This window comes from Roseomonas sp. KE2513, assembly GCF_016107305.1.
Lineage (GTDB): Bacteria > Pseudomonadota > Alphaproteobacteria > Acetobacterales > Acetobacteraceae > Roseomonas.
Genome location: NZ_RCVR01000018.1, coordinates 1 through 56,571, shown reverse-complemented (window position 1 = coordinate 56,571; position 56,571 = coordinate 1). Strand labels below are relative to the sequence as shown.

The window sequence follows — 56,571 nt, the reverse complement described above, 5'->3', positions numbered from 1 at the left end:
TCGAGCACCGGATCGATCAGGGCACAGCGCCCGGTGGCCGGATCGGCGGCGACATACGCGACGCTATTGGTGTCCTCGTGGAAGAAGCCGGTCACCTCAGCGCGACGATGTTCGTCCATTCTCGGTCTCCCATCACGGCGTGGTTCTCTCATCCCGGCCGAGAGCGGCCCAGCCGCATACATCCGCCTCTGGCCAGCTGGCGGTCCGCCTCGTTGCGCCAGCGGGACCGCGCTCGGCTCTGCGGGCGCGGGGGTCCCGGAAGGTTTTGCCGAAAGCAATCAGCCTTCTGGCGGCATGCACCCGCATCCGCCTGGAGCCGCTCACGGGGCGCGATGCGCGACACACTGCATCGCGCGCGACGAAGCACTTCAGGAGGTCTCCTTCATCTCGACGTAACGCAGATAGGGGCGCTTCGCCTCCCAGCCTTGAGGGAAGAGGGACCTCGCCTGCTCGTCGGTGATAGAGGGCGGGATGATCGCCCGTTCGCCGGGGCGCCAGTTCACCGGTGTCGCCACCTTCGCTGTGTCGGTCAACTGCAGGCTGTCGATGACCCGGAGGATCTCGTCGAAGTTGCGGCCGGTGCTGGGCGGGTACATCAGCGCAAGCCGTACTTTCTTCTGCGGGTCGATGACGTAGACGGTGCGCACCGTGACCGCCGGGTCGGCCTCCGGGTGGATCATGCCGTACATCTTGCTGACGCGCTGATCCGGGTCGGCGACCATCGGGAAATTCACAGCATAGCCCTGGGTCTCGGCGATGTCCGCCTCCCAGTCCTGGTGTCTGGAGACCGGGTCTACCGAAAGGCCGATCACCTTCACCCCGCGTCGATCGAACTCGGGCTTCAGCCGGGCCGTCTCCCCCAGCTCTGTTGTGCAGACAGGGGTGAAATCCTTCGGGTGGCTGAACAGCACACCCCAGCTTTTGCCGAGCCACTCATGGAAGCGGATACGTCCCTGGGTCGTATCCGCCTCGAAGTCAGGGGCCATCTGGCCAAGCTGAATCATGCGATTCCTCCTTTTGTCCATCAATCTCGTTCGTCCCCGCTACCGCGGACTCCGAAGATGCGAAGATGCGAAGATGCGAAGATGCGAAGATGGGTGTCGGCCGTGCGCCGTGCAACGGGAAGTCGTACACGCACGCACAGGTTCGGGCGGCGGCTCAGGCACCGGTGGCCGCCTGGTGCAGCGCGCGCGACGTGCATCTCGCCGCGCAGAGAGGCTGTCCAGAGTCCGCTGCCGCTGACCCAGGTCGGGAGGAGATCCGTTCGCTCGCTGCGGATCCGCCGCGCCTCGGAACGGCTGCCGCGCGCTCGACAGCGCTTCTCCTCGCCCATTGCGTGGCGGCGGTGCCGCTGTTGGGTCAACTCCAGGCTCGGTCTGCGTAGGCCCACCGCTCCGCCACGCGCGCAGTGGAGGTGCCGTTTCCAGAGAGCGAAGCATGAAAGGCAGCCGAAGCTGCGTCAGGCCGGCATAGCGCGGCACAGCAGACGGCTCCGCTGCTGTGCCGCGCAGGTCGGTTGCACAATTCAAAAGAACACCTCAGCCATCCAATGCTTTCCGATTAGGAGCCATGCCCGTCGTCCTTCCGGTCACGTTCCGCATCGCCGCCGCGGTGCCGCCTCATCATGAACGGCATCAGCATGCAAGGCAGAAGCACAAGCAGGATCAGCAGGGTCCAACCCCACGAGAACGTCCCCCCAGGTGAGCCGCTACCGGGGAACAGGCCCGTACCCAGCAGGAAGAGGATGACCGCAACCACCAGGAGGACGGGTACCCATCTGCGGAACCCACGGCCGAATGCTGCCTCTGGCCTTTTGTTATGCGCCGCGTCTCGCTCGGGCGGCGTGTTCGTGCGCTTCATCAAACATCTCTCATTGCGCTGAAGAGCGGCGGGAAACCGGCCGCTCACGGTTTCACGTCCTCGGCATCACCTGCCTGCAGGAGCCCTATGGAATCCGTGCCGAGGAGCACGAGGAGCAGGCACTTGAAGCCACGCCGGCCGATCTGCGATCCCGGTTCATCGCCGTCGCGAGGGGCTGCCCGAGTGCAGCCGCTTCCCCTGGCCCTTCCCTGGTGCGGTCGCCCTATCGTGGCTTTGCCGCATCCGCATCGCCCTGATCCGGAGGGTAAGGCCACCACCTCCTCCAAAAGCGCAACGGGACGCGCCGCGTGCTCCCAGGATGCGTCCTCCGCGCTGGAGGTCATCGAGGATCGGCGCTGCCGTCGCAATCGGGCGCACGGCTGCGGTCCAGCTGAACGCTGACGGCACCGTAGGTCGTAACGCAGTAGGGAACGACGAACGTCAGCAGCGCCTTCGGCATGTTCAGCTCGGCCTCGCCGAACAGGGCCTCGCCCTGGTTGATGAGGTTCAGGATCGAGCCGACGATCACCGCCGCCTTGGCGGATCGCCGCGGTATGCCCTCGGAGAGCGCCAGTCCCACGAGGTACTTCGATTTGACGATCGATCGGTGCATCACCGTATCTCACATGTGGGCAAGACGGCGCCGTCCGCCGCTGCCGCCGGCGCCAGCGCCGGTTCGGCTCCAGCCAACCGCCGCCTTGCGGCAAGCGTCGGCGCAGCGGCGGCAGGCTTCCGCGCAGCCCCGCATTCCGGGCACCTCGCCCACCATGTGCTCGCAATGCCCGGCGCATTCTTCGCACGCCGCTATGCAGGCCTGGCGTAGCCCGGCTTGCAATGACGGCATGCGCCCCATGAGGTCGGCCGTGATCAGGCAGACCTGCGAGCAATCGAGAATCGTTCGGGCTAGCGGCGTGGTCGCCCACGCGCCACCGTGCCCGAGGCAGGCCACCGCCGCGCGGAGGCAGGCGCGATGGCATTCGAGGCAGATTCGGATATGGCGCAGCATCCCGGTGGATGCGCGGCGGCCGTCGTAGAGGTTGGACATGGACCACTCCTCCGTCGGGGAAAGCGCACGGCGACCGCCGGGCCGCGCCCACGCCGCCGCGGCACCCACGGGCGCGAGCACCGCGGCGGCGGTGACCGCAACGGCCGCTCAGCCCTTCGGGGCCACGCGGGTGACGACATAGCCACCACCCGCCCCGGGCCGCGGCGCGAGCGTGAACTCCACCTGCCGGCCGGGCGCCAGCCCCGACAGGTCCACGCCTGTGGCCACCGGGAACTCCATCGTCATCGCCGGCCAGCCGATCGCCGGGATGGGCCCGTGCGCGAGGCCCAGCGTCCGGCCGGCCGTGTCCACCTTCTGGACCGTGCCGGTCGCCGTTGCCCCCTGGGCGGCCGAAGCGCCGGGCCTGGCCGCCTGCTGTGGCGCAGTGCCGGGTGTCGGGCCTTGCTGCGCGTGCCCCGGCGCGTCGGTCAGGAACAGAAGTGCAGCCGCTGCGGCGGCCACGGTCAGCGGCCTCGTGATCATCGTGGTCATATCCTCGCTCCTTGGATGGACGGCATGGATGCGCGTGCAGGGGGCACGCTCCCGACGGCAGGCGGGCGTCGCCCACCGCACGTGTCCGGCCGGCACCGCCGGCCCGGTAGAACTCCCTCGCGCGGCGGACCGATGGCGTGGGGACGGGGTCAGCACCTCGGCTGCACGCACGCGCCCGCCATGATCGCTTCGCGGGGGCAAGCCGGCCCGCGCCGAGGCCCGGCCCTCGGCGACGCGCCGCATCGGAGCTTAGCCAGCGCATGGCGGCCCATCCTCTCATCGCATCGAGGCCGTCGTCCCGGCCCAGCGACGGCGGGCACCGGCGAACAACTGGCTCCGGTCCGGTCACGGCACCGATCCCTCCCAGGGCGCCGCGAGCGGAAGGCGGATGCGGCACACGACGCCCGTGGGCGCGAAGTCGAGCCGCACCTGGCCGCCGGACTCCCGCACCAGGCCTTGCTCCAGCAGCCGAGATCCAAAGCCGCGGTGCTGCGGCGGGCGCACCGGCGGTCCGCCCCGCTCGCGCCAGACGATCGCGACCACGGGCGTCTCGTCCCTGGCCCGCCGCTCCAGCATCCAGGTCACCTCGACGTGCCCGTCCGGGACCGAGAGCGCGCCATACTTCGCGGCATTGGTCGCCAGTTCATGCAGGGCCAGGTTGAGGGTGACCGTGACGTTCGGCGCCAGTTGCACCGGGGCCCCCTCCGCCGAAACGCGGCCCGCCGCCCCGTCGCTGTCCATTGCATAGGCTTTGAGGGTCCGCTCGATCACCTCGCGCAACGAGGCGCCCTCCCAGCCGCCCCGGGCCAGCATGTCGTGCGAGCGCGCCAGCGCCCTGAGCCGCGCCTCGAAGGTCTCCCGGAGGGTGGCGGGCGCATTCGCCTGGCGCAGCGTCTGCGCCGCAACCGCCTGCACCGTGGCCAGCGCGTTCTTAACCCGGTGGTCCAGCTCGCGGAGTAGCAAGGCGCGGTGCTCCTCTCCGTGGTGACGGGCCGTCTGGTCGCGCAGGATTTTCAGGAAGCCGCGCAGCCCGCCGTCGCCGCCCAGCAGCGGCATCATCGACCCGCTGGTCCAGACCCGAGAACCGTCTTTGCGCAGGTGCCAGCGCTCGTCCGCGGCGCGGCCCTCCTCCGCCGCCCGGCACATCTCGATCTCGGGTACCCGGGCGATGCAGTCCTCGGGGGTGAAGATAATCTCGCCGGACCGGCCCAGGACCGCGTCAGCCTCGTGGCCGAAGATGCGCCGCGCGCCCGCGTTCCAGGTTGTGACGCGGCCTTCCAGATCGAGTGTGTAGATCGCGTAATCGGTCGCGCTCTCGAGGATGAGCCGCAGGTGCTCCTCGTCCGCCTGCGGTGCGTTCACCCAAGGCCCAGCGGTGACGCGGCGCGCCTCCGCTACCCATTCGGATGTCCGCGCCGCGAGCCCGGCGCCGGTCGGGACGGGCGTGTCCCTGGCCGCTTCGGCGTGCTCCGCCGGGACCCGCGCCCGCGCTTGGGCACCGCCCGCCGCCTCCCGCCGCGCGATCTCGGCCTGAGCGCCGGCGAGGGCGGTCCTTGCCTCGCGGAGCTCGGCGGCGAGCGCGTCCCGCTCGCCGGCCAGGGCAGCGGCCACGGCGCGTCCGACAGGTGTCCGCTTCTGTGCGTCATCCGGACGCAAGCCCTCAGCCTCCTCCCATCGCCGGCCGTCCTTCTGATGCCGCATCGTCTTCATCGTCCCTGGCGCCCCTATTCACCGGCCGCCGCGACCGGCTCGCAACGCGACGGCTCGGAGAGCACATCGTGGGCTGGGCGGCCGGAGGCGCGCTCGGCCACGACGGCGGCCCTGCGCGGCAGGCTCCAGCCCTTCACCAAGCTGTAAATGGCGGGGATTACCAGGAGCGTGAGCACGGTGGAGGAAACCATGCCGCCCACCATTGGTACTGCGATCCGCTGCATTACCTCCGAACCCGTCCCCTTGCTCCAAAGAATTGGCAGCAGCCCCGCCATGATGGCGACCACGGTCATCATCTTCGGGCGCACACGTTCCACGGCGCCCTCCATAATCGCCTCGCGCAGATCGGACCGGGTCAGCGCCCGTCCCTCCGCCGCGCACCGGGCGCGGACCTCCGTCAATGCAGCCTCGAGGTAGATGAGCATGACGACCCCGGTCTCGGCCGCGACACCGGCCAGCGCGATGAAGCCGACCGCGACTGCGACCGAGAGGTTGAACCCCATCCACCACACCAGCCAGACGCCGCCCACCAGCGCGAAGGGCACCGAGAGCATCACGATCAGCGTCTCCGCCAGCGCGCGGAAGTTCAGGTAGAGCAGCAGAAAGATGATTAGGATCGTGACCGGGACAACGACGCGCAGCCGCGCCTCGGCCCGCTCCAGGTACTCGAACTGCCCGCTCCAAGTCGCATAATAGCCGGGCGGAAAGGCCACCTCCGTGGCGACTGCCCGCCGTGCCTCCTCGACATAGCCACGCAGGTCGCGGTCGCGGATGTCAACGAAGACATACCCCACAGGCTGGCCGTTCTCGGTGCGGACCGAGGTCGCGCCGCGGCTGAGGCCGACCTTTGCCACCTCCCCGAGCGGCACCGTACCACTGCCGGGTAGCTGCACCTGGACCTCGGCCGCGATCGCCTGTGGGTCATCACGCAGATCGCGAGGATAGCGGACGTTCACAGCATAGCGCTCGCGCCCCTCGACGGTGGTGGTTACTGTCTCGCCACCGAGCGCGCTGGCCACCACCGCCTGCACCTCGCCGATCGAGAGCCCGTAGCGGGCGAGCGCGTCCCGGTCGGGCTCGATGTTGAGATAGTAGCCACCGATGATCCGCTCGGCATAGGCGCTGGAAGTGCCGGGAACGGCGCGTACCACCGCCTCGACTTGGCGCGCGAGGCGCTCGATTTCGGCGAGATCCGGACCGAACACCTTCACCCCCACCGGCGTACGAATCCCCGTAGAGAGCATGTCGATGCGCGCCTTGATCGGCATGGTCCAGGCGTTGCTCACGCCGGGGAACTGCAAGGCACGGTCCATCTCGGCGATCAGGCCGTCCACGGTCACGCCCGGCCGCCACTCCGCGTGGGGCTTGAGTTGGATCACTGTCTCGAACATCTCGGTCGGTGCCGGATCGGTGGCCGTGTTGGCCCGCCCCGCCTTGCCGTAAACCGAGGCGACCTCGGGGAAGGAGCGGATGATCCGGTCCTGCATTTGCAGCAGCTCGGCCGCGCTGGTCACCGACAGGCCGGGTAGCGTGGTCGGCATGTAGAGCAGCGTGCCCTCGTTCAGCGTCGGCATGAACTCGCCGCCCAGGCGTGCCGCCGGCCAAGCGGTGGCGGCCAGCGCCGTAACGGCGAGCAGGATGGTCAGGACACGCGCCCGCAGCACCACCCGAATGAACGGGCGGTATAGCCATATCAGCAAGCGGTTCACCGGGTTGCGGTGCTCGGGGATGATCCGTCCGCGCACGAACAGCACCATGAGCGCCGGCACCAACGTGATGGACAGCAGCGCCGCCGCCCCCATGGCGAAGCTCTTGGTGTAGGCGAGCGGGTGGAACAGCCGACCCTCCTGCGCCTCCAGGGCGAAGATCGGCAGGAAGGAGACGGTGATGACCAGCAGACTGAAGAACAGCGCTGGGCCGACCTCGGCCGCTGCCTCGGTCAGTACCACCAGACGGGGCTTTTCGGGCGGAGCACGCTCCAGGTGCTTGTGAGCGGCCTCGATCATGACGATCGCCGCGTCCACCATGGCGCCGACTGCGATGGCGATGCCGCCCAGGCTCATGACGGTCGAGCCGATGCCCATCAGCTTCATAGCGATGAAGGCCATCAGCACGCCCACGGGTAGCATCACGATCGCGACCAGCGCGCTTCTGACGTGGAGTAGGAACACCACCGTGACCAGGGCGACAATGATGCTCTCCTCGACGAGCGTGTGCTTGAGGGTCTCGATCGCCTCATTGATCAGGCCGGAGCGGTCGTAGACCGGCACGATCTCGGTGCCCGCGGGCAGGCTGGGCAGGATCTCAGCCAAACGCTCCTTGGCATTGCGGATCACCTCGAGTGCGTTCGCCCCGAAGCGCTGCAGGACGATGCCGCTGGCCACCTCGCCCTCGCCGTTCAGCTCGGCGATGCCGCGCCGCTCGTCCGGCCCGGTCTCGACCCGCGCAACGTCGCGCAGCAGCACCGGCGTGCCACCCTCGGCCCGCAGGACGATCCGCTCGAGGTCCTCGGTGCCCCGGAGATAGCCGCGGCCGCGCACCATGTACTCGAACCCGGACATCTCCACCGTGCGCCCGCCAACGTCCTGGTTGCTGGTGCGGATCGCCTCGCGCACGCGCTCCATGGATATGCCAAGGGCGCGCAAGCGCAGCGGATCGACCACCACGGTGTACTGCTTGACGAAGCCTCCAACGCTCGCGACCTCGGCTACGCCCTCGGCGCGTGCCAGGGCGTAGCGGAGGCGCCAGTCCTGCAAGGAGCGGAGTTCCGCCAGCGTCAGATCCTTGGCCAGCAGAGCGTACTGGTAGACCCAGCCGACTCCTGTCGCATCCGGGCCAAGCACGGGCTTTGCCCCGGGCGGCAGCCGGCCCGAGGCAGCGTTGAGGTATTCGAGCACCCGGCTTCGCGCCCAGTAGAGGTCGGTGCCGTCCTCGAAGATGATGTAGATGTAGGACGCGCCGAAGAAGGAGAAGCCGCGAACGACCTTGGAGCGCGGCACGGTCAGCATCGCCGAGACCAGCGGGTAGGTGACCTGGTCCTCTACTACCTGCGGCGCCTGGCCCGTGTAGTCAGTGTAGACGATGACCTGGACGTCGGAGAGATCGGGCAACGCATCGAGCGGCGTGTTGCGCACCGCCCAGACCCCGGCCGCTACCACGAAGGCGGTGGCAACCAGCACCAGAAAAACGTTGCGCGCCGACCAGGCGATAAGGCGGGCGATCACTTGCTTTCCTCCCCGGTGGCCGGGGCGCCGGCCGTCAGGCCGCGCAGCGCGGCCCTAAGATTGCTTTCGGCATCGATCAGGAAGTTAGCGGCGACCACCACGCGGTCGCCCTCGGCCACGCCCTCACGGATCTCGACAAAGTCGCCGCCGCGGCGGCCGAGCTTGACCTCCTTGGGCTCGAAGCGTCCCTCTCCCCGGTCAAGAATCACGACCTGCCGGGTGCCGCTGTCGATCACCGCTGAGTTGGGGACTGCAACCATCGGGCCGGCGCCCTTGGCGGCGATCTCCACCTCGGCATACATGCCGGGCAGCAGCATACCGTCCGGATTTGGCAACTCGATCCGGACTCGCGCCGTGCGCGTTTGCAGGTTCAACTGCGGGTAGATGAGTTCGACGCGGCCAGAGAAAGTGCGGCCTGGCAGGCCACGTGGCCGCACCTCAACCGTCTGGCCGGGAGCAACATTCCCCAGCTCGCGCTCGGGCAGGTCGGCAAGGACCCAGACGACCGAGGTGTCAGCCAAGCGAAAGAGCGTCTCGCCCGCCGGGGCGCGCATGCCCTCCACCGCGCTCCGCTCGAGCACCACTCCGTCGCGCGGCGCGGGCCAGACGAAAGCCTGGGGGATGCGCCGCGTCCGGTCGATCTCCGCGATGAGCTGCGGTGGCACGCCGAGGTTCTCCAGTCGCCGGCGCGCGCCGTCCGCATTGGCCAAGCTAGCCCCCGCAGGGATTCCGAGCGCCGAGATGTACTGAGCACCGGCGGCAACCACGTCCGGCGAATAAAGCTGGAGCAGCGGCTGACCGCGCCGGACCCGGTTGCCGGTGGTGACGTCCGCGACCCGCTCGATGAAGGCCTCAGCCCGCAGCGCAACCACTGCGACCCGCCGCTCGTCCAGCTCGACGGTGCCGGGTGCGCGGATGGGGCGGACGACCTCGCGGCGGGCGACCGGCTCGGAGCGCACCCCGGTGGCCTGGATCCGGCCCGGCGCGACCCGCACCGTGGACCCGTCCTGGTCCTCGCCTTCGTAGACAGGGATGTAGTCCATCCCCATCGAGTCCTTCTTGGGCACAGGCGAGGTGTCCGGCAGCCCCATTGGATTGCGGTAGTAGAGGATCCTCCGTGGGCCGTCCGCGGTCGGCTGGGCCGCCGCTGTCGCGGTCGCCGGCGTGGCCGGGTCTTCCGGCTCCACGTCCTGGCCGGCGAAGACCGCGCGGAAGTCCCGCCCGTTCTCGGCCTGGCGCGGCCCCGCCGCGTATTCTGGCCGGTCAGGGTGGCGGTAGTAGAGGATGCGGTCCGAGACAGGCCGCGCCGGCCCACCGGCCTGCCCCTGCTCCGAGGCAGCGGCCGGTCCCAGCCCTCGGCCCAAGCCCAGCCGCCCTGCCTGATAGCCGCCGGCCATCAGGCCGACCGCAGCGAGCAGAACCAGCGCTGCTAAAACCATACGTGGCATGGCGACAGCCCCTATTGGACCGAGCGGAGGACGAGGCGATCCTGTACCGTGCCCTCCTCGCCCTGCACCTTGGCCGCAAGCGTCAGCGCCCAGCCGCCGGCCATCACGAGGTCCGTGCGGAAGCGGTAGACTCCGGGCTCGTCACCACCTGGCATCGGCGTGACCGGTGTGGTCATTGTCGGCATGCCCTCGGGCGACATGTCGAGGCGTGTGGCGTAGATCACCGCATCCGGCACAGCGCGGCCGGACGGCTTATGGACGAGCCGGACCGCCACGGCCGCGCCCGCACCCTGCCTCACCTCGGCCGTTACCAGACGAAACTCATAGTCCTGCGCACCCGCGGCAAGAGCGCCGGCAACGGGCGTCAACGCCACCGCCATGGCCAGCACGGCCGAGCGGGCGGACATCTTCCAGGTAGTCATGTGTGGTCCTTGCGTTCTGAGCCCAGCAAGCCGCCGACAGACGGCGTGCAGGTCGGCACAGCCAAGCGCTTTTTGAACGCGCGGGGCTATGCGGCGAAGCCGGCCGGGATCACGCCTGTGCGGCGCATCCGAAATCGGCCTCAGCCTTCACCGGCCGAGTAGACTCAGGCGCGAGGGGGGTCGAGCGGGGGAACGATGCCGAGGCCAGCCCGAGCGGGGTGAAGGGGAGGTACCGGCACGAGAGACTCGACAGATACCACCGCAAGAGGTTCGACCGCTCGGTCAAGCAGCGGAACAGGGCACTTGGCAAAGCACACCGACGCACTAGGCATCTTGTCAGAATCATCCGGCATGCTGCTATCGCCGCAAGGGACAGCTCCAGCTGCCGCCATGTCCATGCCACACGGCACGTTTGCCGCGACGGAAGTCGTGACAAAACCGGCCAGCAGAAGCGCCAGCACAGAGAAGATCATAACCAACCGTCGGAACGATAAAAGTCCCATTCAAAGATGATGGCACCGAATTGCATTCGGATCAAGTGGCGAACGGCCGCCTACCCTCCTTGGTGATGTACGATAGCGCTCATGGCGACGGCGGCCGTTCGGCTGCGGCGGATAACCACCAGCGGTGCGGTGCGCACGGTATGGATCAAGTCGGCGCGACACCGAGGAGTATCTCGCCGGCATCTCCCGCCCCAGCGACGGTGTAGCCCTACCTGAGATGCTTTTTAGCGCTCTAGCCCAGTGCTGAACCCGGACTACCGCCCTCAGCGCGGCGTTCAGTGCAGCATCGACACGATCCCGCGACGACGGGAACGAGTATGGAGACGGACATTACTGTCTAAGTGGCATTTGACCATGGCTCTGCGCGTACTGCTCCTGGTTGTTGGATAGCGGGTGCCGAGGTGATGGACGCTCCTGCGGTTGAAACTCCCGCGGACATGGGCCATTTGAGTGGGCATGTGGGCAGCGATCCTCAAACGGGTCATGGTCGTTCTGACAGTCTTCGCACTCATTGGTGCGATGTCGGCGATGGCTGCCCCTTCGGCGCTGGCAGGGATGCCGGAGTGCACAGCCCTGATGGGCGAGACTGCCATGGGTGGTGCTCCGTGTGATCCAGCCACACCGCAGCCAGGTCAGCCTGCCTGTTTGACCTCGGCGATCGGGTGCGCCGCGGTGGCGCTGCCTGATCAGGTGGTGCTGGCCACGTTCGTGCCACAGCGCGTCAGGCTCTGGGCTTTGGCATCGCTCTCGGTCCTTCGTGGCCGGACGATCGAGCCCAACCTCTTTCCCCCCATCCACTTCGTCTGACGCGTAGGCGTGCCCGCCTTCAAGGCGGTGCGCTTTGTCCCTTCGTCGCGGGTTAGCCGTGGGTACGGTACCCTTTTGGGCCGCCCACGACCGCCGCCGCTGCGCGAGAGACGCTCACGGGGACCGGGGCATACTTAGCCCTTTACCCCGCCTGGGCGGTGGCTTGGCCATCGCCGGGACTGATGGACCGGAAGGAAAGACATGAACGCTCTCACTCTGCCCAAACCTGCCGGCAGAGCCGCGCCGCAACGCCGGCTCGCCGGTTACTTACCCTCCTGGCTACGCGGTCGCCGAGCGGTAATGCTCGGAGTTTTCGCCCTGGTCGGTGCGGGCCTCGCGCTTGGCTGGCCCTGGCTCGTGGCCTTCGGGCTCGCCCCCCTCGTGCTCTCGCTGCTGCCCTGTGCGGCGATGTGCGCGCTTGGCCTGTGCATGATGGGCGGCAAGGGCGGCAAGTCCTGCCACTCACAGGCCAACGCCCCCGGGCCGGAAGCGCGCCCGTCGCGCCAGAACGCCTGACGGCGCCGCCGTCCGGCACCACTCCCACAACCAAGCGATCAACAAAGGAACATAGTATGACCCGCAAGCACACCGCGCTCTTTGCCGCCGCCGCTCTCGTCAGCGGCTTCCTGGCCACTCAGGGCGCCCTCGCCCAGCAGGCCCAGCCCGCCCCGGCTCAGCCCGGGCAGGGCCAGGGCACGATGGGCATGCAGCCCGGCCAGGGGTCCGGAATGGGCGGCATGATGGGGATGATGAACATGATGGGCCAGATGGACCCGGCGCAGATGAACCGAATGATGGAGAACTGCAATCGGATGATGGAGGGAATGAACCGGGGCCAGGGTGGATCCGGTCCCGCCACGCCCGCGCCAAACCAGCAGCGCGGCTGACCAGGGCACTGCGCACCCCGCCTGCCGCCGCCCCACGACGCGGCGGCAGGCGAGAGTACGAGCGCCGCACGGCCCCCACGGTGGCCCTCCAGTCTTCCTGGCAAACAAGGACACGAGCACAGCACATGAAAACACTATTAGCTCTCGCAATCGCCGTCAGTCTGACGTCTGGAGCCGCCTTCGCGCAGCAGCCAGATAACGTCTTCACGAGACCCGGCGGCGTGAGCACAGCACCGACGGTGCGCGCGCCAAACGGGGTCACTATCAATCAGGGTGCCGGAGTTCCTGGCATGTCCGCCGTTCCGGCCGCTCCCCACCCGACCACGCCGCACCCGCACGGTCCGGATAATCCGCAAGCGGGAGTTCCCGGCGCGCAGGATCCCTCGCAGCTTGGCGGCTCGGGCGGCTGAACGTCGTGGGAAGCAGACGGGCTTGCCTCGGCAACTCCGGAGTAGGTCCCCGGTGAATTAGCGAGGGGTGACGACAGCGTCACCCCTCGCCGCCGGCCTTCCGCACAGGGGACACCCTCGTGCGCGGCGGGCCGGCCTCCGCATGGTCTCCGGAGGCGAGGCCGGCAGCAAGTGAGCACGGGAGTGGCCATGTACGACGTCATCATCGTGGGCGGGGGGCCGGCTGGCCTGAGCGCTGCGCTGATCCTGGGGCGCTGCCGCCGGCGCGTACTCCTGTGCGACGCCGGGCGGCCGCGCAACGCAGCCTCCCGGCATCTCAACGGCTTCCTCACCCGGGATGGGACGTCTCCCGCCGAGATGCGCCGGCTGGCACGTGAGCAGCTCGGCGCCTATGACACTGTTGAGATCCGGGACGTCGAGGCGATCTGTGCGAAACTCTGCCACAGCGGCGGGTTCGACATTACCCTGAGCGGCATTGGCGGCGCCGTTCAGGTCGAGACCTCACGCAAGCTACTTCTGGCAACCGGTGTCGCGGACGCCCTGCCGGAGGTCGAAGGTTTCGCGGAGATCTACGGCAGAAGCGCGTTCCACTGCCCCTACTGCGATGGCTGGGAGCATCGTGACCAGCCACTCGCCGCTTACGGCCGCGGCGCGGCCGGTAAGGGGCTCGCCCTCGAGCTGACCGCCTGGAGCCGCGACCTCGTGCTGTGCAGTGACGGGTCGGTTGAGCTCCCACAGGACGACCTCGATCGGTTGGCCCGTAACGGGATCGACCTGCGCGAGGAGCGCATTGCCCGCCTCGAGGGGCACGACGGCGTGCTGGAGCGCGTCCGCTTCGAGACCGGCGAGGCGCTTCCGCGCCGCGCCCTGTTCTTCGCCTCGGGCGAGCGCCAAGCCAGCGACCTCGCCCAGAGGCTTGGCTGCACGCTGACGTCGCGGGGCGACGTCGAGACTGGCAGGTATGAAACCACCAGCGTCCCGGGCCTCCATGTCGCGGGCGACGCGTCCCGTCGCGTGCAGCTCGCCGTCGTCGCGGCCGCCGAGGGGGCCATGGCGGCCTTCTCGATCAACACGGTGCTGCTCAAGGAGGATCTTCGATGACGGCCACTGATCGAGGAGGGGCGGAGCCCACCTGGCGCGGGATCGTCCGCGGGATCGCGGGCAGACGCCCTGCGGAGGATCCACGCGCAGCGGGTCCTTCACCCCAGGACGGGCCCATCCTCATCACTGGTAGTAGCGGCTTCATTGGCAGGGCGCTGATTGGCCGGCTCGCCGCCTCGGGTATCCCCCTCGTGGGCCTCGACCGGGCCGGACCGCCCGACCCGCCCGCACCGGCCCATGCCATCGACTTCGACTTGGGCTCGGACGAGGGCGTGAAGGCGGCGCTCGAGGAGGTGCGCCGTCGCTTCGGCAACCGCATCGCGTCGGTCGTGCACCTCGCTGCCTACTACGACGTCTCGGGCGAACCCAACCCGCTCTATGACAAGATCACCGTCGAGGGCACGCGCCGGCTCATCGACGCCCTCCAGACCTTCGAGGTCGAGCAGTTCATCTATGCAAGCACGATGCTGGTCCACAAACCGACGGACCGGCCGGACGAGAGGATCGACGAGGCCTCTCCGCTCGAGCCATCCTGGGCTTACCCAGAGTCGAAGGTACGCACCGAGGCGCTGCTGCGGGAGCGACACGGCCAGGTGCCCGTCGTGTTCCTGCGCATCGCCGGCGTCTACGACGATCTCGGCCACTCGCCGTTCATCGCCGAGCAGGTGGCGCGCATCTATGAGCACCGGCTCGCCGCCCACCTCTACCCCGGGATGCTCTGCGCCGGCCAGTCCTTCCTCCACATCGACGACCTGACCGACGCCGTGGCCCGCCTCATCGAGCGCCGCCGCGAGCTCCCCCCCGAGCTGCCGCTTCTTGTCGGCGAGCCGGAAGCGCTCGGCTACGCCGAGGTGCAAAACATCATTGGCGAGACGCTGCACGGCGAGGACTGGACCACCGTCCGGGTGCCCAAAACCCTGGCCCTGGCGGGCGTGTGGCTCCAGAATGAGGTGCTGGGCGACCAGGAGTTCATCAAGCCCTGGATGGTCGAGCAGTCAAACGACCACTACGTCCTCGACACCTCGCGGGCGCGCAGCCTGCTTGACTGGGAGCCGAAGCGTTCCCTACGCGAGGCGCTGCCCAGGATCGTTTCGGCGCTGAAGCGCGACCCGGTCGGCTGGTACAAGGCGAACAAGCTCAACCCCGCGCTCGTTGCCTGGTACGGCCAGCGGCCATCTCCGGACACGCCAGAGACGACCAGGGCCGAGGGCTCGCCCGCTGCGGCCCGAGAAGGTGCCATGGATCATGCCGCCATGGGCCACGCCGGCAAGGCGGATGCTGGGCACGGCGCGATGGCAGGCATGGGCGGGCATGACCACATGGCCATGATGGAGGAGGATGCGCGCCGCACCCGCTGGGCGCACTTCGCCAACATCGGCCTGGGCCTCTGGCTCGCCGCAAGTCCGCTCATCTACGATGCGGTGACGGAGGAGACCGTCGGCGCCGCGGTGCGCGCGGTCACGCAGGAGCGCGGGCTGCCCTCGGTCGAGTGGCGGGCCGGCGCGCTCATGGCCAGCGACGTCGTGAGCGGACTGCTGATCGCCCTGTTCGGCGCCCTGTCGCTGCCGAAGCGCACGGCCTGGTTCGCACAGTGGGCCAATGCTGGCATCGGGATCTGGCTCCTGTTCGTGCCTCTTCTCCTCTGGAGCCCGAGCGCTGCTCAGTACAACACCGACCTGCTCATCGGTGCGCTTGTGATCACATTCTCGGTCCTCGTGCCAATGATGCCGGGCATGAGCATGGCCGGCATGATGGACCCCAAGGTCGTCCCGCCGGGCTGGACCTACTGCCCCTCGACCGGGGCGCAGCGGCTGCCGATCGCGGCGATGGGCCTCGTCGGCCTCCTCATCGCGCGCATGCTCACGGCTTATCAGCTCGGGCATGTGGACTTCGTCTGGGAGCCCTTCTTCGCGGGCAACCCGGCCGACCCCAGAAATGGCACGGCCGAGATCATCACCTCCTCCGTCTCGAAGGCCTGGCCGATCCCGGACGCCGGGCTTGGAGCAGTCAGCTACATGCTCGAAATCCTGATGGCAGTGATGGGCACCCGCGCTCGCTGGCGCACGATGCCCTGGATGGTGACCTTCTTCGGCATCCTGGTGATCCCGCTCGGGGTGGTGAGCGTCTACTTCATCATTATCCAGCCGATCATGATCGGGACCTGGAGCACGCCGGCTCTGATCGCGGCGCTCGCGATGGTGGTCATGATTCCCTTCGCCCTGGACGAGGTGATCGCGATGGGCCAGTTCCTTTATTGGGCGCACTGCCGGGGCAAGCCGCTGGTCCGCACCTTCTTCAGGGGCGACGCGGTCGATGGCGGGCAGGAAGACGCCTCCGACGCTCTCACGAGCTGGTCCGCCTTCTGGGCGGACACGACGCGCGGCATCACACTGCCCTGGACGCTCGGCGTCTCGATCGCGATCGGCGCGTTCCTCATGCTCACCCGCTTGGTCTTCGGGACGTCGGGACCAATGGCGAACAGCGACCACGTGGTGGGCGCGCTCGCCCTCACAGTGGCGATCATCGCCACGGCGGAAGTCGCGCGGCCGCTGCGCTTGGTCAACGCCCTGTTCGGCGCCTGGCTCGTCGCAGCCCCCTGGATCTTGAGCGGCGCCACCTCGACGGCAGCCTGGGCGAGTGTCGCCGTAGGGCTCGCGCTCGTCGGCTTGAGCCTGCCCCGCGGGAGGCGCACCAGCGAGCACTACGCGGGCTGGGATCGCTACGTGGTCTAGGGCCGGAGGGAGACAGCGGACATGACCGAGGCGCACCGGCCCCTGCGCGGGCAGAAGGCCATCGTCACCGGGGCGAGTTCCGGCATCGGCACAGGCGTCGCGCGCGCCCTCGCTCGGGCCGGCGCCGCCGTCGGGGTGAACTACCGCTCCGGCCGCGACGCGGCGGAGGCGCTCGTCGAGGAGATCCGCCGGGAGGGCGGCGAGGCAATCGCGATCGGGGCCGACGTGTCGGACGAGGGGCAGGTGCAGGCCATGTTCCGCGCCTTCCTCGACGCTTGCGGCCGGCTCGACATCCTCGTCGCGAACTCCGGCATCCAGCAGGACGCGCCCGTCGCGGAGATGACCGCCGCTCAGTGGCGTCGGGTCCTCGACGTCAACCTCACGGGCCAATTCCTCTGCGCGCGCGAGGCGGTGCGGATCTTCCTGGCGCAGGGCGCAGCGTCCGGTTTACCTTTCCGCGCGGCGGGCAAGATCGTCTGCATGAGCTCGGTGCATGACGTGATCCCCTGGGCTGGCCACGTCAACTACGCCGCGTCGAAGGGTGGCGTCTCGCTGCTGATGCGCAGCCTGGCGCAGGAGCTGGCGGAGAAGCGAATCCGGGTGAACGCCGTCTCGCCCGGCGCGATCCGGACGCGGACCGCTCCGATCCGCTTACCGAATCGCCGCCAGCCAAGAGATGGTTCATCCTGGCACCTGCGAGGCGGCGTGGTGCTGCCGTGCGAAACTTGGCGCCGCTGCTCCGCTCGGATCACAAGTTCTCCACCCAAGTGGTGATGGGAACACCCCCAAGAAGGAGGCTTATGACCTATGGCTGTTCATCCTGACTATCGGTCCACCACTGACGCGCCGGGCTGGGGTCGAGTGGCGACCGCCGACGCGGCCGCCGTCGATGCCGGGCTCCGGGCATACATGCTCCGGGTCTACAACTGGATGGCCTCCGGCCTGGTGCTTACCGGCATCGTGGCGTATCTCATCGCCAACACGCCTGAGCTTCAGGCGCTGTTCTATCAACGGGTGATGACGCCGCGCGGCGCCGCGGTACAGCCGACGTTCCTGGCCTATATCGCCATGTTCGCGCCGCTGGGTTTCGTGCTCGTGCTGAGCTTCGGCATCAGCAAGCTTTCCAAGACCACGGCACAGATGCTGTTCTGGGCCTTCGCGGCAGTGATGGGTGCGAGCATTTCGCACATTTTCCTCACCTTCACGGGCACCTCGGTCGCGCGAACCATCTTCATCACCGCGGCGATGTTCGGCGGCATCAGTCTCTACGGCTACACCACCAAGGCCGACCTGACGCGCATAGGCAGCTTCATGATGATGGGCCTGATCGGCATCATCATCGCCAGCCTCGTCAACGTGTTCATTGGCTCGACCGTGCTGCAATTCGCAATCAGCGTGATCGGTGTGGTGGTCTTCGTCGGCCTGACCGCCTGGGACACCCAACGCATCAAGGCGGACTACGTCCAGTTCGCCTATGCCGAGGGAATGGAGGAAGCCGGCAAGCGCAGCGTGATGGACGCGCTGGGCCTCTACCTGAACTTCATCAACTTGTTCCTGCTGCTGCTGCAACTCACTGGCGTCCGGCAGCAGGAATAACGCAGCACCATTGATCCGGCGGGAGCGCATTGTCGGCGCGCTCCCGACCACCTGAGGCAGGAGGCACACAATGGCCGACAGGTATTGGGCGTGGCTTCAACTCTAGCCCGACGCCATTTTCTTGGCGGGCGTGGCGTCGTGGGACCTCTATCACTTCCTCGCGCCAGCGAGCTGGCGCGAATGAGCTGGCGCGGGGCTGGCACAGGCCTTCATCATCGCGCTGTACGCGGAGATGTACGGGTTTCCGCCCACCCTTTACGTTCTGGTGGCCTGCTTGGGATCGAGATCCCACTGGTCCATTATATTGGGCACCTCTGGGCCACACTCCTCAGCTACGGCCGTGTGGGTGCCCTTATTGAGATGCTGGCCGATTACGCCCTCGTGGTGACAGGCATCGTGCTGATCGCCAAGGGCTGGGCCAGGGTCCACTCCTCCGGCGGCCGCCTTGTCCAGGACGGCGTGTACTCGATGGTGCGCCATCCGCAGTACACGGGCATCTTGCTCGTGGTCTTCGGCCAACTGGTGCGCTGGCCGACGATCCCGACTTGGTGCTCACTCCGCTCATCGTCTGGATCTATGTCCGCCTGGCCCGGCGGGGGGCTCACCTCATCGAGACGTTCGGCGAGGCGTACCGCACCCACCAGAGCCGCGTGCCGATGTTCCTCCCCTGCCGGCGGGACGTGGCGGAAAGCCCAGGGTGCGCTAAGCGGACGGACGGCCCAGGGTTCGACCGAACCCCGCCCGGCGGCGCACCGCAGGCCCGGCCATCATCGGTGCCTCCGCCCAATCGAACGGCCGGGGGAAAGGTGCCATGTCGACAATCTCGGTTCGCGAGGCGCTCGCGAAGACAACCGAGATCCTCGCCGAGGACCCGGCGAAGGCGAAGAGTGCCGGGTCGGCTGTGACCGCGGTCCTGGAGGGCGGGGTCGCCTGCCGGATCCCTGGCCCTGTAGGCGAGCTCCGCACCGACATGCTGCCCACGATGGGCGGGCGCACCTCCACGCCCAGTCCGGGCTGGCTCCTGCAGACCGCGCTCGCATTCTGCACTGCGACCGTGGTCGCCATGCACGCCACCCAGCTGGGCATCTCGCTCACCTCTTGGAGGTGAGCATGTCCGGCGAGTGAGCGTGTCCGGCGAGAGCGAGGCGCGAGGCAGGCCGAGCCTCTATGATGCGGTGTCGGCTGCGACGACCAACATCAGGACACGGGTGAGGATCGGCGTGGAGGGGATTTCGAGCGACAGGCTGATCGAGCTTGTCCGTTGGGTGGAGGCGCACGCACCGGGCACCTGTACGATCCGAAACGGCAAGGTCGGCCCGGCAGAGATCGAGGTGCGCTGAAGTGCCATCCCGTCGTCCGCGATGGCGGCCAACCCACGCGTACCGTGCGTTGTAGCAATGCCGGCACGCGGCGGGCCTGCGTACCAAGTGCCGGGAACCTTGTCGCGGCCTGCACTCTGCGGCGTCCAAACGCCCTCGGGTCTATCCCGGGCGGCCAGCCCGTTCCTGCCGGCGGCGGTCGCCGCGTCCCGCGGTTGGTCGTCCACCTCCCCCTCGACGGCGCGGCGGCACGGCCGCCCGTTCGTCGGGAGGCGGGCAGTCGGGGCAGTTGGGCCGGCGGCCGCAGTCACACGCCTTGGCCAAGTCATGTAGCGCGGCGGCCACGGCCCGGAGGGACGCCGCCTTTGCCTCCAGCGCCGTCACCCGCTCGAGCGCCAATCTCTTCACCTCGGCGCTGGCGCGATTTGGGTCGCGCCACAGGCCGAGGATCTCGCCAATCTCGTCCAGCGGGAAGCCGAGGTCGCGGGCGTGGCGCACAAAGCGCAACGTGCGCACCTCGGCCTCATCGTACATGCGGTAACCAGCCTCGGTTCGGTCCGCCGCCGGGACGAGACCGATGCTTTCGTAGTGGCGGATCATCTTGGCTGACACGCCGGATGCCGCAGAGGCCTCGCCGATGTTCACGGCCTGCTTCCCTTTGTCGCTGCGGTCACGCCGGAACACCGCCCGGTGCGCGGTGGGGTTCGCCCGCGCCGATGGGCGGCATCGGCTCGGAGGCGGCCGCGCTCGCCGCCATAGGCGGGCGGAAGCTCCGAAGGCGCAGCGCGTTGCTCAGGACGAAGACGCTGGACAGGCCCATGGCCGCTGCGGCCAGCACCGGGGAGAGCAGCAGGCCGAAGGCCGGATAGAGCACGCCGGCCGCCACTGGGATCAGGGCCACGTTGTAGGCGAAGGCCCAGAACAGGTTCTGGCGGATGTTGCGCATCGTCGCCTGCGACAGGGCGATCGCGTTCGGCACGCCGCGCAGGTCGCCCGACATCAGCACCACGTCGGCGCTCTCGATGGCGATGTCCGTACCGGTGCCGACGGCCAGGCCGACGTCCGCCGCGGCGAGCGCCGGGGCGTCGTTGATGCCATCACCGACGAAGGCGACCTTGCGCCGGCCGCCCTCCTTCAGGCGCTCGACCACCGCCACCTTGCCGTCCGGCAGCACTTCGGCCGCCACCTCGTCGAGACCGAGGCGCCGTGCGATCGCCTCCGCGGTGCGGCGGTTGTCGCCGGTGACCATGGCGATCCTCAGGCCCAGCTGGTGAAGCGCCTCGACCGCCGCGGGGGTCGTCTCCTTGATAGGGTCGGCGACCGCGATCGCCGCGGCGAGGCGGCCGTCCACCGCGGCGTAGAGCGGCGTCTTGCCCTCGTCCCCGAGGCGCCCTGCGGCTTCGGCGAAAGCGGCCACGTCGTGGCCGAGCTGGGCCATGTAGCGATCCGCCCCGACCTCCACCCGCCGCCCTGCCACGGTCGCGGCCACGCCGTAGCCCGGCACCGCCTCGAAATCCTCAGCCTCGCCCAGGGACAGCCCGCGGTGCCGCGCCGCCACGGCGATCGCCTCGGCCACCGGGTGCTCGGAGCGCGCCTCGACGGTGGCGACCAACGCCAGCACCTCGTCCGCCTCAAAACCCGGAGCGGGAATCAGATCAGTCAGCTCGGGCCGGCCCTTCGTCAGCGTCCCGGTCTTGTCCACCGCTACCACCGCGGCATCACGGAGGCTCTGCAAGGCCTCGCCCCTGCGGAACAGCACGCCGATCTCGGCGGCGCGGCCGGTGCCGACCATGATTGAGGTCGGCGTTGCCAGGCCCATGGCACAGGGGCAGGCGATGATCAGCACCGCGACAGCGTTCACCAGGGCGAAGGTCAGCGCTGGGTCAGGTCCAAAGGCCAGCCAGATCCCGAAGGCCGCGGCCGCGGCCAACATGACAGCAGGCACGAACCACATGGTCACGCGGTCCACCAGGGCCTGAATCGGCAGCTTCGCGCCCTGCGCCGTCTCCACCATTCGCACGATCTGCGCCAGCACCGTGTCGGCGCCGACGGCGGTCGCGCGGAAGCGGAAGGCGCCTGCCTTGTTCACCGTGCCGCCGACGACCCGCGCGCCGGCCTCCTTGCGCACCGGCACCGGCTCGCCGGTGACCATGCTCTCGTCCACGAAGGAGGCGCCATCGAGCACCTCGCCGTCCACCGGCACGCGCTCGCCGGGGCGCACCAGCACGACGTCGTCGGCCCGGACCTCACCAACCAGGATCTCCAGCGCCTCACCCCCGCGCTCGACGCGCGCGGTCTTGGCCTGCAGCCCCATCAGGCGCCTGATGGCCTCAGACGTGCGGCCCTTGCTGCGCGCCTCCAGATATCGGCCGAGCAGGATCAGCGTGGCGATCACCGCCGCAGCTTCGTAGTAGACGTGGCGGGCGTTGGTCGGCAGCAGCGCGGGGGCGAAGGTCGCCACTGCCGAGTAGGCCCAGGCGGCCCCGGTGCCAAGCGCGACCAGCGAGTTCATGTCCGGCGTGCCGCGCAGCAGGTTGGGCCAGCCCTTGCGGTGGAAGCGCAACCCGGGGCCGAACACCACGAGCGTGGCGAGGATAAACTGCAGATACCAGGAGGCCCGCATGCCGATGGTGGCCTCCACCAAGCCGTGCACTGCCGGCACCAGCTCCCCGCCCATCTCGACTGCCAGGACCGGCAATGTCAGCAGGGCGGCGAACAGCGTGGCGCGCCTGAGGGAGCGCTGCTCTCGCTCCCGGCCTTCGCGCTCACGCTCCTCGCGGGCCGCGGCCGCCTCGAGTGCAGCACGGTGGGCCACGTAGCCGGCGCGGTCGACCGCCGTCTCGAGCGCGGCGGGATCCAGGCCGCCGACGTGGCGGACCACAGTGCGCCCGGTGGCGAGGTTGACGGAAGCCTCCCGCACCCCGGGCACCGCGCGCAACGCGCGCTCGATGCGTCCGACGCAGGAGGCGCAGGTCATGCCCTCGATAGAGAAGTCGGTCGTCTCCTCCGGCACCGCGTAGCCCAGCCGCTCGACGGCGGCCGCCAGCTCCGGCAGGTCCGGCGCGCCCTTGATGCGCAGCTCGGCCCGTCCGGTAGCCAGGTTGACGACGGCCTGCGTCACGCCGGGCACCGCAGCGAGCGCCTTCTCGACGCGGCGCACGCAGGAGGCGCAGGTCATGCCCTCGACCGGCAGCGATAGCGCCGCCGCGGTCGCGCCGGCGGTAGGCGACAGGCCGTTGCGGGTCGGGAGGTTTGTTTCGGGAGCCATGGGCCTTCTCCGCGGTCTGGATCGTCAGACCTGAGGTGGTGCTTCCCACCGTGGCAAGGTCAAGACGGCCGGCCCGGATTCGAGTGCCGGAGGTGGAAGCGTCGGGCGGCACCACAAGGTCTCGCAGTGCCGGTCCCTGACCTGGCTGCCGCTCGTCCAGCGCTGCGCTCACGCTGCCCCCTTCACCGCCGCCCTGTTCGCCTCAGCGCCGTGGCGTGGAGGCGACGCCGGGTGCCACGCCAGTGCCCTCCGGCAGGTCAAGATGCCGCCGGATGGCGCCAACCATCTCCGGGCCGTCCCATTCGGCGGGGCCGATCTTCCGTGCGACCTCTCGGCCCTCGCGGTCTATCAGCAGCGTCGTCGGGATGCCGGCCGTACCCAGAGCCCTCGATGCGTCGCCCGTCTGGTCCACGTAGACACCGAGGGAGCGGGGGCCGACTTCCCGGTAGAACGCCTCGACAGCCGGCAGCCCGCCGCGGTCGATGGAGAGGGCCACCACCTCGAAGCCGCTCCCCCCGAGCGCAGCCTGCAGCCGGTCGAGCGCTGGCATCTCCGTCCGGCAGGGGACACACCAGGTCGCCCAGATGTTCAGCAGGACTGCGCGGCCGCGGAAGTCTTCGAGCGCCAGGGTTCGCCCGTCACCACGCACGAAGCGCAGCTCCGGCACTGGTCGCGGCGGGGCGAGCGGCACGAGCGCGAGCCGGTCCGCCGGCGTGGCGGACGCCGCTGCCGCGGGCTGCCTCGATGATTGCGGCCCGGTTGGGACCTGGGCCAGGGCCAGGATCAGTGCCACTCCGGCGATGCCCGCCACGGCCGCCCCGAACGCGAACCGGCGCGCGCTGGTGCTTCCGCGGCGGCCGCTCACGATCCGGCCTCCTCGCGGCGCAGGCGTGCGACCAGGGGAAGGATCGCCTCCTCCAGCACCTGCGACGTCACCGCGCCGATGTGCTCGAAGGCGATCCGGCCGTCGGCGCCGATGATGTAGGTCTCGAGCACGCCGTAGATGCCCCAGTAGATCGCGACCCGCCCGTTCCGGTCCGCGCCCGTTCGGGTGTATGGGCCGCCCATCTCGTTCAGCCAGCACGCCGCGTTCTGCGGCGGGTCCTTGTTCAGCCCGTGCACCGGCACGACGCCCCGCCGCGCGAGCCGCAGGAGGTGCGGGTGCTCCTCGCGGCATGCGACGCACCAGGAGACGAAGACGTTGACCAGCGACACCTCGCCGTGCAGGTCGGCGCCCGACAGGCCGAGCCGCCGCCCCAGCACCGGCGGCAGATCAAAGTTCGGCACGGGCTTGCCGATGAGCGGCGATGGAACCAACGTCACATTACGTCCAAGACTGAAACCGAAGGCGACGACGAGGCTGCCAAACACCGCCAGGGGCGTGACCAGGATGGTGCGCCGGCGCCACGCCGCCGGCCGCCGTGCGCCATAACGGCCCGGTGGGTTGCCTACGCCAGGCTGCACTTCGCGGGGAGTCGCGCCGGGCTGCTGGGACGCGTTCATTCCGGGACACTCCTCCCTTTCGTTCAGCCGATCAGCGCCAAGGCCGGGAAGGTCCGCAGCATCCAGGTCCCGAGCCGCGTCAGGTCGCCCGTGACCATGGCGATACCCATCACCACCATGCCCCCGCCGGCAATCCGCTGCAGCCAAGAGCCAAGGCGGGCGGTTCGCCTCGCGCGCCCGAGCAGCGCGGGCAGGTAGAGCGCGGCGAGCAGGAAGGGCACGCCGAGCCCGGCGGCGTAGGCTGCGAGCAGGGCCACGCCGTCCGCCGCGCCGCGGGCCGCCGCCGCGGCTGTGAGCACCGCTGCCAGCACCGGGCCGATGCAGGGCGTCCAGCCAAAGCCGAAGGCGACGCCCACCAGCGCCGCCTGGCCCGGCGTGCCGCCCTCGAGCGCTGGCCGCCAGCGGAGGTCGCGCAGCAGCGGCACGGGCAGACGCAGCAGGCCCATCTGCACCAGGCCCATCGCCGCTACCAGCGCCCCACCGGCGACCGCCACCTCGGCGCTCCAGCGCCGCAGCAGGCCGGAGAGGCCGGTGGCACCGGCGCCGAGCGCGACGAAGACCGCCCCGAAGCCGAGCACGAAGAACAGGCCGAGGCGGAAAGTCCGGCCGCGCCGCGCCTGTGCTCCGGCGAGGTCGGTGCCAGCAACCCAGGCCAGGTAACCCGGCACCAACGGCAGCACGCAGGGCGAGAGGAAGGAGACCAGGCCCGCGCCGAAGGCCAGCGTCAGACCAAGCGGGGAGAGGTCGATGCTCACCATGCGTCGCGCCGTCCTCGGGGGGTCGCAGGCGCGCGACCCCGCCATCGGCCTCCTTTGCGACCGTCGCCTTGAAGGGCGTGCGCCGTGGCTCCACCTGGGTCGCAGACAGCGAGATCAGGCGCGAGGCACCGATGAGCACCAGCACGAGCAACGATACCCGTGCCCGCCGGACTGTCCTTTCGGTCGAGGGCATGACCTGCGGCAGTTGCGTGCGCACCGTCGAGCGCGCGCTCGGCGGCGTGCCCGGTGTCGAGCGGGCCGTCGTGGACCTGGCGGCCAGGCGCGCGGTCGTCGAGGGCGCGGCTCGCCCCGAGGACCTCCTCGCCACGGTGGAGGCCGCCGGCTACGGCGCCCGGCTGCTGCCGACCGAGGAGGCCGAGCGGGCCACCGGGTCGGCGGAGCGGCGGCGCGGCGGCTGCTGCTGCTGAGCCCGCAGCGGCGCCTGGGCCGAGGGTCAGGGGCGCTGCGGCCGTACGTGTGCCTCCGGCGGCGGTCACAGCAGGTTCCATAGCCGTTCCCAGAAGCCCTGGGCCGGAGCCGGCCGGGGTGGCTGCGAGGCCTGGGCCGTGCCGCCCTCGTCATGGGCCAGCGCGTTCAGGTACAGCAGGAGGTTCGTCGGGTCGAATTCCAGGCCATGGAACTTCGCCCGGAGCCGCCCCTCGCGGTCGATCACGTGAGTCACCACGGCGTGCATCTGCTGGCCGTCCGGTATCGGCACGAAGACGAGGCCGTAGGCCTTGGCCAGGCGGACGGTTTCGTCCGGCCGCTCCGGCCCGCTCGTCAGGAAGGTCCAGTTCGCGGGATCAAGGCCGTGCGCCTCGCCGAAGCCGCGCATCACCTCGGGCGTGTCGTGCTCCGGGTTGGTGGTGATGCTGACGAAGCTTACCTGCTCGCGCATCGGCGTCTGGTTCACCATCTCCTGGATCCCTGCGAGCAGGTCCGCGTGCAACGGGCAGACGTCTGGGCAGCTCGCGTAGATGAAGTGCAGCACGACCGCCTTGCCACGGAGGCTGGCCAACTCAACCGGCCGGCTCTCGGCGTCCTGCAGGGCGAAATCCGGCGCGGGCTGCGCCTCGAAGGGCTGGAAAAACTTTTCCCGGTCGAGCATGCGGCGCTCGACCTCGGTCATCGTGAGGTGGCCTGCCAGCAGTGGCAGGGCCAGGCCGGCGGCGGCCGGAAGGGCCGCGCCGAGGATGAGGAGGACCGCCCGCCGCCTCATGCCGCCGTTCCTCCTTGCCGAGCCTGGACGGGCACAGCGGTCTCAGCCCTTTCCGAGCTGCCGCCGACATTCCCCATGCGGCTCATGCAGAGGCCGAGGCCGCACATCACGAGGCAGGGCAGCACACTCAGCAGCAGCGGCGCGATGCCCGCCGCCACCAGCCAGCCCCAGCCGCCGGCCGCCGCGGCGCCGCCCAGGACCACGACCGCCAAGCCAGCGAGCAGGAGCCTGCGGTTGGCGAACCACCGCCCAGAGGAGGCGCCGGCGCAGCAGCCCGCAGCTGAGGAAGGCGTGCTGGACGTCGTGGGCTGCATAGTTGATCTCCTTTGACTGGTAGCTGGCCAGGTTGGATGTCGCGTGTTGTCAGGAGTGGCCGGCCGCCGCGCCCAGGCGCTCCTCGCGCCGGCGGCGGATCTCCGGCGGCCAGGTGCTCTTGATGAAGGCGATGACGGCCGCGATCTCGGCGCCCACCAGCACGTCCCCGAAGGCGGGCATGTCGCTCTCGTAGCCGGGTAGGATCCCGCTCAGGCCCTTCCGCGTCAGCTCGATCAGCTGTGCGTCCGGGTGGTGCCAGGTGTGCCCGGTAGCGTCGTGGGGCGGTGCCGGCAGGCGTCCGTCGGGTCGGCGCGTCTGCCAGTCCGGCTGTCCCTCGAGGGTCGAGCCATGGCAGGACGCGCAGTGCTCGGCGTAGACGCGCCGGCCAAGCGCAAGCTGCGCGGGGTCGTCCGCGTCGGCGACCGTGGCCGGCGCCGACGCTCCGAGCCAGCCAAACTTGGGCGCCGCCACGCCGAGGCCGATCGCCGCTGCCAGGGCAAGCGCGGCGGCGCCGAGCGCGAGCGCGCGGCCTCTGGTCATCCACGCCGCCCGAACACGTACTTGGCCAGGGCGGCGACCGCGAGGACGAGCAGGGCGAGGAGCAGGAGCCCGACCAGCCCCATGCCCCACATCATCGCGCTCCCCATCGTCCCACCGCCCATCATGCCGCACATCGTCGGCATCTCCTGCTGTGAAATGGTCGCGTCCCCGCCACGCCGACGCTACTCGACCGCATAGACGGCGGGTTCCGCCCCGCTCTCACGCGGGATCGTGTAGATCGTGAAGGGCGCGGCTTTCGGGCCGCCCATGCCCGGGGAGCCCATCGGCATGCCGGGCAGCGAGATGCCGCGGATGTCCGGGCGCTCGGCGAGCAGGCGGTTCACTGGGCCGACAGGCACATGGCCCACGACGGTGTACCCATCCACCATCGTGATGTGGCAACCCTCGAGCTCCTGGGGCACCTGCTGCTGTCGGCTGATCAGCGCGAGGTCGTGGCTCGGCACGACCCGCACCTGATAGCCGTTCTGGCGCAGGTAGGCCGCGTAGCCCTCGCAGCAGTCGCACTGCGGGTTCTTGTAGAGCGTGGCCTCGCGCGATGCGGCCGCGGGCTGAGCGGCGGTCGCGCGGAAGGGCTGGGCCAGCGGGGCGGCGGCGGCGGCGGCCAGGACGGCGCGGATGGTGGCGCGGCGGGTGGTGGGCATCATTCGCTGATTCTCCTCTATTCAGGCTTCGATCAGGCCACGCGGACCAGGCCCATCATCCCCGCGGCCTGGTGCTCGAGGACGTGGCAGTGGAACATCCAGTCACCGGGGTTGTCGGCGACGAAGGCGATTTCGGCGCTCTCGCGCCGCGGGATCAGGACAGTGTCCTGCCATTCGCGGTGGCGGGTTGGAACGCCATTACGGGTGGTCACCCGGAAGGAGTGCCCGTGCAGGTGCATCGGGTGCGGCCAGGCCGTCTCGTTGCGGATCGCCAGCAGGTAGGAGGCGCCGCGGCGCAATACTGCCAGCGGCTCGTGCACATGGAGGCCGGGCGCCGCCGCGGTCCCGTTGACCGTCCAGGTCAGACCCCGGGAGGTCATTTCACGCGCGTCCAGCCAGCGCCCGTCCACGAGCGCGCCCTCGAGGTGATTCATCATCCCCCCGCCAAGCACCACCGCGTGCCGCTCGGCCCGCGCGAGGTCCGGCTCGGAGACCGGGTTGGCGGGCAGGCCTGGAACCGGCGGCGCGGGCGGGCGGTCGCGCAGTGGCTCCGCCCCGTAGGCGATGTCGAGCAGCTTGTATTCGAGACTGGCGTAGTAGGTATCGAGCACGCGGGCGCGCGTCCCCGGCCGGCCGGTCATATCGAGCACCAGATCCACGCGCATCCCCGGCCCAACCACGACGCGCCCGTCCTCGGGCGCGTGCGGCGCGACCGGCTGGCCATCGAGGGCAATGACCACGGGCTCATGCCCTTCGAAGACCAGGCCGAAGATCCGCGCATTGGCGGCGTTGACCAGCCGCAGTCGCAGCCGCTCGCCGGACCGCACCGTGAAGCCCGCGTCCGGGACGCGGCCGTTCACCGTAACGGTGTTGCCGACGCGGCCCGCCATTCCGGCTTCCATGGCGTTGCCGAAGTCGCCCGCGATTTGCGCGTCCTCCAGCAGCCGCCAGTCGTCGAGCACCCATGTGACGTCGCGGTCGATGGTGGGCGGCGGCTCGCGCTCCTCGACGACAAGCGGGCCGTAGAGGCCCCGCTCCACCTGTTCGAAGCTCCTGACATGGGGGTGGTACCAATAGGTGCCGGCGTCCTGGACCTCGAACTCGTAGGCGAAGATCTCCCCCGGTGCGATCGGGGGCTGGGTAAGGTGCGGCACGCCGTCCATGGCGTTCGGCACCCGCAGCCCGTGCCAGTGGATCGTGGTCTCCTGGGGCAGGCGGTTCTCCAGCACAACGCGCAACCGCTCGCCCTGGCGAACCCGGATCTCCGAGCCGGGAATCCGGCCGTCGTAGCCCCAAACAGCGGTCTCGGGGTGAGACGGACCGACGAGGGCCGCGCGCCCGGGGCGCGCGACGAGCCGGATGGTACTGACGCCGGAGGCAGAGTTATGGGCGGCCTGGGCGGCGGCGTGCGCAGGACGGAGGCCGGTCGCGGCCGCGGCGGCCGCGCCGGCCAGCATGAGGTACCTGCGGCCGAGCGCCGGCAGGCGGGAAGTGGGCATGGTCATCTGTCGTCCTTCCGCAATAGCGGATTGCCGTCCGCGTGCGGGCGGACAGGCGGCGGCAAGGTCCAGCGCCGACGAGCGGCGCCGGCCCTTAGCTCAGGACGATGGTTCTGGGGGGATGAAGGTCGGGTGGGCCGGTAAACTCGACTGGTGCGAGCGGGTCCGCCACAGGCTCGGCCGCGAGTGGGGCGGAGGGGGCCACCTGTGGCAGAAAGGCGGGAAGCGTCATCGGGGGCGTTGCGCAGTGCACCGCGCAGGAGGCCATGGCAGAGCCCGGGTCATCGCCGTCGTCACCGCATCCGTCGCAGCCGGGCATTGGCATACCGGCGGATGGGGCCACGGCCATGGCGAGATCCATGGCCGCCGCGCGGTCGGCGTGCAGCACCGTTCCGGCCGCGAAGGCCAGAATCAAAGCGAGCAACACCGTTCGCAGGAAGCCACGCATGGGTATTAGATAGTGCGGCACCGGTGCCCTGTCGATCCCTGAACGCATGGTGGACCGAAGCTGCTGCGCCTCCAGCTCGGACCGCTGTGCTGGCCGGGCGCTCATTCTCCCGCTCACGTCAGCATGGCGCTGACCGGCACGGGCTCGTGTTGTCATCGTACGTATGCGCAGTCACCAGCCAACTCTCGACTACGTCCACAGACGAATTGCCGAGGGCAAGGCCAAAATGGAGATCATCCGCTACCTGGAGCGCTTCGTCGCGCGCGAGATCTTTGGCTACCTTTGCAGCAATAAAAAGCACCTTCGAACAGTTGCCTGTTCTCCAGCAGCCAGGCGTTGGTGCGCTCCACTGGCCAGCGCCGTTTGCCCAAGCCTGACGTGGGTGCCCGGCCGCGTTTGTGGATGTGGGTCGGACGCCAAGCTCGGCAGAGCCCACGCTGCCGCTCGGCGTCGTAGCCTTTGTCGGCGAGGACCGTGCGGATGCGTGCCAGGGCGGCGAAGGCGGCCAGGAACAGGCACTCGAACAGAATGGTGTCAGCGACGCTGGCGCCTGTGACGGCGCAGGCCAACGTCAGCCCGTCCCTGGTGGTCGCGACATGGTGCTTGATGCCCTTCTTGGCCCGATCCGTCGGGTTCGGGCCGGTAAGGTCGCCGCCTCGCTTGGCGCGCACGGAACAGCTGTCGAGGATCAGGTCAGGATGCCCGCGCAGCATGCGGACGAGTAGAGCATGCACCCGCCCCAGCAGCGCGGTCCGCGACCATGCTGTAAGGCAGCGACCCAGGGTCGAGCCGCTGGCCTGCTCCGCTGTCGCCCGGAAGCTGCGCCAGGGCGTGCCCTCGCGCAGGAACACCCGCAGGGTAGCCAGCATCCGCACGGTGGACGCGGGCGGGTGGCCGCGTCCGCGGGAGCGGCCACCCTGGCAGCACTCCATCGCTGTCGCGATCAGCCCCAGGATCCTTCTGTCCACCTCCCCCTCCGCGCCAAAGCCGCACAGGTGGGAAGATGGTCAGCAGACCGCCAGAGCGAGGTTCCTCAACTCACGCTAGTAGTGGAAACTACCTCTAAATCGTGGCCTGCATATCCAAGCCCATGCTGGCATCCATCCGCATCTGCTGACGCATCTCGGTGCAGTAAATCATTATCTCATACCTGGCGTGTTGGAGTGGTCCATGCCCTGCATGCTGCTCCCCTGCATGCCCTGGGGGCTCGATGCGGGCATTGCCGTAGACCGTCCTGCGGGCTGGATCGACAGCTCGGTGGCCGGAGGGGCCGAAGCCTGTGGCATCGCCTGCTGCGCGCATGCTGTGGCGCCAAGAGCCAGCGTCAGGCCGAGAACCAACTTGGTATTCCGAAATCCACGCGAAGCGATTTGCATGCTTCCTCCTCCTGGCCGTGCCGCGCCGGACCGCGCTGGCCAACATCCTCGAAATCCCGCGTCCGGCGGGAGCAGACTACTGAGCCACGACAGGCGCTTGGCCCTGCCTGAACAGGTAACGCGCCTCAGTGCGGCTCGGTCGGAGGGTACACGCTGCCTGCGGTGCCGTCCTCGATCCAGGGCAGCGGCAAATCTTTCCAGGGCAGCGGCAAATCTTTCATTTTATGTCCAGAGCCAGTCCGTCATTGCTGGAGCAGACGGCAGAGTTGATATCAGGCCCAGCTGGTTTGACGCCCTGCTCCAGTGGTCCTGGGCGCCACCTGAGTTAAGAGGAGTAGACGAGCATGGCTGAGTTCTCCCTATCGCGGCGCAGCATGCTGGCGGCAGGTATCGCCGCCGTTGCCGCTCCCTCGGTGTCAGGCGCTGCTCTAGCGCAGCCGAGCATCGGGCGTTCGCTGCCACGCGAGTTCAACCTCGCCATCGAGCACGTGAGCCTGAACATCACGGGACGATCGCGCTCAGCCATTGCCATCAACCGTCAGGTTCCCGGCCCCGTCCTGAAGTTCCGCGAGGGTGAGGAGGTCGTCATCAACGTAGCCAACCGGCTGCGCGAGGAGACCTCCGTTCACTGGCATGGTCTCATCCTCCCCAGCGAACAGGATGGCGTGCCCGGCATCAGTGATGGCTTTCAGGGGATCGCGGCGGGCCAGACGCATCAGTACCGGTTCCCCCTCGTGCAGTCCGGCACCTACTGGTACCACAGCCACTCGGGCACCCAGGAGCAGGCGGGCTTCTACGGTCCGCTGATCATTGAGCCGACCCGTCCCGACCCGTTTGGCTACGACCGCGACTACATCATCCAGCTCTCCGACTGGACTGACGAGAACCCGCACCGCGTCATCCAGAACCTCAAGCGGGATCCCGGGTACTATAATTACAACAAGCGCACCGCAGCGAGCCTTGCCGCCGAACTGGCGCGGGCGCCTAATGCGGCAGCCCGGGAAGCCGTCATCCGCGATCGGATGATGTGGGGGCAAATGCGTATGGACCCCACCGACATTGAGGACGTCACCGGCTACACGTTCCTGGTGAACGGCCGCACGCCCCAGCAGAACTTCACGGCGGTCTACCGTCCCGGTGAAACCGTCCGCCTGCGCTTTATCAACTCAGGCGCCATGAGCCACTTCGACGTCCGCATCCCTGGACTGGAGATGACCGTGGTCCAGGCGCACGGCAACAACGTGCAGCCGGTGCCCATCGACGAGTTCCGCATCGCACCCGCCGAGACCTTTGACGTCCTCGTGCGCCCGACCAATGGGCGCCAATTCCAGATTCTTGCGGAGTCCATGGGTCGGCAGGGGTTCGCAAGCGCGAGCATCGCCACCCAGGAGGGGCTGCCGATGGTGGCCCTGCCGCCGCACCGCGAGCGGCCGCTCCTGACGATGGCCGACATGGGTGGCGACTACGGGCCCAAGGGGCTGGATCGCGGCACCCTGCGTCCGGAAACCGACCAGCCCGGCCAGATCGCTCCCATGGGCTCCATGGGAGACATGGGCGGTATGGACCACTCTGGCATGCCTGGGATGTCCGGCGTGGGCGCTGGGGGCAGCATGCAGGGCATGGATCATTCCAACATGCCCGGGATGACCGCCCCACCCGCAACTGGGCGTGGAAGGGGGGCAGCGGCACCCGCTGGCGCTCCCGCCATGGACCACTCGAACATGCCAGGGATGGGGCGGAGGTCCTCCCTGGCCACCAACCCCGGCTTTCAGATGGCCTCCGCGCGCTTGCCGCTGGCGTCCGTGCAGGGTGCGGGCGGCTTTACCCTGGCCCAGGCCAGCCAGGGGCAGGGTGGCATGCAGGGTATGGATCACTCCACCATGCCCGGAATGGACCACTCGAATATGCCTGGCATGGGACAGCAGCGCCCGGCGCCGCAGACTCCGCTGAGCAGGCCTCAGGGACGGCAGAACCAGCAGCCAGCGCCCAGGCGCGACCAGCGCAGTGCGGCTCCGGCCGCCCCCGACCACGCGGCCATGGGGCACGGCGCACCAGGCACGGGGCAGGTAGGCCAAGTCGATATGTCGGCCGCGAACGCTCATGCTGGTCATGGTGGGATGGCGCCACCCGACGCGTTCGCCGTGAACACTGGGGCGCCTCCCGGCACCCGCGTGCTCACCTATCGGCACCTCAAGGCGCTCGCGAACCCCTATCCCGTGCGGGAACCCAATCGGATCATCGAGGTCCGCCTGACCGGCAACATGGAGAGGTACTTCTGGGCGATCAACGGCAATCGGTTCAGCGAGGCGCAGCCAATTTCCCTGGTCCTCGGAGAGCGGGTGCGGCTTCGCTTTGTCAATGAGACCATGATGTCCCACCCCATGCACTTGCATGGCGTCTGGATGCAGCCGCAGGTCGGCAATGGTGCTCAGAACCCCCTGCTGCATACCGTTGCTATCCGGCCGGGCAGCACCATGGACGTCGATGTGGAGGCTGATGCCGAGGGCGGGTGGGCATTCCACTGCCACATGCTCTTCCACATGGAGACGGGGATGATGCGCAAGGTTGAGATCCGGCGCTCGCCGCGCGTCGCGTCTGCTGGTTGATGGTTATGGAGCAGATATCAGTGCGCCGCTCGTTCACGACCCTCCTTTCTCTTCCGGTCCTGCTCGGCCTGTTTGGTGTGGGAGAGGCATCAGCGCAGCAGGCAGCCTCGCAGAACGCCGTCCGCGATCCAGGCGCCCATGCCATGGCGTCCCATGAGATCTATTACGGCGCCGTACTCTTTGATAAGCTGGAGTGGGGTGTCGGCCTGAACGGCGCACCCAACATCGCGCGTTGGGATGGGCAGGCTTGGTACGGCACGGACTACGACAAGGTGTGGGTGAAGACCCAGGGCGAGCTTGAGCGTGGACGCCGGGCTGAGAACGCCGAGGTCCAGCTCCTCTACTCCCGGCTACTCGGCTACTACTGGGATTTCCAGGCCGGGGTGCGGTATGACCCCCGTCCCAGGCCGGACCGCACCTACGGCGTGATCGGGATCCAGGGCCTGGCGCCGGGCCTCTTTGAGGTCGATCTGCAGGCCTTTGTGAGCGAGAGGGGCGACCTCTCGGCCCGCCTTGAGGCGTCCTACGACCTCTACGTCACGCAGCGGCTGGTGTTCCAGCCCAACGTCGAGATCAACGTTGCAGCCCAGCGGGTCCGGGAACTCGGCGTCAACAGCGGTGTCAGCGATATCGAGGCGGGCTTCCGGCTCCGGTATGAGTTTACGCGTGAGGTCGCTCCCTATGTTGGTGTCAACTATACGCGCCGTTTTGGTGAGGCAGCGCGGTATGTCCGGGACGAGGGCGGCAAGGCAGAGTCGTTTGAGTTCCTTACGGGCGTCCGGCTCTACTTCTGAGCTGGGCCACGCCGATGAGGGAGCTTTGTGGTCGCCCGGAAACCAGGGGAGCAGCACGGTGAGCGACCGTGCAGGAGGCACCCCCCCTCGGGGTGTGTCGGCAACTGATCTCCCACCGATGTCTGGGGAAGGGCGGCATATCCTTGTCGTCGAGGATGACGGCGAGCTGCGCAAGCTCTTGGTCTCCTTGCTCCGCCGGAGTGGGTTTCGGGTCAGCGGGGCGCGGGACGGCATCGAGATGCGCCGTCTTCTCGCCTCGGCTCCTGTGGACCTCGTTGTGCTCGATGTCATGCTGCCTGGGCGTTCAGGCTTTGAACTCTGCCGGGATCTCCGCGCTGAGGGACGGATCCCAATCATCCTGCTGACAGCTCTCGCGGAAGCCTCCGACCGGGTGATCGGGCTGGAGTTGGGTGCGGATGACTTCGTGGTGAAGCCCGCGGATCCACGCGAGCTGGTGGCGCGCATCCGTGCCGTCCTTCGTCGGGTCGAGAGCCCCGAAGGACCCCACGGCGGCGAGGGACGGGAGGTGGCTCGCTTCGCCAAGTGGTCCCTGGACACAAGGCGGCGTGAACTGCTCCGGCCAGACCGCGTCGTCGTGGAGCTGACCAGCGGCGAGTACGATCTCCTTCTGGCGTTTGTGGAACGCCCCCAGCGTATCCTGACCCGTGACCAACTCCTCGATCTCGCCCGTAACCGCCCCTACGGTGGACTGGACCGGTCCATGGACGTTCAGATCAGCCGCCTGCGAGCCAAGCTGGGTGCCAGGCCGCATGAGGAAGGGGAACCCGGTCTGATCAAGACGGTTCGGGGTGTCGGCTACATGCTGTCGAGCCCTGTGGAATGGACGGGGTGACCCGGCTTCTTCCCCAGTCTCTGGCGGCCCGCACTCTCGCGGCGCTCACGATCGCCTTTGCGGTACTCTTCGCCGCTATGGTTGGCCTCCACGATGTCCTGTTGCGGAAGGCCGTTGAAAACGGGACCGAGGAGTTGCTGGCGCAGAGACTCTCGATCTTGATCGACGCCGTTGCAGCGGCACCCGAAGCAGATCGTGACCGGCTCGCACACGCCCTGTCGCGCGCAGATCTGACGGTGCACTGGCGGCAGAACCCGGGACCTACTCCAGAGCACCCTACGGCTGCCAACTGGGAGGCGGTTGCGGCCAGGACTAAAGCCCTCTCCGGTCTAACCACCGAGGTGCGCGTCCGCTCGGGTAACCTCGATAATGCCTCGGACAAGATCGTGGGCATCGGTGCCATAGCTCGCCTAGAGGACGGCTCCTGGCTCCAAGTCGAGATTGCCTCGTTCAATGTGTTGTCGACCGATCAGGCTGCCCTGCACTCCTATGCCGCGGCCATCGGTCTTGTCCTGCTTCTTGCGGTTGGCTTCGCCGCGCGGTCGGTATCTGCTCCCGTCTCGGCCCTTGCAGCCACCGTATCTCGGCTCGACCTCGAGAAAGAGATCCCGACACTGCCTGCCTCGGGGCCTCGCGAGGTGCGGATGCTGGCCCAGGCCCTGAATGACATGGCGGCCCGTACCCGCGGCGCTTTCCGTCAGCGCACCTTGGCCCTTGGCGCCTTATCCCACGATCTGATGTCGCCCATTGCCCGCTTGCGCCTCAGGGCGGAGGACCTCCCCGATGAGGCCCGCGAACCCATTCGTCGGGATCTGGCGGAGATGGAGACCATGGTGTCCGATGTCCTCGCCTATCTGCGGGGTGGACATGGCGGTGAGGCCATCCAGCCGCTCGTCGTGACGGCCCTGGTTCGAACGGTAGTCGATGAATTCACAGACGCGGGCACGCCCATCGAGGAAGGTCGCATGGCCGAGAATGCGGTCATCCCTGCCAGGCGGGTGGCCGTCAAACGCGCGGTGACCAACGTCGTCACCAACGCCATCAGGCATGGCCACGAGCCCTGGGTCGAGGTGGTCGAAGCTGGAGACGACGTCCTGGTACGCGTTGGTGACCGAGGACCTGGAATACCTATGCAGGATCTACCGCGGGTCACTGAGCCCTTTTTCAGAGGCAACCCCGCGAGAACAGCAGGCCGGGGCGGTAGCGGACTAGGCCTCTCCACCACGCAGGCAATTGTAGAAGCCCATGGTGGGAGCTTCTTGATTGAAAGCGCTCCTGGTCGGGGAACCGTGGTGACCCTTCGGTTTCCACGTAGGCATGCTCGGGCTGAGACCTCCGGCGGAAACAGGTAGCCGATGGTGTCGTATCCGTGCTCAAGGCAGGACACTGCTGCGGTAGTCCGCGGTCAAATGCGTCCGGGTGGCGACAGCCAGGGAGGCTCGATGCCGCCTATTGCTCGCCTGCCTCAACGGTTGGCCCAGGTGCCTGATCCCGGAGTTGGGGGTAGACCGCGATCCCGTTGATCGATGGTCACTCCGTAAACAGCTCCTTCATGCTCAATCAGTTTGGCTGCCTCGTCAGGGGCGAGATGACCGGCCACACAGAGGGCGACAGTTGTTGAGAAGGATGACAGCACCTGATCCAGGACGGAGGCTATTGAGTCGGGTCTGAACAACCTCCTGCGTACTAATCTGCTTGGGAGAGTTGTTGAGCTGGGCGCTCTGGAATTGCAGCAACCATTATTGTTGTCTCGAGAGTGAACGGCCGCAACCATCCTTCATCAGGCGGCTGCCGTAGCAGGGCGGTCCTCCCATGGCGTGCCGCGGGCGACGACGGCGTTGACCTGGGTGAGGAGCTTTCGGGCGCACGCGACGATGGCGGAGGTGTGCGATGCGCCCCGTGCGCGGAGGCGGGCGTGGAGGTGCATCAGCGCCTCGTTCCAGTGATGTGCGCCGGGGAAGGCCGCCGCGTAGAGGGATCGCCGGAGGCGAGCGCGACCGCCGCCGATCCTGGTCTGGCCCTGCCAGCGGCCGCTCTGCCGAACGAACGGCGCGAGGCCGGTGAGGGAGGCTGCTTGGCCGCGGCTCAGGTGTCCGAGTTCAGGCATACGGACGAGGAGAGCCAGGGCGGTGCGGTCACCGACGGAGGGAACGCTTAGAATGAGGCGAAGACGTTTGCCGAGATCGGAATAGGCGCGAACGGCGAGGAGAAGGCGCTTAATCTCGACGAGACGCCGCAAAGTTTCGCGCCGAATGCTCGCCTCAATGCTGCGGCGTATTCTCTTGTCGGTGACGTGCTCGAGACGCGTCTTATAACGGGCGATGTCTTCCTCGATCTGCTCGACGAAGGTGAGCTGATCGCCGAGTACCTCGAACCGGGGGTCGAGCGCGATCCGCTCCCCCGGTCCAGCAGAGCGGTGCAGGCGGCGATGAAAACGGCATCGATGCGGTCCGCCTTGGCGCGGCGGAGGTGCATCTTACCAAATGATTTGACCTGTGCTGGCTGGAGCAAGACGACCGTGACACCGCGATCGCGGAGGTAGGGCGCGATGGCGCGTTCGTATCCGCCCGTCGCCTCGAGGCCGACGCGCTCGACGCCCTCGGCGGCGAGCTTCGCCGCGAGGAGGTCCCAGCCAATCGTCCTATTCGGTACGTGGGTGATCCCGGCTTGGCCGTAAATGATGATGTCGAGAGTCGCTTTGGAGACGTCGATCCCCGCTGTCTTGATCTGCTCGGACATCTTCGCTGACCCCGCCTTGTTTGAGCGAACCTGAAGTTCCGGCAACCATTCGGGTCCGGTGAAGACGGCAGGCGCGATCAGGCTGCAAAACAGCCCTAGGAAGCTCGGGTTCAGTTCGATCCGACGTCAGCCCCCTGCCCAGGACTGCCGCCCGGGGACAGGGTGCCCGTTGCGGGGCGGGAGCCACTATACAGGTCCGCGGCATCACAGGGGTTCGGTTGGAACGATGCGGTAATCCTGCGACTCTGGCGGGCATGAAGCATCGTCCCCGCCCTCCGGAACAGGCCGACCTGCTACGACCACGCTTGGTCGACATGATCGATGGGAGACACGAGCTGGTCCGGCTGGCAGCGCTGATCGACTGGTCCTGGTTCGAGCGGGAGTGGGCTGGCTTCTTTTCCGCCGATGAGGGACGGCCCGCCACCCATCTGCGCCTGGTGGCGGGGCTGATGAACCTGCAGCACGCCTTCAACCTCGCCGACAAGGTGGTGCTCGCCCGCTGGGTGGAGAACCCGTACTTCCAGCACTTCACCGGTGAGGTCTTCTTCCAGCACCGCCCGCCCATTCATCCCTCCTCCCTCAGTCGATGGCGTGGCCGCATCGGCACGGAGGGCGTGGAGTGGCTGCTAACCAAGACCATCGAGGCGGGACGCGCCTCAGGCACCTTATCGAACGCAGCTTGGCTGAGATCGCGGTGGACACCACCGTTATGGAGAAGGCCATCGCGCATCCGACCGAAAGCAGGCTCTACGAGAAGGCCCGCCGCTCCCTGGTAGCCCTGGCTGGCAAGGCCGGGATCAACTTGCGACAGAACTACAACCGCAAGGCTCCGCGCCTGGCCGCCCAGGCAGGGCGTCATGCCCATGCCAGGCAGTTCCGCCGCATGCGCAAGGCGCTACGCACGCTCAAGGGTTTATACGGGACGCGTCCTGCGCGACATTGGCCGCAAGCTCGGCGCCACCCCCGAGGGAGGGCTGCGGACGCGGATTGAGCAACGCATGACCCTCGTCACCCGCCTGCTGCGGCAGACCCCCAAAAGCGCGGGCAAGCTCTACGCCCTGCACGAGACCGAGGTGGACTGCATCTTCAAGGGCGAAGCCCGCGTCCGCTACGATTTCGGGAAGGCGGAGATCGTAGCCGCCTGACGCTTTCGCACTTCGGGTGACCACGGCGGCAACAAATTGGTGCGGAAATCCGGCTGGTGTGGTGGGCCGGGTCGGTTATGAAAAGGGGTTGCCCGCATTCGTCTTCTTCCATGAAAGACGGGATTACGGGGCTTGAGCATTGGAGACATCATGCTTTCACGCTTCCACCTTCTCAGGAGGCGTTTGCTGGCGCTCACCCTGGCCGCGCTCACCCCGACGGCAGCATCGGCGCACGCGATGCTCCACAGTTCTGACCCGGCGGATGCGGCAACCCTGCCTTCTTCGCCACGCGCCCTGAACCTGGCGTTTAGTGAGGAATGCCGGGTCACGGCACTGCGCCTGCTCGACGAGAGCGGCCGGGAGCACCAGGTGCGCCGAGAAGGAGGACGTGCTGCGTCGGCCAGGGCGACGGCCACGGTGGCGGCTCCCTTGCCGTCCGGTGCCTACCGGTTGGAGTGGCGCGCTATGGGCGACGACGGGCATGTAATGAGCGGGACGGTGAAGTTCGCCGTGGCTGCCGCCCGGTGATCCTGGAGGTTCTGCGGCCGGAGCCAGAACTCCTCCGCGCAACGGCCGCAGCACTGAGGATCGCCTACTACGTGGCGTCCCTGAGAGCTGCTGGGCTGGCGATCTTCTCGCTAGGCTTCGGCAGCCTTCAGGATCCCCAGGACGTCGCAGCGTGTCGCCAGGCGACGTTGGGGATGGTGGTGATCGGCTTGGCTGCCAGTGGCGCCTGGTTGACTTCCCAGGTCGCCCTGGCGTCAGACGGGGACGTCCTCGACGTTGAGATCTGGGGTGTGATGTTGACGTCCCGGCCCGGAGTTTCGGTCCTGATAACCTGGGCAGGATTGCTCGCCATCGGGATCGCAACCTGGATAGGTCGGAGCACCATTGTGCTGGGTGTTGCTGGCATCCTGACTGTCGCGGGTAGCTTCACGGCGGTTGGACACACCACGCAGCATCAGCCACGGGCTCTGCTGGCGGCCGCTCTAATCCTGCACCTCCTCGCGGTGTCCTTTTGGGCAGGAAGCCTGTGGCCCCTGGCACTAGCCGCCAAGCGTGGTGGTCCGACGGCTGCCCGCCTCATCGAGGGGTGGGCACGTGCCGCTGCGAGGATCGTGGGTGCACTCCTCCTTGCTGGTTCGATCTTGGCTTGGCTCCTGGTCGGGAGCGTGGAAGTGCTAGCAACCACAGCCTATGGCTGGGCTCTTATGATCAAGGTGGCGCTGGTGGGCGTGCTGCTCGGTTTTGCTGCTTGGCACAAGTTGTGGCTGACGCCTGCCCTCGCGGCAAACGCCCCTGGGTCTGGAACTCGGCTCGCAGCCTCGATAGGCTGGGAGACCGTCGTCATGATCCTGGTGTTTTGGGCAGTGGCAGAGATGACCTCCACCAGTCCCCAAGGCGAGGGCTAAAGCTGCGTCGACGAGCAGATCCGGAAACAGGGACTGCTCGGCCAACGTCGGACGCTTGAGGTCGCTTTTGCAGTGGAGGGCACGCCGCCTTGATCCTGGGAGTAGTACACACGGTCACGCTGGGAGCCCTAATTTCTCTGGCTGTCGTCCAGATCCACCCCTGTTCTGCGCAGTCCTCGCGCCGGGCGCCTGAAGACGGCCAACCAGTAAGGGAAGTCAGCCTAGACCGCTCCGTCACACAACTGGTCGCGGATGGATGGCAGGTTGTTGGCGTCTCCCAAGCAGGTCCTGTCCTGGCATATCACCTTGTCCAGGGAGGCAAGCTCGCGATCTGCTATCTTAACTTGGCAGAGACGCCGATGAACAGTTCATGCTACCAGTTGGTGACCGTGTCATAGGCCGAGCTCTCGACAGAGCTAAGCGTCAGGGTGTTTGTTGGGATCAGGTTTCTGGTCCATTAGCTACGCCTTGAGCCGGTGGGCGCAGATCCAGCTTTGGACTCACCACAAAGGGTCGGCATATCGCAAGTGCTGGTGATCCGATAAGACCACTCTTCTGGCCCCACACCGCAATTTTGAAATCACCCTCGTCGTGCGCTGGCGTGGTTCCAATCAGTCGCTTCAGGCAGAGAAGAGCACGATCGCTGAACCCTGGAGGTTCCTCCGCCGCCCTTTGGAGGGCTCAACCCAGCGACAATGACCCTGCGGGTACCTGTCGCCGTGGCCTGGGACAACCGAGGCCTAGGGAGAACGCCGACCAAGTTACTGCCCTGCTTGACTTGGACGCGCCATTCAAGAGGCTCACCCTTTGCAGCCACGCCTTTCCCGACCTCCCCAAGCAGGTCGAAGAAGGCTGCCGTCGCCTGCTGGAAACGATCGGGCGTGACATCGCTGCCGCTGATCTCCAGCGTCAGGTCGGCATCTATGTCAGCCGGTTTGGCCAAGCGTCCTGTCCTCCGAGAACTGGATTCTCGGCCGCGGACGACACAGTGCGCCAGAGATTAAGATTGCCTGATCGGTCCGAGATCCCCAATCTTCATGCACGAGGATTACGTGCACGTCAGATAATGATCTCTACGGCCTTGGCGCTTTCGGCACGGGGAACCCGGCAGCTGGCACGGAGATCAGCGTGCGCACAGCTGGCACCAGCCGCCCGGTGAACACAGCCGGCGCTCCCCAGCGGGCAAAGGCGGCTCGGTCGCGGTCCACCTCCGTCGGTGAGAGGGTCAGCCAACGGCCATGACGTGCGGCGAAGCGCCGCAGCCGGTCCGGTCCCAGCCAGCGTCCGACGTAGTACCAAGCCAGCGCCCCCAGCACAGAGCCGATTGTACCGGACAAGACGACCAGCACGACGTTCAGCTTGCCCTGTGCGGCAGAGAAGCCCGCCAGCGGCATGATCAATTCGGAGGGGATCGGCGGGAACAGGTTCTCGGCAAGCATGAGCAGCGCGATGCCGACGTAGCCGCCCTGCTCCACCAAGCCCACGATCCAGTCGAACACTACGCCTCCTCCTACTGCCCGATCCGCCGCCCAGGACGTCTGCCTGCGCGTTGCCAGTACCAGGCGGCCACACTGGCGCCGACCGCGACCAGGGCGGCGGCAACGGCCACCCGGACCGGCGGAAGGAGGCGAAGCGCGCGGATGAACGTCTCGGCCATGGCCTCGGGGCGGTGTGGGTCAAGCGCGTGGGTCTCCGCCAGCTCGCGCTCGGCCTCCGACAACTCCGGTGGATGGAAGGGCACCAGGGTGGGGCCTGACGGTCGTGCTAAACGGTCAAGCGTCCGCACAAGTGACCCACCCGCCGCCTGGAATGCCGCCTGGAACTCGTCGCGGCCAACGCCCAGGTGCTCCGCAAGCAGGCTGTCGCGCACTCGTAGAATAGCAGCACGCAGCTGCGGTGCCCTTGCGTCCTCCGGCCGGACCTCGACCGCCAGATCGCACTCCGTGTCCACGCCCATGGAGCGGTTGTTGATGTTGGACGAGCCGATCCGCAGCAGCGTGTCGTCCACCACCAGCACCTTGGCATGGACGTAGATGGCAGCGCCGCCCGCAGTCACAGGCGTGCAAAACCGCAGCCGTCCGTAAAGGTCCGCCTCGCGCAGCCTCCCGAGCAGAAGAGCGCGGCCCGCCCCCATCACCTCCTCCTCGAGCCAGCCCTGAGCTCGATCGGGGTTGACGATGACGACCTCGGGCCCGTCCGGCTCGGCAAGGCGTCGCTCCAGGGCTTCGCTGATCCGGTGGGCGCTGAAATATTGGCTTTCCAGGTAGATGCTGTGGCGGGCTGAAGCGATCGCCGCAAGGTAAAGCGCCTCGATCTCGCGCACCTCCGGCTGACCGTCATAGGCCGGCTGTGAGCGGGCGATCGCAACGCTTACGTCGTGGAACACGGCGTCCAGCTCCTCGGGCCAGCACTTGTGATCAATCGGCGGCGGATCGGGCTTCCAACCGTTGGCGGCGAACCAGCGGTCCCGAGCGAGATCGCCAAGCGCGCGTGCGGCTTCGCCGGTTACCGCCGTCGTCACGTCGTGCCAGGGGCCGTGCGGCGTGCCATTCGGCCACAGGCGGGCCGGCTCGTCGTCGCGATGGGCCGATGTGTCCCATCGGCCTCCGGTGACGTCGATGCCGCCGCAGAAGGCCAGTGCATCGTCAATGACCGCGATCTTCTGGTGGTGGCAGCCGCCTGGCGGGTGGTGCCTGTCCAGATGGAAGTGGAGACGATGCCTGCCGAGCCATTCGAGCAGGAAGAACGGCGTCGTGCCGCGGAACGGCATCTTGAGAAAGGCGAGATCCCAGCGCAGCACATAAACGCGCAGCCCAGGATTGCACCGCACGGCGTAGTCCAGCAAAGAGCCAATCCGGTTAGGAATGGAGGCTGGGGCACGGCCGCTGCGGTCGAGTTCGATACGGGCGTCGAAATCCCAGCCGACGAGCAGGATCGAATGCCGCGCCTGCAAAATTGCCGCTTTGAGGTGGAGAAAATACTCGGCGGCGTCGATGATCACGGCCATCCGGTCAGCGTGAACTAGGCGCCAGCAGGTTGTCCCTGGCTTCAGAACCTGGCTGAGGTTGGAATCACCGGGCCCATTCTGTTGCGCGTGGGCTGTGTTCTTCGGTGTCATGCCTCGCCTTAGCGGAACAGCCTGCCGAGAAACGAGTTGTTATGCCCGTCGCGGCTACCGCCATGTCCTACGCCGTGCCCTCCCCCGTGGCCAGCACCATGCCCGCCATATTCACCGTGCTGACCGTAGCCCGGCCCCCAGCCGGCAGGCGGCGGCGTACCCGGTGCATAGCCGGGCGCTCCCTGAGCGGGAGCCATCCAGGGGCTGGCCGTGCCGGGAGAAGGGGGCTGGGAAGCCGCCGCATTCGGCGTGGAAGGCGCTTGAAACTGTGCGTTGCGCTCGATGACCTTGTCCAGCTCCCCGCGGTCGAGCCAAACGCCGCGGCACATTGGGCAGTAGTCGATCTCGACGCCTTGCCGGTCACTCATGATCAGGTCCACGCGGCAGCGCGGGCAGGGCATGCCGACAACAGGCCGCTCGGTGGTCGGATCGCTCATATGCTGCTCCTACGTTTCTGGCTTCAGTCCTCGGCGGCGCATTACCGTTAGGAGACAGCAGGGCCGCGTAAACGCGGCCCTGCTGTCAGGCACGTCCCTCAGGGCTTCGACGAGGCACTCTTGTCGCGGTGCCCGTGCTGGTCGAGGTCGCCGGGCTTGTGACCAGGGTGGTCGTGGTGCTGACCGGGCTGCTCCTGCACGGTCTTGTCCCGATGCCCGTGCTCGTCGAGGTCGCCGGGGGTATGGCCGGGATGATCGTGATGCTGACCGGGCTTTTCCTGCACGGCCTTGTCGCGGTGCCCGTGCTGGTCGAGGTCGCCGGGCTTGTGGCCAGGGTGGTCGTGGTGCTGACCGGACTTCTCTTGCGGCATGACTGCTTCCTTTCTTGGTTGGTTTAGGTGCGAGTGACGCCGCGCCGGGATGGCACGTCCGCGCCCGCCACCTTCAACACGCGTCGTAACAGACCGTTAGCGCGTCAAGGCTTGGTTCCCAGCACAAGCGAATCATCTTCACTGGCTGGAGAACCCTGCTACATCCTCTAGCCACTAGAGGAGCAAGCGGGAATGTCGCAGCCAATGCCGATCGGAACCGTGTCCAGACTCGCCGGCGTGAAGGTGGCTACCATTCGGTATTACGAAGGGATTGGCCTGCTACCCGTACCCGCCCGCACCGGTGCTAACCGTCGCGGCTACGACATTGAGGACGTGCGGCGCCTCAAGTTCATCCGGCACGCCCGCGACCTTGGATTCGATCTGAATGCCATCCGTCAACTCCTAGCGTTGGCAGGCCTGCCGGAGCAGCCCTGCGACGAGGCCGATACGATCGCCCGCACCCACCTGGCTGCTGTCGGGCAGAAAATCGTCCAGCTCACAGCCCTTCGTGCGGAGCTGGAAGCGATGGTCGAGCGTGGCACCCACGGGCGCATCGCCGAGTGTCATGTCATTGAAGTTATTGCCAACTTGAACGAGTAGCGGGCATGTCGCCTTCGGGGCTGCTGCGCGAATGTGCCGCCTTCCACGAGATGCGGGACGTCATGGCACTGACCGAAGCGAATCCTTAACCTCCTCCCGTGGTTGCTTTAAGAGGCTGGGATGCTCGGTTGAAACCCTGCCCGGCCGTAGCGGGTTGGGACGCTTTTCGGCGTGTGCCGGAAGGTGATGAACGAGGAGGATGTCGAAGTCGGCGGTTCGGGTAGCGCGAGAGGCCATGATGATGGGCCGGGCAGCACTGCCGGAGTACGCCAGCCGGTACTCGCGCAGGGATCACACTCAATTGCAGCTCTTCGCGCTCCTAGTCCTCCGGTAGTTCCTGCGAACAGGCGACCCGAGCGAGGCAGGGCGGCGGCTCCACGCCTTGGAGACGGCGGAGGGTGGCCCGAAGGGGGCGAAGCGCGCCCTGGGCCACGGCGGGCCGGAGCTGCGGGGCAAGGCGGGGTGGTTCGCGTCCGGCGCGGCGAAGGCGAAGCTGGATGAGGCGGTGCGGTGTGCCGGCTGGGTGGGGGCCGGGCTGGTGCGGCTGTGCGAGAGTGAGGAGCGGACGGGGGCCGCCCACGTCCGGAGCGTCGAGTGGCAGCGGTCGCGTGACGCGGTGTAGATCCTCGGCCTGTCACCGGCAGCGTGACAGGCGATTCAGGCGTTGGAGGCCGCGGAGCGGGATGGCACAAAGGACCGGCCCATAATGACACAAGGCGCCGAATACTGGACGTGGCACGGGCGGTCGGATGCGCGTGTCGAGAAGGTCTGGGCGCGCGAGTGGCGGGCAAGCCCGGGGTTGCGGCGGAACTCGCGGCGGTGGCAGGCGGCGAAGCAGCGGTTCGGGGATGACGACTTGGCCCGGGTGCGGCACGGCAGGCGGGAGCTGCACGCGGGGGAGGAGGGACTTGGCCGAGTGATGCGGACGGAAAGCTGGGGGCCGCATCGCGCACGAGGCGATGGAGAGAGCGGCCGAGCAGCAGCGCGAGGCGGAGCGGGAGCGGGTGGGGTCGAGCCGCGAGCGCGGGATGCGGATGTGAAGCAGGCGAAGCAGATATCTGAGGTGGTCCCCGGATATCGGACAGGTGGTTAAGCTCGGTTCGCCTGCGAGAAGGACGGACCGGGATGACGGGCAAGCGGACGCGGTATTCGGCGGAGTTCAAGGCGAAGGTGGCGTTGGAAGCGCTGCGGGGTGAGCTGACGACCGCACAGTTGGCGGCCAAGCACGGCATTCACCAGACGATGGTGGGTGAGTGGAAGCGGCAGGCCATGGAGGGGCTGACGGCGGTGTTCTCCGGCAAGTCGGCGGTTCAGGAGAGCGCAAAGGCGACCGAGGCGGACGTTGAGAAGCTGCACGCCAAGATCGGGCAGCTCGTGGTGGAGCGGGATTTTTTGGCTAAGGCGTCCGGCCGATGAGCCTCGATCGGCGCCGCCAGCTGATCGAGCCGGGCGATCCCGACCTGTCGGTGGTGCGGCAGTGCGAGCTGGTTTCGATCAGCCGGTCGGGGTTCTATCACCGGCCCGCGGGCGAGACGGCGCTGAACCTTGAGGTGATGCGGCTGATCGACGCGCAGTTCCTGCAGACGCCCTGGTACGGCTCGCGGCAGATGGCGCGCCATCTCCGGCGCGAGGGCTACGTGGTCGGCCGCAAGCGCATTCGGCGGCTGATGGCGAAGATGGGCTTGGTGCCGATCTACCAGCGGCCGCGGACCACGGTGCCAAACCCCGAGCACCGGATCTTCCCCTATCTGCTGCGGGGTCTGGCGATCGACCGACCAAACCAGGTCTGGTGCGCTGACATCACCTACCTGCCAATGCGCCGCGGCTTTCTCTACCTGGTCGCGGTGATGGACTGGGCGACGCGGAAGGTGCTGGCCTGGCGGGTGTCGAACACCATGGAGGTGGAGTTCTGTATCGAGGCTCTGGAAGAAGCCTTGGCGCGGTTCGGTCGGCCAGAGATCTTCAATACCGATCAGGGAGGCCAGTTCACCTCGCCGCGGTTCACCGGCCTACTGCAGCAGGCCGGGGTGCGCATCTCGATGGACGGCCGCGGCCGCTGGATGAACAACGTCTTCATCGAGCGGCTGTGGCGCAGTCTGAAGTACGAGTGCGTCTACCTATATGCCTTCGAGACCGGCTCCGAACTGCGGGCCGGGCTGTCGAAGTGGATCAGCTACTACAACACGGCACGCCCCCACAGCACTCTGGCGGGGCAAACCCCCGACGAGGCATACAGGGCAGGCGCGGTAGAGAGATTGGCGGCCTGAAGAAAACCAGGATCGAGCTTAACCAAGCCGTCAAACTGTCCGACAGATGGGGACCACCTCAATCAGCCGGCCTTCGCTGGCTCGCAACGTCGAGGGTGCTGACAGTATTGGCTCTGAGCGCCAGTATAACTTGGCTCCGCGCCCTGACTGTGGTGTCGCGGGAAACCTTGGCGGTTAAAGAAACTCCAGGCTATCCAAGGATCGTTATAGCGCTTGTCGAGTTTCATCTGTGGGAGAGCCAGCGATGGATATGTCGTCTTGCATTCAGGATTGCCTGGATTGTCACCGCTCCTGCACGGAGACGGTTACCCACATTCTGCATGGGGGCACCCAGCATTCCGAGAAGGACCACCTTGTAGCCCTTCTGGATTGTGCCCAGATTTGCATCACAGCAGCCGACTTTATGGTCCGGCAGTCGCCGCACCACGAATATCTGTGTCGCGAATGTGCCGAAATCTGCCGCGCCTGCGCCAAGCTCTGCGAGGCGCATGAGGATCCTGATGGTAAGATGAAGGCGGCCGCTGAGACATGCCGCCGCTGTGCCGAGGGCTGCGACAAGATGACGGTCACGGCTGCCAGCCGCTAGGTCCCGCGGCATGGCGCCATCCGGCGCCATGCCGCCAGTATGAACGTGTTAGCCCGCTCGCATCTGGCCATCGCGCACGCGGAGGTCGTTGTGCAGCGCGGTGGCCGCGATCGCCGCATGGCCCATCGCGACGCTGATCTGGTCCAGCGCATACACGATGTCGCCAGCCGCATAGATACCCTCGTGGCTGGTGCGCTGTTTTTGGTCGACCGCAATACAGCACCCGTCGCCCATCCGAAGGCCAAGCGCCTGCGCCAGCACGTCATTCGAGTCCGAACCGAGAGCAGGGTACACCGTATCAAAGCCCAGCTCTGTGCCATCCTGCAGGCGCGCTGTCACGCGATTTTCGCTGAAGTCAAGTCCTTCGAGTGAACGTTCCTCGATCCTTATGCCGGTGCCGCCCAGAAGAGCGCGGTCGTCCTCGTCGATCTCGATCCTTCCTGTGGCGAGCAAGGTGATGTCGTTCGAGTAAGTGCGGAGGAACATGGCCTCCGCGACGCCGCGCGCGTCACCGCCGATTACGCCAATGGCCTGTCCAGTCGCCTCGAAGCCGTCGCAGACCGGACAGTAGCGCAGCAACCCGCGATCGAGTGCCGCGCGGTGCGTCGCCGGGTCGACGTTCGGCCGCCGGTTCTCGGTGCCAGTGGCCAGAAGGAGGGTGCGCGCCTCCAGTGCCAGATCCTCGCCGCGCGCGAGGAAGCAATCCTCGGCCGCCTCGATCGCGTCGACGCGCCCGTTCATTAGGCGTGCGCCGTACCGCTCGGCCTGGACACGCATACGGCCCAGCAGCTCCGCACCGCCGATGCCATCCGGGAAGCCCGCATGGTTATGGGAAATCGGTATCCAAAGCGCCCGGCTGTTGCCGTCGTCGACCACCGCGACCCGCCGATGATAGCGCGCGAGATAGATCGCGGCCGTTAAACCGGCCGGCCCACCGCCGACGATCAGGCAGTCGAGCCGCTCCACTGACTGTTCAGTCTCTTTAGCCAAGTCGATCTCCGGTGCTGGGTGGTTCATGGATCGCGGTCGGCGCACAGGAACAGGGCAGGAGTGCGTGCTCCTGCTCTAATCATCGGAATCAAATCCGGATGCGTGGTGGCGCTTGTGAACAGCCGGTGGGCAAAGCTTAGCCTTTCCGTCTGACATACCAAGCACAGAGAAGGACCCTCACTGTGTTTCGGCATGGCACGCCCACGGTCACGACCATCCCTCGTTTATAAGGACGAGGAGACCCAAGCCGATGAAGAGGACACCGTAGACTCCCGCCTCCCATCGCGCGACCCGGGACAGGTCCAGCCCTTCGAGGCCGGTCATGGTTAGCCAGGTAAAGAGGGCCATCGCTCCGACCGTCGCGACAGCGAGCACGCAGGAGAGGAGGATGAAGCCCGTCCATCCGAAGACGATTCCCGCGCCGTACACCGGCAGGAAGCCCTCGCAAGGTGAGAAGGCCAGCAACGCGAGGAGCCCCGCGATCACGGCGACGTCGGACCGCGGCCGGGCGGCGCCGCGCTCGGCCCCATGATGGTGGTCATGGCGGTGGCTTTCGGCTGGCGTGTGACCTCCGTGACCATGCCCGCCGAAGAGGTGGACATGCCCGTGCCCCCCGCCGCGTGCCTGCCGCGAGAGGTAGTAGGCCCCGACCGCGATCAGCGCTCCGCCGGCGAGCCACCCGAACGTCCGGCCGAGCGTGCCGCCAGCCTCGACGCCGGCAAAGACGAGGAAGGCGCCGAGGAGCGCCGTCAGGAGCACGTGGCCCGTGCCGGCGAGTGCGACGACGCCCAGGGTGCGGACACGACCCCAGCCCTGGCCGCGGGCCGCGAGCACGAAGGGGAGCCAGTGGGTCGGGATCGCCGCGTGCAGGAAGGCCACCACGACGCCGGTCGCGGCGATCGGCGCGAGGAGTTCGGGCTGCGCGACCACTATGCCCCCGTCGCGTCCGGCTTCCAGCCCAGGAGCCGGAGAGCGTTAAGCGTCACGAGCACCGTCGCGCCGGTGTCGGCGAGGATGGCGAGCCAGAGGCCGGTAAGACCCATCAGCGTCGTCACGAGGAAGACGAGCTTCAGCCCGACGGCGATGGCGACGTTCGTCTTGACGTTTGTCATCGTGGCGCGTGACAGGCCGACGAGTTCGGCCACCCCCGTCACGCGGTCGCGCAGCACCGCCGCGTCCGCCGTCTCCAGCGCCACGTCCGTGCCGCCGCCCATGGCGACGCCGACATCGGCGGCGGCGAGCGCCGGGGCGTCGTTGATGCCGTCGCCGACCATGACGACGGACCCCGCGGTCCGGAGTGCCGCGATCTCCCGCAGCTTGTCGTCCGGCAGCAGCCCGGCCTTCACGTCAAGGCCCAGGCCGGCGGCGATGGCGGCCCCGGTGCGGGGGTTGTCCCCCGTGAGCATGAAGGAGCCGATGCCAAGGCGGGTGAGGGCCGCGATGCCCTCCGCCGCATCATCCCGCGGCTCGTCCCGGATCGCGAGGAGGCCCGCAACGGTCCCGTCCACGATGACGACCACGGTGGTCTTGCCCTCCCTCTCCAAGGCCTCGACGCGCCCCGCGAGCGTGCCGAGGTCGGCCCCGACCTCCCCGGCGTAGCGAGGAGAGCCGACGGCGACGCGCCGACCGGATACGAGGGCGGTGACCGCGCGGCCCTGCACGGCACCCGCCTCCGACGCCGGGGGCGTGGCGACGCCGCGCGCGGTGGCCTCGGCCATCACTGCCTTCGCCAACGGGTGGGCGGACCCCGCCTCGACGCCTGCGGCATAGGCGAGGAGGTCCCGGTCCGACGTTCCCGTCGCGGGCACCACGTCCGTGACGCGTGGGCGGCCTTCGGTGAGCGTGCCCGTCTTGTCGAAGGCGACCGTGCGTGCCGCGCCGATGCTCTCCAGCGCCGCGCCGCCCTTGATGAGCAGGCCACGCCGCGCGCCCGCCGAGAGGCCGGACGCCATGGCGGCGGGCACCGAGATCACGAGCGCGCAGGGGCAGGCGATGAGGAGGATCGCGAGGCCGCGATAGACCCCTGTCCACCAGTCCCATCCTAGGAGGAGCGGCCCGCCGAGGATCACCGCGAGGGAGACGATCATTGCCCCGGGGGTCCAGTAGTTGGAGAACCGCTCGATAAAGCGCTGCGTCGGGGCGCGGGAGGCGGTCGCCTCCTCCACCATGCGGATGATCCGGGCGATGGTGTTGTCGGAGGCCGCCCGCGTGACCCGGACGCGAAGCGCGCCGTCAGCGTTGATCGAGCCCGCAACGACGGCTTCCCCGGGGCCTCGGGCAACGGGAACGCTCTCGCCGGTCACCGGGCTCTCGTCGAGGGCGGACTGGCCGTCCTCGATCGATCCGTCGCAGGGCACCCGGTCGCCGGGTCGGATCAGCACGAGGTCGCCGACGGTCAGCCGGTCGGAGTCCACGCTCTCCGTCGTTCCATCGGCCCGCACCCGGAGCGCGGTCCGGGGCATGAGGGTTGCGAGGGCCCGGATGCCCGCACGCGCGCGGCCGGCCGCGACGTTCTCCAGCAGTTCGCCGAGCGCGAAAAGCAGGACGACGACCGCCGCCTCCTCGGCCGCGCCGATGATCGCGGCCCCGACCGCGGCCGTGACCATGAGTGTCTCGATCGAGAAGGGAGTGCCCGCGCGGGCCAGCGCGAAGGCCCGCCGGCCGAAGGGCACGAGGGCGACGGCGGTGGCCGCGAGGAAGAGGGGGTAGGTCAGCCGCTCCGGCAGGACGAGGGAGAGCGCGTAGGCCCCCAGCACCAGCCCGCCGAGGAGCCAAACCAGCCGGGCCTTGCCGGTGGCGTACCAGGGCTTCGCCGCGTCCGCCGGGTCGTCGTGGTCGGCATGGGAGTGGCCGAAGCCGCCATGGCCCTCGTCCGCCGCCCCTGCCTGGCCGGCGGCACCGGCATGCGTATGGCCGGAGTGGTCGTGCCCGGTATGGTCGTGGCCCGCATGGTCATGCCCCGCGTGGTCGTGCGCGGGCCGTGTCGCGTCGGGTGGGACCACTGCGCCCCCAGGCAGGGGGCGAGTGGCATAGCCGAGGCCGGAGAGGGATTGCTCGATGGTGGCCGCGTCCGTCCCCCCGGGCGCGAGGCGGAGTGTCAGCCGCTCGGCCATAAGGTTGACCGTGATGCCGGAGACGCCAGGCAGGCGCCGCAGCGCGCCCTCGACCTTCGCGACGCATGAGGCGCAGTCCATTCCCTCGACTTTCCAGGCGAGGGTCGCGGGGGCGGCAGGCGCCGACACGGGGGGACTGATGGCGGGGGACACCGTCGGGTCGGGGGCGACGAGCCGGGTGGCCTTGTAGCCAAGGGCGGCAACCTGCCGTTCCACAGCTGCCGCGCCTGCGGGATCGGCGAGCGTCGCGGTGAGGCGTTCGGCCATGAGGTTAACCGCGATGCCTGACACGCCGGGCAGGCGCTCGACCGCCTTCGTCACCTTTGCGACGCATGAGGCGCAGTCCATGCCCTCCACCCGCCAGGAAAAGCTTCCGCCACGACCGGCACCGACCATGCTCGATCCTTCCATCATGCGTACTCCTGTGTCTGGTGTCGAAGATGGCACCTTGAGCTGCTGGAGGTTCAAGGGGGAAAGCGTGTGCCTTGGTTGGAGATCTCCTCGTCCGAATGGTCGCGCGACGTGGGAAAGGACGGGGGTTCGGCCGCTGGCCCGGAGGGCGCCGCGGTTTTTAAGCCGGGTCGTCTCGGAGCATGGCGCTGCGGAGAGCTTCCCGGGCGGCGGATACCCGCGCGGCAGCCCGTTGCCACGCCCGCAGCCGGTGGTCTGGGTTGCCGCCCTTGTGGTCGTCGGGTCTGGTTACTTCTCGCCCGGGCCGCCTACGGCCTCGCCGATGAAGGGCTTGTCTGGCTTTGGTGGCAACGTGTCGGACCTCAGGCGCCTCTGGCAGCGGCTCTGAAGGTGTTGGAGCGGCTACCAGCGGCGCAGCCTGACAGAGAGGGTCATGTCCCGTCTCAAGCGCCTGGGCAAGCGTCTTTCGGTCCGAAATCCCGCTCGTCAGGTCGCCGAGGTGTAGATCCGCTACGCCACCCTCAACACCTTCAACGCTCTTGGTATGCCCGCCACCGTCGCTGCAGCACTGATCAGTGCATCAAAGACCGAACCAAGCACTCATACCGATTTCCGCAACAGTGCCCCACGCCGGCACAATCAGTGGCTTGGGGACGATCGAGGCAGAGGTCAAACGCCGCTCCACGGAAGCGCCGCACGCCAAAGTAGTGTGGAGGGGGGCACCTCGTGATGAGCCTCAGTGACGGTTGTAGCCCAGGAACGGGGGTGGCGGCGGGGCTGGCTGAATAAACCAGGGCGTCGGCGGAGGCGGTGCGAAGTAGGCCGGCGGCGGCGGGGAGGCCCATCGGCGATAGTAACGTGGCGGTGTCGGCGGGGGCGCGTAGTAGCGCGGAGGCGCGTTGTAGCCCTGGGTGAGGTAGTGCTGAGAAGGTTGCAGAAGCGTGGCGGGCCCGCTGCTCGCCGCTGCTTGTGGCGCGAGTGCCGGAGCCATCCGGGGCACTGCGGCTAGGGTGCCCGCCACGGCGGCGGTGGCCAGGAACGTGCGAAGGCTTCCGCGCCGAATAGTGCTGCTGAGGGACGGGATCATGCTCTCGGAGCCTCCTCTGGTCACTGGCGGAACACGCCGGGGCGCCCGGGAGATAGGCGTCCATGAGGGCAGAACCGAGGGAGGCGGCCGCCTTATGCCGTCCGAAACAAGCTTCTGGTAGCGGTCCCGTATCGCGTAGCCCACACCGACCAGGAAGGCGGTCCAGATCGCCGAGCCGAGCGTTGTTTTTAGAAGAGGAAGCGTCCAAGCCCCTGCCGGTGATCCCGGCTCGGACCGAGATCCTCGTGCGGATCGCCGGGAACATTTGCCGGACACAACCGACGTGCCCCAGCAGGCGAAGGTTGCCTGAGCCCGGTCTAGCCGCGGTCGACGAGAGGGTTAGCTAGCTGCCGTGGCGCGGCGAAGCGCTGCAGCCCCGGCGCTCGAGAAAGCAGCCGGAGCCTCCGCGCCACCAGTCGGAAGGTTATAACAATATCAGCGGGCTCGTTGCCGTGGCAACCGCCCCTGCCCCATCCTTACGGACGGCGATGGGAATTATATCTTTACCAAGAGGCTGCTGGAGGAGCAGATTTGGTCTGATCTAACCGCAACCGGTGGCGAACTCCGTTGGCGAAAGCCTGACCGAACTTGCGGCCCCACTGCCACAGCGTCGTGTGGCTGACCACGATGCTGCGGAAGGCCAGCATTTCACCAACCATCCGCAAGCTGAGCGGGAAGTGGAATAAGGAGCCATACCGCCTAGCTGATGATCTCGGCCGGGAAGGGATACCCGGCGAAGCTGGGACAGGCGCGGGGGCGGTCATGCCACCCGACTACCTGCCGGCGGACCGCTCGGGCAAGCTGGAGGCAGCCAATTTGACGGTGCCACCACAATGCCGGGCCGGCCCTTTTAGAGAGTCAAACGTTGCTGCAGTACAGCAAACGGAATAGCACTGGATCGGGCGCCTCCGCATTGACTCACTGGCTGTGGCCACTGGCGGAGAGTAGGCTCTCCCGAGCCTGAATTAGGCCCCAGTCGCTGGAGACAACGACTATGGCGGACGTGATTTTGGTCGTGCTCGTGTCCCCTTTGGCAGCAGACCAGCTGTTATCTGCAGCTGAGCGCCTCGCTGTGCTTACGGGTGGCGCACGCGTCAATGTCCTCGCCGTCCGCACGCCGCCCGGCTACTCCGGGCTGACAGCTGAGGCGAACTTCGGCGAGATGCTTACCAGCCCGATAACACTGGAGGATGAACGAATGGCGGCGTTGGAAGCCGCCTATCGTCGTTGGGCGGCGGGAACTGCTGAAGCACCTCTCAAGGCTCACTGGTCCTCAATCGAAGGACTTGCTGATCCTGTGGTGAACGAAGGCCGTCGTGCCGACTTTCTCGTAGTTGCTCGCCCCGATAGAGGTGATCACGAGCCGACGCGGCGGGCGTTCCGAGCTGCCCTGTTCAAGACTGAACGGCCCGTCCTCGTGGTTCCGGCCGGCGAGGAGACGACGTTCGGTCGCCGTGTAGCTATTGCCTGGAAGGACGACTCTCGAGCTGCTAAGGCGGTCCTTCCTGCTCTGCGCTGCTTGGGCAACGCCGAGCAGGTGCATGTACTCGCCGGTGTGCGTCAGGATGCGGCCCAGCCTGCCGTCCCACAAATTCTTCTCGACCACGGTGTCGAGGCGGATCTGCACGTGCTGCCGATCGGCCCTGGAGTGTTCGGGCAATCGCTTCTTGCCAAAGCACACGAACTGGGCGCCGACCTGCTCGTCATGGGGGCTTATGCCCACAGTCCATTGCGCGAGGCGGTCCTCGGCGGCGTCACCCGCTACATTTTGGCTCACGCCAACATGCCTGTGCTCATGCGGCACTGACACAGCTTTGGAAATCAACCTGAGAATACGCAGGTGCTGGCGCGATAAGGATGACCTTCAGCCGGGCCGGGAGCTTCTCCAGCGATTTGCCATCTTGATGCCCTCCTCAATGCGGTACGCTGGGAGTGAGATTGACGGTCGTGAAGCTGCCGTCGGCAAGCTGTCGGACGGCATCGAGGACGGCCGGGTCGTTCGGGAACAGGTACATGCGATACCGCGGGTCGAGGGCGAGCCGGATCCTGCCCGTGTGGATGCGGTGATGCAGCCAGGTTTGGGACACGCCGAGGGCCTCGGCGACCTCGGGTAGGGTCAGTGCGCCGGCCACGCGGCGCCGCATCTCCGGCCGGTAGCGGATGCCCTGAGGGAGACGGAGTTTGCGGGTGGTGCTGAGGAGCACGCGCCGGCCATGGTCGAGGTGGTGCCCCTGGGCGTCGAGAGCTTCGGCGATCGCTGCGTCCGAAGCGCCCGCGCGTGCCATCTCGGCGACGAGGCGTTCGATCGCGCCGATGCCCGACAACTCGCGTAGCGCATGGCCGCCGGTGTCGGCGACAAATTCGCTCCAGTCGCCGCCAGCCCAGACCACGCGGACCGCCACCCGATCGGCGGCGGTGCGCTCGAGGACCACCTTGTCGACGAGGCATCGCAGGAGGGTTCTGTCAGCTCTCGCGCCAGACGGGCCTGGATTGGCGAGGCGGGGTGGGCTTTATAAGCTGCTGACGGGGTGAGGGGCGGCTGGGAGCCTGGCATGGAGTGCGTGGACTGCGGTTCGGCCGAGGTGACTGAGCGGCGGGACCGTACGGCCCAGGGCTACCGGCGCTTCCGGTGCCGTGCCTGCGGCCGTGGGTTCAATGAGCGAGCTCGGGAGTGCTGAACAGGGCACAGTATCCGAGCGACGTCATTGCGCTGGTGGTACTCTGGCGCCTGCGCTACCGCCTCACCCTGCGGGACTTGGCGGAGATGTTCCTCCTCCGCAGCATCGTGTTCAGCTACGAGGCGGTGCGGGAGTGGGAGGTCAAGCTCGCGCCGATACTGACCAGTGGCCTTCGGCAGCGCCGGCAAGGAAAGGGCGGCCCTGGCCGTCGCTCCTGGCG

The 56,571-nt window shown here is 67.9% G+C and carries 53 protein-coding genes and 2 pseudogenes (1 of these 55 only partly in view); 22 read left to right on the top strand and 33 right to left on the bottom strand.

Features of this window, described 5'->3' with window-relative positions; translation table 11 throughout:
* From D9599_RS18080 to D9599_RS18035, 10 genes are all read right to left on the bottom strand, one after another.
* On the bottom strand, nt 1-119 hold the beginning of the coding sequence (locus D9599_RS18080; protein WP_198382677.1) for an MBL fold metallo-hydrolase. Its footprint begins 769 nt before the window's first position; 119 of the gene's 888 nt are visible here — the first part of the coding sequence; it begins with the start codon at nt 117-119; its stop codon lies beyond the left edge, outside the window.
* A 249-nt stretch (nt 120-368) separates the two neighbouring features.
* On the bottom strand, nt 369-1,004 hold the full coding sequence (locus tag D9599_RS18075; protein WP_198382676.1) for a peroxiredoxin: 636 nt from the start codon (nt 1,002-1,004) through the stop codon (nt 369-371).
* Nucleotides 1,005-1,560: 556 nt separating this feature from the next.
* Complete coding sequence (locus D9599_RS18070) at nt 1,561-1,860, bottom strand: hypothetical protein (protein ID WP_198382675.1); 300 nt, start codon at nt 1,858-1,860, stop codon at nt 1,561-1,563.
* 340 nt (nt 1,861-2,200) lie between these two features.
* The gene (gene nrtS, locus D9599_RS18065) at nt 2,201-2,473 is read right to left on the bottom strand and encodes a nitrate/nitrite transporter NrtS (protein ID WP_198382674.1); all 273 of its coding nucleotides are present in this window, start codon (nt 2,471-2,473) and stop codon (nt 2,201-2,203) included.
* 9 nt (nt 2,474-2,482) lie between these two features.
* A complete protein-coding gene (locus D9599_RS18060; protein WP_198382673.1) occupies nt 2,483-2,905 on the bottom strand; it encodes a four-helix bundle copper-binding protein in 423 nt (140 codons plus the stop codon).
* A 108-nt stretch (nt 2,906-3,013) separates the two neighbouring features.
* Entirely contained in the window at nt 3,014-3,397 is a 384-nt protein-coding gene (locus tag D9599_RS18055; protein ID WP_198382672.1) for a copper-binding protein, read from the bottom strand.
* Between the two features lie 345 nt (nt 3,398-3,742).
* The gene (locus tag D9599_RS18050) at nt 3,743-5,053 is read right to left on the bottom strand and encodes a sensor histidine kinase (RefSeq protein WP_232480648.1); all 1,311 of its coding nucleotides are present in this window, start codon (nt 5,051-5,053) and stop codon (nt 3,743-3,745) included.
* Nucleotides 5,054-5,121: 68 nt separating this feature from the next.
* A complete protein-coding gene (locus tag D9599_RS18045; RefSeq protein WP_198382670.1) occupies nt 5,122-8,331 on the bottom strand; it encodes an efflux RND transporter permease subunit in 3,210 nt (1,069 codons plus the stop codon).
* Nucleotides 8,328-9,779 carry an efflux RND transporter periplasmic adaptor subunit gene (locus D9599_RS18040; protein ID WP_198382669.1) on the bottom strand — a complete coding sequence of 484 codons (1,452 nt, stop codon included), beginning with the start codon at nt 9,777-9,779 and terminating at the stop codon, nt 8,328-8,330. Before D9599_RS18040 ends, D9599_RS18045 begins: the two co-directional genes overlap by 4 nt.
* 11 nt (nt 9,780-9,790) lie before the next feature.
* Nucleotides 9,791-10,201: a FixH family protein gene (locus tag D9599_RS18035; protein WP_198382668.1), complete on the bottom strand. Its 411-nt coding sequence runs from the start codon at nt 10,199-10,201 to the stop codon at nt 9,791-9,793.
* Between the two features lie 959 nt (nt 10,202-11,160).
* Between D9599_RS18035 and D9599_RS18030 the strand changes: the two genes are divergently transcribed.
* From D9599_RS18030 to D9599_RS17990, 9 genes are all read left to right on the top strand, one after another.
* A complete protein-coding gene (locus D9599_RS18030) occupies nt 11,161-11,511 on the top strand; it encodes a hypothetical protein (RefSeq protein ID WP_198382667.1) in 351 nt (116 codons plus the stop codon).
* A gap of 300 nt (nt 11,512-11,811) precedes the next feature.
* Nucleotides 11,812-12,027, top strand: coding sequence for a hypothetical protein (locus tag D9599_RS18025; RefSeq protein ID WP_198382666.1), 216 nt, complete (start codon nt 11,812-11,814; stop codon nt 12,025-12,027).
* Nucleotides 12,028-12,083: 56 nt separating this feature from the next.
* A complete protein-coding gene (locus D9599_RS18020) occupies nt 12,084-12,398 on the top strand; it encodes a hypothetical protein (protein WP_198382665.1) in 315 nt (104 codons plus the stop codon).
* Between the two features lie 599 nt (nt 12,399-12,997).
* Nucleotides 12,998-13,909, top strand: a complete 912-nt coding sequence (locus D9599_RS18015; RefSeq protein ID WP_198382664.1) for an NAD(P)/FAD-dependent oxidoreductase — start codon at nt 12,998-13,000, stop codon at nt 13,907-13,909.
* Entirely contained in the window at nt 13,906-16,641 is a 2,736-nt protein-coding gene (locus tag D9599_RS18010) for an NAD-dependent epimerase/dehydratase family protein (RefSeq protein WP_198382663.1), read from the top strand. Before D9599_RS18015 ends, D9599_RS18010 begins: the two co-directional genes overlap by 4 nt.
* A 21-nt stretch (nt 16,642-16,662) precedes the next feature.
* Nucleotides 16,663-17,415, top strand: a complete 753-nt coding sequence (locus D9599_RS18005; RefSeq protein WP_198382662.1) for an SDR family NAD(P)-dependent oxidoreductase — start codon at nt 16,663-16,665, stop codon at nt 17,413-17,415.
* Between the two features lie 33 nt (nt 17,416-17,448).
* Nucleotides 17,449-18,237: a Bax inhibitor-1/YccA family protein gene (locus D9599_RS18000; RefSeq protein WP_198382661.1), complete on the top strand. Its 789-nt coding sequence runs from the start codon at nt 17,449-17,451 to the stop codon at nt 18,235-18,237.
* 811 nt (nt 18,238-19,048) lie between these two features.
* Nucleotides 19,049-19,345: an OsmC family protein gene (locus D9599_RS31440; RefSeq protein WP_232480647.1), complete on the top strand. Its 297-nt coding sequence runs from the start codon at nt 19,049-19,051 to the stop codon at nt 19,343-19,345.
* A gap of 13 nt (nt 19,346-19,358) precedes the next feature.
* Entirely contained in the window at nt 19,359-19,577 is a 219-nt protein-coding gene (locus tag D9599_RS17990; protein WP_198382659.1) for a hypothetical protein, read from the top strand.
* A 141-nt stretch (nt 19,578-19,718) separates the two neighbouring features.
* On the opposite strand, the gene D9599_RS17985 is transcribed toward D9599_RS17990, so the two are convergent.
* From D9599_RS17985 to D9599_RS17965, 5 genes are all read right to left on the bottom strand, one after another.
* A complete protein-coding gene (locus D9599_RS17985) occupies nt 19,719-20,201 on the bottom strand; it encodes a MerR family DNA-binding protein (protein WP_198382658.1) in 483 nt (160 codons plus the stop codon).
* A 25-nt stretch (nt 20,202-20,226) separates the two neighbouring features.
* Nucleotides 20,227-22,734: a heavy metal translocating P-type ATPase gene (locus D9599_RS17980; RefSeq protein ID WP_198382732.1), complete on the bottom strand. Its 2,508-nt coding sequence runs from the start codon at nt 22,732-22,734 to the stop codon at nt 20,227-20,229.
* Between the two features lie 292 nt (nt 22,735-23,026).
* The gene (locus D9599_RS17975; RefSeq protein ID WP_309228650.1) at nt 23,027-23,689 is read right to left on the bottom strand and encodes a TlpA disulfide reductase family protein; all 663 of its coding nucleotides are present in this window, start codon (nt 23,687-23,689) and stop codon (nt 23,027-23,029) included.
* Nucleotides 23,686-24,327 (bottom strand): DsbE family thiol:disulfide interchange protein, encoded by a 642-nt coding sequence (locus D9599_RS17970; RefSeq protein WP_198382657.1) that lies wholly within the window; start codon nt 24,325-24,327, stop codon nt 23,686-23,688. Before D9599_RS17970 ends, D9599_RS17975 begins: the two co-directional genes overlap by 4 nt.
* 23 nt (nt 24,328-24,350) lie before the next feature.
* Nucleotides 24,351-25,085: a cytochrome c biogenesis CcdA family protein gene (locus D9599_RS17965; RefSeq protein ID WP_198382656.1), complete on the bottom strand. Its 735-nt coding sequence runs from the start codon at nt 25,083-25,085 to the stop codon at nt 24,351-24,353.
* Between the two features lie 131 nt (nt 25,086-25,216).
* On the opposite strand from D9599_RS17965, the gene D9599_RS32150 reads away from it, so the two are divergent.
* Entirely contained in the window at nt 25,217-25,513 is a 297-nt protein-coding gene (locus D9599_RS32150; protein WP_198382655.1) for a heavy metal-associated domain-containing protein, read from the top strand.
* Nucleotides 25,514-25,578: 65 nt separating this feature from the next.
* Here the strand turns inward: D9599_RS32150 and D9599_RS17955 are convergent, their stop codons facing one another.
* From D9599_RS17955 to D9599_RS17920, 8 genes are all read right to left on the bottom strand, one after another.
* A complete protein-coding gene (locus D9599_RS17955) occupies nt 25,579-26,304 on the bottom strand; it encodes an SCO family protein (protein WP_198382654.1) in 726 nt (241 codons plus the stop codon).
* Nucleotides 26,301-26,618 (bottom strand): hypothetical protein, encoded by a 318-nt coding sequence (locus D9599_RS17950; protein ID WP_198382737.1) that lies wholly within the window; start codon nt 26,616-26,618, stop codon nt 26,301-26,303. The genes D9599_RS17955 and D9599_RS17950 overlap by 4 nt, the downstream gene beginning before the upstream one ends.
* Before the next feature lie 49 nt (nt 26,619-26,667).
* Nucleotides 26,668-27,159, bottom strand: a complete 492-nt coding sequence (locus D9599_RS17945; RefSeq protein ID WP_198382653.1) for a cytochrome c — start codon at nt 27,157-27,159, stop codon at nt 26,668-26,670.
* Complete coding sequence (locus D9599_RS17940) at nt 27,156-27,293, bottom strand: hypothetical protein (protein WP_198382652.1); 138 nt, start codon at nt 27,291-27,293, stop codon at nt 27,156-27,158. The genes D9599_RS17945 and D9599_RS17940 overlap by 4 nt, the downstream gene beginning before the upstream one ends.
* A gap of 48 nt (nt 27,294-27,341) precedes the next feature.
* Complete coding sequence (locus tag D9599_RS17935; RefSeq protein ID WP_232480646.1) at nt 27,342-27,824, bottom strand: DUF411 domain-containing protein; 483 nt, start codon at nt 27,822-27,824, stop codon at nt 27,342-27,344.
* A gap of 29 nt (nt 27,825-27,853) precedes the next feature.
* Nucleotides 27,854-29,326 (bottom strand): multicopper oxidase family protein, encoded by a 1,473-nt coding sequence (locus D9599_RS17930; RefSeq protein WP_232480645.1) that lies wholly within the window; start codon nt 29,324-29,326, stop codon nt 27,854-27,856.
* A gap of 88 nt (nt 29,327-29,414) precedes the next feature.
* Entirely contained in the window at nt 29,415-29,873 is a 459-nt protein-coding gene (locus tag D9599_RS17925) for a hypothetical protein (RefSeq protein ID WP_198382651.1), read from the bottom strand.
* Nucleotides 29,874-30,001: 128 nt separating this feature from the next.
* The gene (locus D9599_RS17920; RefSeq protein WP_198382650.1) at nt 30,002-30,736 is read right to left on the bottom strand and encodes a transposase; all 735 of its coding nucleotides are present in this window, start codon (nt 30,734-30,736) and stop codon (nt 30,002-30,004) included.
* Nucleotides 30,737-31,488: 752 nt separating this feature from the next.
* On the opposite strand from D9599_RS17920, the gene D9599_RS31430 reads away from it, so the two are divergent.
* The 4 genes from D9599_RS31430 (at nt 31,489) to D9599_RS17900 (ending at nt 36,749) form a co-directional block, all read left to right on the top strand.
* Nucleotides 31,489-33,750 carry a multicopper oxidase domain-containing protein gene (locus tag D9599_RS31430; protein ID WP_232480644.1) on the top strand — a complete coding sequence of 754 codons (2,262 nt, stop codon included), beginning with the start codon at nt 31,489-31,491 and terminating at the stop codon, nt 33,748-33,750.
* 143 nt (nt 33,751-33,893) lie between these two features.
* Entirely contained in the window at nt 33,894-34,544 is a 651-nt protein-coding gene (locus tag D9599_RS17910; RefSeq protein ID WP_232480643.1) for a copper resistance protein B, read from the top strand.
* Between the two features lie 118 nt (nt 34,545-34,662).
* On the top strand, nt 34,663-35,397 hold the full coding sequence (locus D9599_RS17905; protein ID WP_198382648.1) for a response regulator: 735 nt from the start codon (nt 34,663-34,665) through the stop codon (nt 35,395-35,397).
* On the top strand, nt 35,385-36,749 hold the full coding sequence (locus D9599_RS17900; RefSeq protein ID WP_198382647.1) for an ATP-binding protein: 1,365 nt from the start codon (nt 35,385-35,387) through the stop codon (nt 36,747-36,749). The genes D9599_RS17905 and D9599_RS17900 overlap by 13 nt, the downstream gene beginning before the upstream one ends.
* Nucleotides 36,750-37,177: 428 nt before the next feature.
* Here D9599_RS17900 and D9599_RS17895 read toward each other — a convergent pair whose 3' ends face one another.
* Both D9599_RS17895 and D9599_RS17890 read right to left on the bottom strand, forming a co-directional pair.
* A complete protein-coding gene (locus D9599_RS17895) occupies nt 37,178-37,504 on the bottom strand; it encodes a transposase (protein WP_232480642.1) in 327 nt (108 codons plus the stop codon).
* Between the two features lie 47 nt (nt 37,505-37,551).
* Entirely contained in the window at nt 37,552-38,136 is a 585-nt protein-coding gene (locus D9599_RS17890; RefSeq protein ID WP_198382645.1) for a transposase, read from the bottom strand.
* A 254-nt stretch (nt 38,137-38,390) separates the two neighbouring features.
* Here D9599_RS17890 and D9599_RS17885 point away from each other — a divergent pair.
* The 3 genes and pseudogenes from D9599_RS17885 to D9599_RS17875 form a co-directional block, all read left to right on the top strand.
* A pseudogene (locus D9599_RS17885) lies at nt 38,391-39,257 on the top strand (IS5 family transposase); the annotation flags it as partial.
* A 156-nt stretch (nt 39,258-39,413) separates the two neighbouring features.
* On the top strand, nt 39,414-39,809 hold the full coding sequence (locus D9599_RS17880; protein WP_232480641.1) for a copper resistance CopC family protein: 396 nt from the start codon (nt 39,414-39,416) through the stop codon (nt 39,807-39,809).
* The gene (locus D9599_RS17875) at nt 39,806-40,693 is read left to right on the top strand and encodes a copper resistance D family protein (RefSeq protein ID WP_198382644.1); all 888 of its coding nucleotides are present in this window, start codon (nt 39,806-39,808) and stop codon (nt 40,691-40,693) included. The genes D9599_RS17880 and D9599_RS17875 overlap by 4 nt, the downstream gene beginning before the upstream one ends.
* A 1,073-nt stretch (nt 40,694-41,766) precedes the next feature.
* Here the strand turns inward: D9599_RS17875 and D9599_RS17870 are convergent.
* The 4 genes from D9599_RS17870 to D9599_RS17855 all read right to left on the bottom strand — a co-directional run bounded on the left by D9599_RS17870 (nt 41,767) and on the right by D9599_RS17855 (nt 44,619).
* On the bottom strand, nt 41,767-42,192 hold the full coding sequence (locus D9599_RS17870; protein ID WP_309228649.1) for a DedA family protein: 426 nt from the start codon (nt 42,190-42,192) through the stop codon (nt 41,767-41,769).
* Nucleotides 42,193-42,203: 11 nt separating this feature from the next.
* Nucleotides 42,204-43,700, bottom strand: coding sequence for a phospholipase D-like domain-containing protein (locus tag D9599_RS17865; RefSeq protein ID WP_198382643.1), 1,497 nt, complete (start codon nt 43,698-43,700; stop codon nt 42,204-42,206).
* Nucleotides 43,701-43,819: 119 nt separating this feature from the next.
* The gene (locus D9599_RS31425; RefSeq protein WP_232480640.1) at nt 43,820-44,248 is read right to left on the bottom strand and encodes a zf-TFIIB domain-containing protein; all 429 of its coding nucleotides are present in this window, start codon (nt 44,246-44,248) and stop codon (nt 43,820-43,822) included.
* Between the two features lie 98 nt (nt 44,249-44,346).
* Nucleotides 44,347-44,619 carry a hypothetical protein gene (locus tag D9599_RS17855; protein WP_198382642.1) on the bottom strand — a complete coding sequence of 91 codons (273 nt, stop codon included), beginning with the start codon at nt 44,617-44,619 and terminating at the stop codon, nt 44,347-44,349.
* A gap of 192 nt (nt 44,620-44,811) precedes the next feature.
* Between D9599_RS17855 and D9599_RS17850 the strand changes: the two genes are divergently transcribed.
* The 3 genes from D9599_RS17850 to D9599_RS17840 all read left to right on the top strand — a co-directional run bounded on the left by D9599_RS17850 (nt 44,812) and on the right by D9599_RS17840 (nt 47,486).
* The gene (locus D9599_RS17850) at nt 44,812-45,219 is read left to right on the top strand and encodes a helix-turn-helix domain-containing protein (RefSeq protein WP_198382641.1); all 408 of its coding nucleotides are present in this window, start codon (nt 44,812-44,814) and stop codon (nt 45,217-45,219) included.
* Nucleotides 45,220-45,601: 382 nt separating this feature from the next.
* Nucleotides 45,602-45,841, top strand: a complete 240-nt coding sequence (locus D9599_RS17845; RefSeq protein WP_198382640.1) for a hypothetical protein — start codon at nt 45,602-45,604, stop codon at nt 45,839-45,841.
* Nucleotides 45,842-46,344: 503 nt separating this feature from the next.
* A protein-coding gene (locus D9599_RS17840; RefSeq protein WP_198382638.1) for an IS3 family transposase occupies nt 46,345-47,486 on the top strand; the annotation gives its coding sequence in 2 pieces (ribosomal slippage) (nt 46,345-46,618 and nt 46,618-47,486; 1,143 coding nt in all).
* A 634-nt stretch (nt 47,487-48,120) separates the two neighbouring features.
* On the opposite strand, the gene D9599_RS17830 is transcribed toward D9599_RS17840, so the two are convergent.
* The 3 genes from D9599_RS17830 to D9599_RS17820 all read right to left on the bottom strand — a co-directional run bounded on the left by D9599_RS17830 (nt 48,121) and on the right by D9599_RS17820 (nt 52,589).
* Nucleotides 48,121-49,089, bottom strand: coding sequence for an NAD(P)/FAD-dependent oxidoreductase (locus tag D9599_RS17830; protein ID WP_232480639.1), 969 nt, complete (start codon nt 49,087-49,089; stop codon nt 48,121-48,123).
* 180 nt (nt 49,090-49,269) lie between these two features.
* Nucleotides 49,270-49,992, bottom strand: coding sequence for a hypothetical protein (locus D9599_RS17825; RefSeq protein WP_198382635.1), 723 nt, complete (start codon nt 49,990-49,992; stop codon nt 49,270-49,272).
* Nucleotides 49,992-52,589 (bottom strand): heavy metal translocating P-type ATPase, encoded by a 2,598-nt coding sequence (locus D9599_RS17820; RefSeq protein ID WP_232480638.1) that lies wholly within the window; start codon nt 52,587-52,589, stop codon nt 49,992-49,994. The genes D9599_RS17825 and D9599_RS17820 overlap by 1 nt, the downstream gene beginning before the upstream one ends.
* A gap of 2,078 nt (nt 52,590-54,667) precedes the next feature.
* On the opposite strand from D9599_RS17820, the gene D9599_RS17810 reads away from it, so the two are divergent.
* Nucleotides 54,668-55,480, top strand: a complete 813-nt coding sequence (locus tag D9599_RS17810) for a universal stress protein (protein WP_198382634.1) — start codon at nt 54,668-54,670, stop codon at nt 55,478-55,480.
* Nucleotides 55,481-55,586: 106 nt separating this feature from the next.
* On the opposite strand, the gene D9599_RS17805 is transcribed toward D9599_RS17810, so the two are convergent.
* Nucleotides 55,587-56,105 carry a hypothetical protein gene (locus tag D9599_RS17805; RefSeq protein ID WP_198382633.1) on the bottom strand — a complete coding sequence of 173 codons (519 nt, stop codon included), beginning with the start codon at nt 56,103-56,105 and terminating at the stop codon, nt 55,587-55,589.
* Nucleotides 56,106-56,344: 239 nt separating this feature from the next.
* On the opposite strand from D9599_RS17805, the pseudogene D9599_RS17800 reads away from it, so the two are divergent.
* A pseudogene (locus D9599_RS17800) lies at nt 56,345-56,571 on the top strand (hypothetical protein); the annotation flags it as partial.

Excerpts from the sequence above, each read along its gene's own strand:
- D9599_RS17865 (WP_198382643.1), bottom strand. The coding sequence starts at position 43,700 with ATGGCCGTGATCATCGACGCCGCCGAGTATTTTCTCCACCTCAAAGCG.
- D9599_RS17925 (WP_198382651.1), bottom strand. The coding sequence starts at position 29,873 with ATGAGCGCCCGGCCAGCACAGCGGTCCGAGCTGGAGGCGCAGCAGCTT.
- D9599_RS18030 (WP_198382667.1), top strand. The coding sequence starts at position 11,161 with ATGTGGGCAGCGATCCTCAAACGGGTCATGGTCGTTCTGACAGTCTTC.
- D9599_RS17930 (WP_232480645.1), bottom strand. The coding sequence starts at position 29,326 with ATGACCATGCCCACTTCCCGCCTGCCGGCGCTCGGCCGCAGGTACCTC.
- D9599_RS17900 (WP_198382647.1), top strand. The coding sequence starts at position 35,385 with ATGGACGGGGTGACCCGGCTTCTTCCCCAGTCTCTGGCGGCCCGCACT.
- D9599_RS18060 (WP_198382673.1), bottom strand. The coding sequence starts at position 2,905 with ATGTCCAACCTCTACGACGGCCGCCGCGCATCCACCGGGATGCTGCGC.
- D9599_RS17935 (WP_232480646.1), bottom strand. The coding sequence starts at position 27,824 with ATGATGCCCACCACCCGCCGCGCCACCATCCGCGCCGTCCTGGCCGCC.
- D9599_RS17830 (WP_232480639.1), bottom strand. The coding sequence starts at position 49,089 with ATGAACCACCCAGCACCGGAGATCGACTTGGCTAAAGAGACTGAACAG.
- D9599_RS17890 (WP_198382645.1), bottom strand. The coding sequence starts at position 38,136 with ATGTCCGAGCAGATCAAGACAGCGGGGATCGACGTCTCCAAAGCGACT.
- D9599_RS17945 (WP_198382653.1), bottom strand. The coding sequence starts at position 27,159 with ATGACCAGAGGCCGCGCGCTCGCGCTCGGCGCCGCCGCGCTTGCCCTG.
- D9599_RS32150 (WP_198382655.1), top strand. The coding sequence starts at position 25,217 with ATGAGCACCAGCACGAGCAACGATACCCGTGCCCGCCGGACTGTCCTT.
- D9599_RS31430 (WP_232480644.1), top strand. The coding sequence starts at position 31,489 with ATGGCTGAGTTCTCCCTATCGCGGCGCAGCATGCTGGCGGCAGGTATC.
- D9599_RS17940 (WP_198382652.1), bottom strand. The coding sequence starts at position 27,293 with ATGTGCGGCATGATGGGCGGTGGGACGATGGGGAGCGCGATGATGTGG.
- D9599_RS17810 (WP_198382634.1), top strand. The coding sequence starts at position 54,668 with ATGGCGGACGTGATTTTGGTCGTGCTCGTGTCCCCTTTGGCAGCAGAC.
- D9599_RS17950 (WP_198382737.1), bottom strand. The coding sequence starts at position 26,618 with ATGCAGCCCACGACGTCCAGCACGCCTTCCTCAGCTGCGGGCTGCTGC.
- D9599_RS18010 (WP_198382663.1), top strand. The coding sequence starts at position 13,906 with ATGACGGCCACTGATCGAGGAGGGGCGGAGCCCACCTGGCGCGGGATC.
- D9599_RS18055 (WP_198382672.1), bottom strand. The coding sequence starts at position 3,397 with ATGACCACGATGATCACGAGGCCGCTGACCGTGGCCGCCGCAGCGGCT.
- D9599_RS31425 (WP_232480640.1), bottom strand. The coding sequence starts at position 44,248 with ATGAGCGATCCGACCACCGAGCGGCCTGTTGTCGGCATGCCCTGCCCG.
- D9599_RS18040 (WP_198382669.1), bottom strand. The coding sequence starts at position 9,779 with ATGCCACGTATGGTTTTAGCAGCGCTGGTTCTGCTCGCTGCGGTCGGC.
- D9599_RS17955 (WP_198382654.1), bottom strand. The coding sequence starts at position 26,304 with ATGAGGCGGCGGGCGGTCCTCCTCATCCTCGGCGCGGCCCTTCCGGCC.
- D9599_RS17910 (WP_232480643.1), top strand. The coding sequence starts at position 33,894 with ATGGCGTCCCATGAGATCTATTACGGCGCCGTACTCTTTGATAAGCTG.
- D9599_RS18000 (WP_198382661.1), top strand. The coding sequence starts at position 17,449 with ATGGCTGTTCATCCTGACTATCGGTCCACCACTGACGCGCCGGGCTGG.
- D9599_RS17970 (WP_198382657.1), bottom strand. The coding sequence starts at position 24,327 with ATGAACGCGTCCCAGCAGCCCGGCGCGACTCCCCGCGAAGTGCAGCCT.
- D9599_RS18015 (WP_198382664.1), top strand. The coding sequence starts at position 12,998 with ATGTACGACGTCATCATCGTGGGCGGGGGGCCGGCTGGCCTGAGCGCT.
- D9599_RS18005 (WP_198382662.1), top strand. The coding sequence starts at position 16,663 with ATGACCGAGGCGCACCGGCCCCTGCGCGGGCAGAAGGCCATCGTCACC.
- D9599_RS18070 (WP_198382675.1), bottom strand. The coding sequence starts at position 1,860 with ATGAAGCGCACGAACACGCCGCCCGAGCGAGACGCGGCGCATAACAAA.
- D9599_RS17965 (WP_198382656.1), bottom strand. The coding sequence starts at position 25,085 with ATGGTGAGCATCGACCTCTCCCCGCTTGGTCTGACGCTGGCCTTCGGC.
- D9599_RS18035 (WP_198382668.1), bottom strand. The coding sequence starts at position 10,201 with ATGACTACCTGGAAGATGTCCGCCCGCTCGGCCGTGCTGGCCATGGCG.
- D9599_RS18020 (WP_198382665.1), top strand. The coding sequence starts at position 12,084 with ATGACCCGCAAGCACACCGCGCTCTTTGCCGCCGCCGCTCTCGTCAGC.
- D9599_RS17820 (WP_232480638.1), bottom strand. The coding sequence starts at position 52,589 with ATGATGGAAGGATCGAGCATGGTCGGTGCCGGTCGTGGCGGAAGCTTT.
- D9599_RS17980 (WP_198382732.1), bottom strand. The coding sequence starts at position 22,734 with ATGACCTGCGCCTCCTGCGTGCGCCGCGTCGAGAAGGCGCTCGCTGCG.
- D9599_RS18075 (WP_198382676.1), bottom strand. The coding sequence starts at position 1,004 with ATGATTCAGCTTGGCCAGATGGCCCCTGACTTCGAGGCGGATACGACC.
- nrtS (WP_198382674.1), bottom strand. The coding sequence starts at position 2,473 with ATGCACCGATCGATCGTCAAATCGAAGTACCTCGTGGGACTGGCGCTC.
- D9599_RS17905 (WP_198382648.1), top strand. The coding sequence starts at position 34,663 with ATGTCTGGGGAAGGGCGGCATATCCTTGTCGTCGAGGATGACGGCGAG.
- D9599_RS17895 (WP_232480642.1), bottom strand. The coding sequence starts at position 37,504 with ATGCCTGAACTCGGACACCTGAGCCGCGGCCAAGCAGCCTCCCTCACC.
- D9599_RS17850 (WP_198382641.1), top strand. The coding sequence starts at position 44,812 with ATGTCGCAGCCAATGCCGATCGGAACCGTGTCCAGACTCGCCGGCGTG.
- D9599_RS18025 (WP_198382666.1), top strand. The coding sequence starts at position 11,812 with ATGCTCGGAGTTTTCGCCCTGGTCGGTGCGGGCCTCGCGCTTGGCTGG.
- D9599_RS31440 (WP_232480647.1), top strand. The coding sequence starts at position 19,049 with ATGTCGACAATCTCGGTTCGCGAGGCGCTCGCGAAGACAACCGAGATC.
- D9599_RS17855 (WP_198382642.1), bottom strand. The coding sequence starts at position 44,619 with ATGCCGCAAGAGAAGTCCGGTCAGCACCACGACCACCCTGGCCACAAG.